The sequence below is a fragment of the Candidatus Rickettsia colombianensi genome, assembly GCF_003664375.1.
GTDB classification, from domain to species: Bacteria; Pseudomonadota; Alphaproteobacteria; order Rickettsiales; family Rickettsiaceae; genus Rickettsia; species Rickettsia tamurae.
The window spans coordinates 1-45184 of the sequence record NZ_RAQN01000005.1 but is presented as its reverse complement, the minus strand read 5'-3'; the positions used below and the strand labels follow the sequence as shown (position 1 = coordinate 45184).

Genomic DNA, 45184 nt, shown 5'->3' with positions numbered 1-45184 from the left:
TCTGAAATAAATTTACCCATATATTTTATGTAAGGGCCGAATTTACCGTATCCTATCATAATTTCCTCGCCACTATCTTTATGCACGCCGATTTTAAGCGGTAAGCTTAGAAGCTTTAATGCTATATCAAGTGTAATATCGTTTTGGTTCAGGCTAGCAGGCACGGGGCTACGTTTCGGCTTTACTTTGCCTTCTTGTTCGCCAAGTTGAATATAAGGTCCGTAAGGTCCTTTTTTCAGATATATTTCTACTCCGTCTTTATCCGTACCTAAAACTTTATTCTCATTAGGAATAGTGGAAGGCTCGCCTTCATTCTCGTTATTATCGTTACCGCTAACAATAGATTTTCTAAAAGTACATTCAGGGTAATTACTACATGCTAAAAATGCCCCGAACTTACCAAGCTTTAAGCTAAGCTCGCCTGTTTTACATGATGGACAAACTTTAGATTCTTTATTCTCACCGAACAAGTGATAATCAAGGGCTTTCTGTACATAGCTAATAATCTCGGTTATTTTCCGCTCGTTTACTGATTCAATATTATGGTTAAAACCGCTCCAAAAATTACTTAAGGCAGCTTTCCATTCAAGCTTGCCGGTTGCTATTTCATCTAATTCATTTTCAAGTCCTGCAGTAAAATCATATTCAACGTATTTTTTGAAAAAACCGACTAAAAATACTGTTACTAAACGTCCAAGCTCTTCAGGTATAAATCGTTTTTTCTCAAGAGAAACATATTTTCGATCTTGTAAAACCGATAAAATACTAGCATAGGTCGAAGGACGACCAATCCCAAGCTCTTCAAGTTTTTTCACTAAACTTGCTTCCGAATATCTTGGAGGCGGCTCGGTAAAATGCTGATTCGGAATAACTTCTTTAGTTTTAAGTGGTTCTTGTTCTTTTAAAGGCGGCAGCATTTTATTTTCTTCTTCAGCCTCATCGTCCACACTTTCACGATAAACCTTATAAAACCCGTCAAAAGCTATAGTCGATCCGTTTGCTTTTGCCAAATATTCTTTATTTTCCGAAGCTAAATTTGCAACTACAAAATCCATTATAACATTTTCCATTTGGCAGGCTATAGTTCTTTTCCAAATTAGTTCATAAAGCTTATAATAATCCTTTGCTAGCTTTTCTTTTAAGCTATCTGGAGTATAAGTAATATTCGTCGGTCTTATCGCCTCATGAGCTTCTTGAGCATTTTTTATTTTGGATTTATAAATTCTAGGGCTAGTCGGTAAATATTTATCGCCGTAACTTTTATCGATTAACTTGCGTATATCTGCTATTGCATCATTTGATAATGTAACGCCGTCGGTTCTCATATAGGTAATAAGCCCTATGGTTTCTTTACCTATGTCAACGCCCTCATAAAGTTTTTGTGCTATTTGCATAGTCTTTTTAGCACTAAAACCTAGTTTTCTTGCTGCTTCTTGTTGTAGTGATGAAGTAATAAAAGGAGGTTGAGGCTGACGTTTTTGTTGTTTCTTTTCTATCTTATCAACATGAAAATTTTGAGATTTTAATTTTTCGGTTAAATCTTTGGCATCTTTTTCGTTAATAATTGAGAATTTTTCTAGTTTCTGATCGTTTACGTGAGTCAATTTAGCAGTAAATAGTTCATTATTACTATTTTGCATTTTAAGGCTAATATCCCAATATTCTTCTGACTGAAAACGTTCTATTTCATCTTCTCGCTCACATATTAATCGCAGAGCCACGGACTGCACACGTCCCGCCGATTTACATCCCGGTAACTTACGCCATAAAAGAGGTGAAAGGGTAAAGCCGACTAAATAGTCTAAAGCTCTTCTTGCTTGCTGGGCATTTACTAAGTTAGTGTCAAGTTTTCTAGGGTTCTCAACGGCATGAATAATTGTTTTTTTAGTGATTTCATTAAAGGCTACCCTTTTGAAAAAATCATCGGATTTAACCTTATTTTTTTCTTTTATTACCTCTGTAATATGCCATGAGATAGATTCACCCTCACGATCAGGATCGGTTGCAAGATATACTGCATCAGCTTTTTTAGCATCTTTAACTATGGCATCTACATATTTACCGGCTTTATCGGAAATATCATATTTCATTGCAAAATTTTCATCAGGTAACACCGAGCCTTTTTTAGAAGGTAAATCTCTAATATGACCAAATGATGCAATGACCTTAAACTCATCACCTAAATATTTATTTATCGTTTTTGCCTTTGCCGGCGATTCTACTATTAATAATTTCATCTACTTATTATAAACTAATGATATTTTATTACCGGTGTGACGCATTACTTTTCCGGCGAGTTCTAATTCTAACTTTTATTACCGTATATTATGATAGGAAGCGGTAATTCTATTTCTTTTTGTAAATATTCAAAATCTATAGGTACTGCCGATAATAGTTCAATATAGCAGTACGCTCCTTTTGTGACGGTTCTTTGACATATCTCGTATTTACTGTTCCTAGCTCAATAAAATCCTTAAATAACCCATCATCTTTTTTGATAAATTTTTCATATTGCGGTAAATTAGCTACAATATCCTCCGCTGATTCCACTAAATATGCTCCCTCTCTAATCAATTTATTTGTACCTTGACATCTTGGATCTCAAGGAAAGCCGGGAACAGCAAATATTTCCCTATTTTGTTCAAGTACAAATTTTGCAGTTATTAATGAACCGGATTTTAAGCTTGCTTCTACTACCACTACTCCTAAGGCTAGTTATCCTATTACGCTGTGGAAAATATTTTCCAAGCGGCGTAGAGCCGATAGGTAACTCAGCTAATATTAAACCTTCTTCTGCTAAATTTTCAAATAGTTTTTTGTTTTCCGGTGGATATATATGATCAATACCTCCGGCAATGACTCCGATGGTTCGAGAAACTGCTGCTTGATGTACGCTGCTATCTATTCCTCGTGCTAACCCTGAAACGGTTATATAACTTTCTTTTACTATAATCATTTGCAATTTTATGAGCAAAGCTTCTTCCGTTTGCAGAAGCGTTTCTTGCACCTACTATTGCAACGCATTTATTATGATTTAATAACTCTATATTACCTTTATAGCTTAATATTGGCGGTGGATCATAAATTTCAAGTAACAATTTTGAATATTCCGGAGATTTATATGTGATGATCTTAGCATTATCTTTTTCGAGAAGTTCTAACTCTTTTTCAGCATCGCTTTTACTAAAAATTTTAATTGGTTTTGACTTTCCACCTCGCAATGAAAAATCCGGAGCGTTATCTATGGCAGTTGCTGCATCACCGAATAATTTAATTAAACTAAAGAAAGTTTTAGGACCGATATTTTCACTCCTAATAAGATGTAAAATATTAATTGTTTCAATATCATAAGATATTTTAGGAGCAGAAAATAATTCTTTCAACATTATTTAGAGTTATTTGATATGAGTTAGTATCATCCCGCAACTTGATCGCAGGATCTCAGGACACAGCCTGTGATACAAGATCCCGTGGTCAAGCCACGGGATGACATAAATAAGAGCAACTACAGCTTCTCAGCATGTGAGCTTAAATAATGTGCTATACCCTCATGTGATGGGGTAATTGCTTCCTCGCCTTTATGCCAGCCGGCAGGACAAACTTCGCCGTGTTTTTGATGATGATGAGTTAAAGCATCGATTACTTTTAATGTATAATTAATATCACGACCGATAGGTAAGTCGTTAACTAGCATGTGACGTACTATGAAATCCTTATCAATTAAAAAAGCTCCACGCAAAGCAACACCGTCTTCATTAAGTACGTTATATTTTGAAGAAATATCCTTTTTTATATCGGAAACCATTGGGAATTGTACTTGTCCAAGTCCGCCTTTATTATGCGGAGTATTTTTCCAAGCTAAATGGCTAAAATGAGAATCAACGCTAACAGCTACTACTTTAGTACGTCTTTCGGTAAATTCACCAAGCTTATTGTGAAATGCTATAATTTCCGATGGACAAACAAAAGTAAAATCTAGGGGATAAAAAAATAATACTATATTATCCCCCGCAGCATAATCGCTAAGTTTAAACTTATCGTCTATATTATTATTAGGCATAATAGCTTTAGCTGTAAAATCCGGAGCAGTTTTGCCGACAAATACTGACATATTCATAACCTTTTATTAATTAATAATGATATGATATATAAAACTAATTATTATTACAATAATAAATCTTTATAAATTGCTACTGATCTATTTTCTTTTCCGAAGAAGCTTTTAATTGGTTAAATATAGTTAACGCTCCGGTTACAAAACTACTCGGTTCTGAAAGGTTTGCGGGTAAAATTACAGTGTTGGTATCTTTAGCCAAATTACCGAATGCACTAATATACTGCTCAGCTACTTTAAGAGCTACCGCCTCACTTCCTCCCGTTTTTTGTACGGCAGCTGCGACAATCTCAATACTATTTGCTGTAGCGGTAGCGACTAAGCCTATTGCTTCAGCTTCACCTTTTGCTCTGTTAACTTGATCCATATAAGAAGCTTCTGAATTCAGTACAATTTGTGCTTTTTCACCTTCTGCATGGTTAATTTTTGCTTGTCTATTACCTTCCGACTCTAGAATTTGAGCTCTTTTTTGACGCTCTGCTGCTACCTGCAATTCCATAGCTTTAAGTATAGTTTGCGGAGGTTGAATATCTTTAATTTCATAACGCATACATTGTATACCCCAATTTATAGCAGCCTGATTAATAGCTGCTACAATTGCTACGTTTAAAGTTTCGCGCTCTTCAAAAGTTCTATCTAAAGGGAGTTTACCTATTTCCGAACGCATAGTAGTTTGAGCAAGCTGTGTTATGGCATAGTAAGGATTATTAACACCATAAGATGCTGCCATTGGATCAATGATTTTAACATATAAAACGCCATCAATAGATAATGTTACGTTATCATTTGAAATAGCTGTTTGAGCGGTAACGTCTATTGCTTCTTCTTTTAAAGTATGTTTGTATGCTACTCTTTGAATGACAGGGATTAGTAAATTTAAGCCAGGCTGCAGTACCTTATCGAATTTTCCCAATTTTTCTACTACCCATGCTTGTTGTTGCGGTACAACTTTAACCATTTGTATTATAACTAAAATCGCTATAATACTGAAAATTAATAATGCATATTCCATAATTCAATACCTTTTTTTATTTCCACTCTATATTATTTTTAATTATAAAAAAAGGATTTAAGTTAAACGGTACTTAATTATATTTTTTTTATCAATAAAATAGGTTTTAATTACTTTGAGTAAAGAAAGAATGCTTGAATATTCTTCAAGTTGTTCATTTACATTTTTTATCTCATTTAAAGCACTATTAAAATCTTTCTGTAATAAATAAGTTTCAGCAGCTTTATTTTGTTCTAGTGTTTTAAGTAAAATATTTTGTAAAAATCTATAATAATAGTCGTCTAGTTTAGGTATATCAGACATAATAATAAATCATATAATTATTGAGATCTTAATTTATATATTAATTTTTAATAATTTAATAATTTTTAACTAGATTTACATATACTTAAGTCTTTATCTACTATGTCGGAATCTATATTTAAACAGTCAAGGATTGAGTGAAATACATAATCATGGCTAATTTCGGTATTAGCATAATTTTTAATTGAAGATACTGAGTCAGGATATTTTGCTTTAAAATCGTCCGATACCCAAACTATAAGAGGTACGGTTATTTGTTCTGCAAGTAGTGGGCCACCGTGACCGTAATAACCATTTTCTCCTAGTGATTCGCCGTGATCGGATACATATAATAAAAATGCATTTTTATCTTTAAGCAAATCTATTAAATTAGATAAAAAAAAATCGGTGTATAAAATTGAATTATCATAACTGTTAACTAAAGCAAGCTTATCGCAATCACTTGCATCCCCCTTAACCTTAATAGGGCAGGTAGGGGTAAAATACTCAAACTCTTTTGGATATCTTGCGTTATAGTTCCAGTGACTTCCTGAGGTGTGAACTACTAAAAATTGTTTCTCTGAATTTGTTATTCTTTCTTTTATAAAAGGCAATATTTTTTCATCATAATCATTTAAAGAGAATAGGGCAGAGCCGCCCGGTACTATAGTAAAATTAACGTCGTTATATATATTACTGAGGTCAAAATTTGCAAAACTCCTCATTAAAGTTTGAGTACCGATCCAGGTAGTATTAAATCCAAGATTTGTTAAAATTGATAAGAAGCTGTTCTCTTGTCTAGTATTTTTAATTTGACTTGCAGGATAACGTGAAAGTAATGACGGTACGGAAAGATAGGTAAGGTTAGAAGAAGATTTAGCTTTGAAAGAAATTAGGTTTTGAGTAGTCTTTAAGTAAGGAGTCGTATCTCTTTCATAACCGTTAATACCGAAATGATCAAATCTTGCTGATTCTCCTATAACTAAAACACCGATAATATCTTTATCTGACTTATCTATAAAGTTATATTGTTTGCTAATATCTATACATGCATAATTTTTATCACCGAAATTTCCAGCAAAATTAAGGTAGCTATTATGTAAATACTGAATGGGAAAATAATTTTTTAGTATCTTAAATGAAGGAGTAATAATATTATATACAAAAATAAGTAAGCAAGCGGCAGATAATATTTTTGTTACAAATGATTTAGAATTTTCGGCGGCAAAAGATTTGAGAGTATAAAAACAAGTAAAAAGACAAAAAATTATCCATATTATTAACTTAATGCTGGTTAATTCATAAACTTCGTTTAAATCCGTTGAGAAAAAACTACCTATTACTTGTTTAGTAGGATTGATTTTGAAGAAATAAATGTAATAACTAGCAATAGCGGATGTTATAAATAAAAACCCCACGCCGATTTTTAACACTAATCTATGTACGCTAAGACCAAAAAATGCTATAAAAGAAAATATATAAATATAACAAAAATCTTTTGATAACTCTAATATCCCTCTAAAGATCGTTGCTTTATAATAATCAAATTTATAAATCAATATTGCGGTATTAAATAACAAACAATAAATAAAGGCTAAAATCGCCGATAATTTAATTAATTTGATATCTATGTGTTTTTGAATAGTTTTTAGCATATATAATAATTAATAAAGTAATTTTTATAACTATCATGATCATAAAAAATCTTCAAGAATTTTATCGGCTTTTAATACCAAATGCTCCGCTTATCGCTATTGATTACGGAAGCAAAAAATTAGGAATCGCATTATCTAATCAAGAACGTAGTATTGCTATGCCCTTAAATACTATAACCGAGATAAATAAAAAAATTGTTATTACTTCCTTGCTTAATATCATCGAAAAATATAAAGTTTATGGCGTGGTAATAGGTCTACCGATTGATATGAGCGGAGCAGTAACGGAGCAAACAAATATAGTGATGAAATTTGCTGAAGAGCTAGCAGAATCTATAAACTTGCCTATATATTTACAAGATGAAAGACTAACTACAAAAGCTGCAAATAATTTCCTTAAATCATTCGGCGTGAAAAGAAAAGACCGTAATAATAACGATGATGCAGTAGCTGCTAGTATGATTCTTGAAACCGTGCTTGATTCTATAAAAAAACTTTAGATTATCATTAATTGAATATCGTCATTGCGAGCGACTGTAAGGAGCGTGGCAATCCAGAAAATAATAAAAAAATTCTGTAAATCAGAATTTTTAATTGGATTGCTTCGTCAATTACTTTGTAATCTTCCTCGCAATGACGTAAACTTTTTAAATTATCCCCTTTTTTAAGTAATGCCTTTCTAACTTTTCAAAAACCTTTATTGTAAAGATATATTATTTATGATAAAACCGATCCGGTAAAAATAAATAAGATATACCATGAAAATATTAATTCTAGGTGTTACCGGTATGCTAGGTAATAGCATATTCAGGTTTTTAAGTAGTGATAAAAATTTTGACATTTTTGCGACAGCCCGAAATAATTCCGCTTGTTCTTATTTTTCTAAGGATTTATCCGATAAATTAATTACAAATGTAGATGTTGAGAACCATGATTCGTTAGTTGAGGTATTTAATAAAGTAAAACCCGATATAGTAATAAATTGTATAGGGCTTGTAAAACAACTAGCTGATGCAAACGATCCGTTAAAAACATTACCGATAAATAGTTTATTACCGCATAGGCTAGCTAATTTATGTAAATTAGCTAATTCAAGGTTAATCCATATTAGTACGGATTGTGTATTTTCAGGAAAAAAAGGTAATTATAAGGAAAGCGATTTTCCTGATTGTTATGACCTGTACGGTCGTTCTAAGTTTCTTGGTGAGGTAGGTTATCCTCATGCTATCACTGTGCGTACTTCAATTATAGGTCATGAGCTGGCAGGCAATAGAAGCTTAATCAATTGGTTTTTAAGTGCAGAAGGGCAAGTGAAAGGTTTTGAGAAAGCTATTTATTCAGGATTCCCGACTGTAGAGCTTGCAAGAATAATAAGGGATTTTGTGTTACCTAATAAAGAGCTGCATGGGCTTTATCATGTTGCATCAAAACCGATTAATAAGTTAGAATTATTAAAATTAGTAGCGGAAATATATAATAAAGAAATCGATATTATTCCGTCAGATGAGCTTGTAATAGATCGATCACTAGATGCTACTCGTTTTAACGAGGTAACGGGATATACGCCTCCTGAATGGCGTGAGCTTGTAAAGCGTATGTGTGAGTTTGGGTAGTAAGGCCGTCATTGCGAATATAGGTTTGTCCACTCTTGTCATCCCGTGGCTTGACCACAGGATGACTACCTTAGAGTGTTTCTCGATTTACGCAATGACAGAATGAATAATAACAAAATAGGTATTATATATATAATGTTTGTAGATAAAACTTTAATGATTACAGGAGGCACCGGTTCGTTTGGTAATGCGGTGCTTTCTCGTTTTCTGAAATCCGATATTATTAATGATATTAAAGAAATTAGAATTTTCAGTAGAGATGAAAAAAAGCAAGAGGATATGCGTATTGTTTTAAATAATCCGAAACTTAAATTCTATATCGGGGACGTACGCAATTATAAAAGTATTGATGAGGCAATGCACGGTGTAGATTATGTATTCCATGCTGCTGCTTTAAAGCAAGTTCCGACTTGCGAATTTTATCCTATGGAAGCAATAAATACTAATGTCTTAGGGGCTGAAAATGTTTTAAGTGCAGCCATTAATAATAAAGTTGCAAAAGTTATAGTACTGAGTACCGATAAGGCTGTATATCCAATTAATGCAATGGGGTTATCAAAAGCGTTAATGGAAAAGTTAGCAGTAGCAAAAGCTCGTATGCGTAGTCAGGGTGAGACCGTGCTTTGTGTCACTAGATACGGTAATGTTATGGCTTCCCGTGGTTCAGTAATTCCTCTTTTTATCAATCAAATTAAGCAGGATAAAGACCTTACCATCACTGAACCTTCAATGACACGTTTTTTAATGTCGCTTGTAGATTCCGTAGATTTAGTTTTATATGCGTTTGAGCATGGACGTCAAGGCGATATTTTTGTACAAAAAGCTCCGGCAAGTACAATCGAGGTACTTGCAAGAGCGTTACAAGAAATATTCGGTAGCAAAAATGAAATACGCTTTATTGGTACACGTCACGGAGAGAAGCATTATGAATCGTTAGTATCATCGGAAGAAATGGCAAAAGCTGATGATTTAGGTGGTTATTACCGTATTCCTATGGATGGACGCGATCTTAATTATGCCAAATATTTTGTTGAGGGTGAAAAGAAAATAGCTCTTTTAGAGGATTACAATTCTCATAATACAAAACGTTTAAATTTGGAAGAAGTAAAAGAGCTGCTACTAAATCTTGATTATGTGCAAGAGGAGCTAAAAAATGCTTAAAGTAATGACGATTGTCGGTACTCGTCCTGAACTTATTAAACTATGCTTTGTGATTTCTGAGTTTGATAAATATACTAATCACATCCTAGTTCACACCGGTCAAAATTATGCATATGAATTAAATCAGGTTTTTTTTGATGATATGGGAATTAGAAAACCGGATTATTTCTTAGAAGTAGCGGCAGATAATACGGCAAAATCTATCGGGCTTATTATTGAAAAAGTTGATGAAGTACTTAAGAAAGAAAAGCCCGACGCCGTTTTATTTTACGGTGATACTAACTCTTGTTTATCGGTAATTGCCGCTAAACGCCGTAAAATTCCGATCTTTCATATGGAAGCAGGAAATCGTTGTTTTGATCAGCGTGTACCTGAAGAAATAAACCGTAAAATCATTGATCATATTAGCGACGTTAATATTACGTTAACCGAGCATGCAAGATGTTATTTAATTGCTGAAGGACTACCTGCTGAGCTTATTTTTAAATCAGGTTCGCATATGCCTGAGGTCCTTGATCGCTTTATGCCTAAAATATTAAAGTCTGATATTTTAGATAAATTATCATTAACCGCTAAGCAATATTTTTTAATTAGTTCACATCGTGAAGAAAATGTCGATGTCAAAAATAATCTGAAAGAATTATTAAGTAGTTTACAAATGCTTATTAAAGAGTATAATTTCCCCGTAATCTTCTCAACACACCCAAGGACTAAAAAAAGGCTTGAGGATTTAGAGGGATTTAAGGAGCTTGGTGATAAAATAAGGTTTTTACCGGCTTTTGGTTTTACGGATTACATCAAACTTCAGATGAATGCTTTTTGTATTTTATCCGATAGCGGTACTATCACCGAAGAAGCATCAATACTTAATTTACCTGCTTTAAATATTAGAGAAGCACATGAACGTCCTGAAGGTATGGACGCCGGCACGCTTATTATGTCAGGTTTTAAGGCTGAGCGGGTGCTGCAATCGGTAAAAGCTATTACGGAAGAACACGAGAATAATAAAAATACGCAAGATATTGTACCGGATTATGCTGAAGCAGGTCTTGTATCAAAGAAAATATTGCGTATAGTTTTAAGTTATGTGGATTATGTTAATCGCACAGTGTGGTTTAAAAAGTAATCCTATTCATTATTACCATATCAAAAACATGAAATTCTTTAAATTAATAAAACTTAACACTTTATTTTTAAGTGTTTTTTTACTAATAACTCTTATATCTTCTTTTTGCTATTCCAACGAAAATTCTTATAAAAGAATAGTTTTCCTTGTTAGTACAGAGACATTCGGCGGCAAAGGCGTATACGCAATGTATAATGAGATGAAAAAAATAGGTCATGATGTCAAAATTGTAATAGTACCTCATCCTCATCCTAATATTCAAGGAGGAATAGATACTGGGTTTATTAGTAAATTTGATACACAAGATGTGATATATCCATGCGGTAAGTATGCTTCTTATTCAAATGTTAATACAAAATGTGAAATTTCTGAACTAAAAAATTATCAGCCGGATTTTATCTTTACGCAAAACCCTTACGAAAATTTCCAAGGCTATATATCAGAACCTTTTACGGCTGCTAATTTGTATAAGGGCTTTAGAGGAACTAAAACAAAAATTATGTATATAGTCTATGGTCCGCATATCTTTCATCAAAAAAATATTGATGATGATAAGTTATCAAGTTTCATAGAGACGGTATTTGTTGATTCAGAAAGTACAAAGGATATCTTTATTAGTAATTATAAATTTCCTAAGGATAGAGTTATTGTTTCAGGTTATCAACCATACTATGAAGTAAGAAATTATAATATTAAAGAAAAACCAAACTCGGAAACCATTTTATGGCTTCCTAGATGGGAATTATCATTTAAAAATAGAGATTTATATGAAGGAGGTTCTACTTTCTTAAATTATCACTATTTTTTCTATAATTATGCATTACAACATCCTAATATTCATTTTATTATAAGACCGCATATTACACTATTTACCTATGCGGTCGGTAAAAATTACTTAAGCCAAAGTGATATGGATAATATATTAAATAGATTTTATTCTTTAAAGAATGTTACTGTTTCTGCACATGCATTCAGGTCGTTACTAGATGATATAATGGTATCAGATATTATAATAAGTGACGGTACTTCATCTCTTGCTGAAGTAGTAGTTGCCGATAAGCCTATAATTTACTTAAGTAATGGTTGGAATAATGAATTTAATAGCAATGCTCTATCTAAAGAATTAAAAAAATATATGTATTTTGCTTATGAGCCGCAAGATATTATTAACTATATAGAATTTATTAAGCAAAATCATTATTTGCCTTATCATGAAAATAGTAGCGGCAGAAATCAATTTAAAAAGATGCTTGATCCTGTAGAAAACCCTGCTGCATTTATCACCGAATATTTATTAAAATTATAATAGTTTAAATAATTTATGTTAGAAGAAATTTATAATGACGGAGAAAGATTAATTCCTGGAGAAACTCATGATATTTTAGAGGTCATTCGTCATAAAAGTAGCTATAAGATTTTTAAAAAAATTATAGAAGTCGATATACTTAATAGCCCATTAATGCTAAATCAAAAAATAAAAATTTTAGATATAGGTTGTGGAACAGGACACGGAACTTTCATGCTTAGCGATATATTAGGAGTAGAAATTACAGCAATAGATATCAGTAAAGAATCTATAATTTATGCTGAACAAAATTATGGAGCATCTAATATAAAATATATTAAATCTGATTTAGTTAGTTTTATTAAAAAGGCAGAAGAATATGATTATATTGTATCAAGACATGCACTTGAGCATATTAAAGATGGGTTAAATCTGGTGCTTAATCTTAAATATAAAAAACGATTAATAGTAAATGTACCTTTTAATGAACCGGAAGGGAATATATATCATTTAGTTAATTGGATTACTGAAAAAGACTTTGAATCATATCAAAACCAAGAATTTTTATATGAAGGATTAGATGGCGTAACTAACGACACGCATTCTAAAAAAAATCCTCCTAATTCTATAATCTGTATATCCAGTAACTCAGATTTAAAGCCTATAAAACAATTATTTAACTATCCAATCTCAGCTTGGAACCCGGAATTTTTAGAAAAGTTAGGTTTGCAATTCCAAGATATATTAAAACAATTGCTGCAAACTAGGGATGCATTTAAAAATAGCGAAGAGAAAAACTTAAACTATGAAAGTAAATTAAATAATACTGTAACAGAGCTAAATAATGCTTTAGAAGAAATAAAAATTCTTAAAAATAAACTAATTATTAGTGAAGAAGAAAAATCTATTTTTTTTAAGCTCTATAGAAAAATTTAAACAATAAAACTAACATTTTATAAATTATTTTTAAAAGTTATGACAACTAGAAAAGATAAACCTCTAAATATTTATCATACTTTAGTTTCTATTATTATACCTGTCTATAATGGGGCTAATTATATGAAAGAAGCTATAAATAGTGCTTTAGCACAAACTTACAAAAATATTGAAATTATTGTTGTTAATGATGGTTCAAAAGATAATGGAGAGACAGAACGCGTAGCATTATCATACGGTGATAAAATACGCTATTTTCATAAAGAAAACGGTGGCTGCGGTTCGGCTTTAAATTATGGTATAAAAAACATGAAAGGGGAGTATTTTTCATGGCTTAGCCATGATGATATATATTATCCTAATAAAATCGAGCATCAAGTTAACATATTAAATAAGTTAGATAATAAAGATACTATCATTTATGGCGGTTATGAATTAATTGATGAAAAAGGAAACTCTCTACGTTATATTAAACCGGATAGTGTGCTACATATAAATAAACTTAATATTTCTTTATTACCTTTATTACGAGGATTAATACATGGTTGTTCGTTATTAATTCCTGCTAAATATTTTCATGAAGTCGGTATATTTAATGAAGCTTTAACGACAACGCAAGATTATGATTTATGGTTTAAAATTTTCCGTGTTGCTCCTATTCATTTTGATGAGTCTATCCTAATTAAATCTCGTTTTCATTCAGAGCAAGGTAGTAAAAAAATATCAAATCATAACGAAGAATGTAATGTATTATGGTCATCGTTTCTTCATGAGTTAACAGAAGAAGAAATGATTAAAATGGAAGGTTCTTCTTATTTATTTTTAACTCGTACAGCTAATTTTTTATCAAATAATACTCCATATAATAAAGCCTGTGATTTAGCAAATACTATGGCTAAGCAAGTACTACATGATACTAAAGTTAGTGTTATTATACCGGTATATAATAGAATAAATTGGGCAATTGAAGCTATAGAAAGTGTACTTATTCAAACACACAAAAATTTTGAGATACTTATAATAGATGATGGATCGACTGATGATATATCAGAATTAACTTCAATATGCAAAAAAGATAAAAGAATAAAATATTTTCATAAAAAAAATGAAGGACCTGCTGCTGCACGTAACTTAGGTATTAAAAATGCTATAGGAAAATATATTGCTTTCCTTGATTCGGACGATTTATTTTATAAAGATAAAATAGAAATCCAATTAAAGTTTATGGAAGAAAATAATTTTATATTTTCTCATACTTCATATAAAAAAATAAATGAAAAAGGAAAATATATAGAATCTGTTCATTCCGGGTTTTTTAGTGGAAATGTTTTTCCTCAAGTCATACAAACTTGTCCAATAGCAATGCCGACAGTTATGGGAACTTTGACATTATTCCAAGAAAATTTATTTCCTGAAAATATAAGAAGCGGTGAAGATTGTTGTTTATGGATATCTATTGCTAGTAAAAACTCAATAGGCGGTATAGACAAAGAATTGTCTAAAATACGAATTAGCGGTGGTACTAATACGTTTATGGACCCAAATAAATATTCAGTAGGTTTAATAAATATTACTTCTTATGTTCTTAATGATTCTTATTTAAGTAAATTTAGTCCGTTTACTATTAATTTGTTATTAGCAGCTGTTACACAATTAAGATTACTAGAAAATAAAAATGAAGACTATAAAAAAAGTAATATTTCTTTTTTCAAAAATAACTATGTAATTCAAAAAATACGAACCCATTGCTTTGTGACAAAAATTTTGATTTTATTAACTATTACTTCTATAAGGCAAGAAGGAATACGTGCAACAATCTCTAGAATACAGAGATGGCTTAGAAAGCATATATAAATAACTATTCCTCAAGTATCTTAACTTTTGAGCCGTCGCCGATTTTAGTCATACCTTCGGTAACGACTAAGTCACCTTCTTTAATATCGTCAGAGGTAATTTCAATTAAACCTTCTGTACGTGTACCGATTTTTACATATAATTGTTTTACTATATCACCGTCTATTTTATAGATAAAGTTACCTTGATTATTTCGTTGAATACAACTTTCGGGGACGGTTAGATTTTTATGGGGATTAAGTATAAGCATCACATCTACAAAGCTATTATGCAGGATTCTTGTACCCATAGGTAAAATAATTTTAGTTGTTAAAGTACCGTTCTGATAAGTAATGCGATACTGCTCCGATTGTGCTTTTAATTTTTCCTGCAATTAAAACTTCAGTATCGACTCCAACTTTTCTGCTTAAAGACTCCGGCAATTCAATAAAAATACTTTGTGAGTTTTCTGTTCCGGTAATGCTAAAAAGATAATTGCCTATTTTTACTTCATCGCCGACCATAGACTTAATTACGCCTATTTTACCGGAGTAGGGTGCAGTAATTATCATGTCGTTGTATGTTTTTAGAGCTTTGGAATAATTAAATTTTGTATCTTCAAGTTCGCTTTTTGACCTTTTATATTCCTCGTTACTTACAAATTTTTTAGCAAATAAAGCTTCTTTTCTATTATAATCTTCTTGTTTTGTATTTAATAAAGCTGCTGCTCTAGATTTAGTAGTTTCTGCTATGTTTTTATCTATAACCAGCAATATATCCCCTTTTTTTACTATTTCTCCTTGATGTGCTGAGACTTTTTCAACTACTCTGGTGGCATTAGCATAATAATCACGGCTATTATCATTCTGGCATTGCCCTACAATATTAAATATGTCGTAAAGCTCGGCAATTTGTACTTTAGTTGCTTTTACTCCTGTAATTTTTTCTTCTTCCTTTTTACTTGCCATAGTAGAAAGTGAGATAAGTAAGGTAAAAAGAACAATAAGTTTTGCAGGCATAATATTATACTCTAAGGTGAATAAGTGTTATTCTAGTAGTTTGTCCACGGCATCTAGGGAAGGTAACTAAAAGCGTATGTTGTTGTAACATTTTTAGCTGGATACCGTGGACAAGCCACGGTATGACAAAGTGTGCTTTTTAAGCTCCTCATCTGTTAACCATTTATATTCTTTTTCTAGAATTTCAAATCTGATTTTTTCTAATTGTTCATCAAGATCAGGTTCAGGAACGATAGCAGAACCCATAAATTTAAATCCTTGATAGTTAATTTTAAGTTTCTTACAAGTTTCTTGTAATGATAATAAATTTTCTTCTATATCATCAATAAATATTATTGATTGCGGATAATAATTTGTTTTGCGTAATACATATTCAAGTACGCTTCCTTTATCATATTCTGCGGTGTAAATTATGCCGTCTTTTAATGTAGGTTTACCGCAGCCGGCATTAAAATCTTCTATTATTATCTCATCTTCTAAAGGTGAAAATTCTTGAAAAATTACCTTTAATTCAGTGAGTTCACGAATTCTCCATTCGATCATATCTTCAATTATGCCGAATTTACCGGTAGGAAGTTTAGTAAGACCCATTGCGGGTATATTTTTTTCTTTAAATAGAGCAAATATTGTTAATATATCTTGATTAACAAATTTAGCTTTTCTATCTTTAAGAACGATGCTAAGTAATAATTCACATTCTTTTCTAGTAAGTCTTTTTTCAATGCTCTTCATTAATTCTTTTCTATAATCATGTGTTAACCTAGATTCATCACTATCCATTACAATTACTTCATCTACATCAAAAAGCACCAAGTTAGTATTATCGGCTTGTTTTACCGCTTCTATAACTTCTTTAAAATCGTGAACTTTATTTATTTTGCTATACATATTTAATATTACTTGAGAGGCTAATTACTTCTTCTAAGGAATTTGTCATTACCTTTAAATCTTCTTCTCTAGACAAATTATGGTGACCGTCTTTAATTAGCTTCATTACTATTTGTTTACTCGTTATTTTTTCTAATAATTTTACTGAAACATTATAAGGCACGTCTTCATCTAACATCCCATGGATTATATGTAGTGGTGTATTTATATCAATCTGTTTCGTTGTCAATAATAAATGTTTTTTTGCATCTTCTATCAGTTTATAGCTTATAGGATATTTATGCTCACAATTTTTACCGCTTACTTCTAGTATTCCCTCTTTTTGCATCTTATTTTGATCATTTAGAGATATATTTTGCCAAATATTTTCAGTAAAATCTGGAGCAGGGGCTACACACACAAGCCCTTTTATTTTATCAGAAAATCTTAAAGCCGCAAGAAGTGCTAGCCATCCTCCCATGCTCGAACCTACTAATATCGCCTCCTTATCAATTAATTTGTCTAAAATTAGTGATACTCCTTCTAACCAATCACTAATTGTTTGATCCTCAAATTGTCCCGATGCGTTTCCATGACCGAAATTATCAAAAACAATAAAATTATAATTGTTTTTTTTACAATAATCTATTAAATAGATAGCCTTAGTTGATTTCATACTAGACATCAAGCCGTGTAAAAAAATTACAGATGGAATATTTGTATTAATTATTTTATAATTATCATAGACAATAAATTTGTCTTGTGTTTTACTATAAAGCTTGTGCATTTTAAATAATTATTTTAATAGATTGAGATTTAATGCCTTCATTAAAGTCAAGTAAACGATACAATAAATATACTATTTTGCAAGTAGTTCCTGCTCTAGTTTCGGGAGGGGTTGAAAGAGGTACTATAGAAGTTGCAAAATATCTTAAAATTCTCGGTCATACTCCTATCATAATTTCAGCAGGCGGTACTTTAGTTAAAGAGTTAGATAAGGAAGATATATTACATATTGCAATGAATAGTAGCAGTAAAAATCCTTTTGTAATTCTGAATAATGCAAAATTGATAGCAGAAATAATCAAAAAATATAATGTTGATATAGTTCATACAAGATCAAGGGCACCGGCATGGAGTTCATATCTAGCAACAAAATGGACTAATGCTAAATTTCTGACTACTTTTCATGGGGTTTATAATATTCCGAATAGTTTTAAAAAATATTATAATAGCATAATGCTAAAAGGCGAGAAAGTTATTGCCGTATCTAATTTTGTAAAACAACATTTGCTTGAAAACTATAAAATTGATGAAGATAAAATAGTAGTAATTGAACGTGGAGTAAATTGTGATTATTTTAATCCAGCAAATTTAACACCCGAAAAACTTAAAAAATGTCGTGATAAATATGATGCACCGAGCAACGTGCCGATAATATTAATGCCTTCTAGAATGACAAGCTGGAAAGGGCATCTTGTTTTAGTAGAAGCATTAAGTAAGTTAAAACATAGAGATTTTTATTGTTTAATGGTCGGTGATATATCTAGACATCCCAATTTTACTAATAGAGTAAAAGAGCTTATAGCTACTCTAAAACTTCAAAATAAAATTCAAATTTTCGGTAATGATTCGGATATAATAAACCTATATGGGATTTCCAATATTATCGTTTCTGCCTCAATCGAGCCTGAAGCTTTCGGTCGTACTATTATAGAAGGGCAGGCGATGGAGAAGCTTGTTATTGCAACTAATATTGGCGGTGCAGTAGAAACGATAAATAATAATATAACCGGTTTCCACGTAGAACCAAATAATGCCGAAGCGTTAGCACAGAAAATCGATTATTGTTTCTCAATTTTAGGTGCTGATACTGCTAAGAAAATCCAAGAAGCGGCAAGACATACGGTAATTAATAATTTCTCTCTTGATCTGATGCTAGGAAAAAACCTTGAAGTCTATAAAGAAATCTTAAAAAATTCCCATAATTAAAATTTTATTATAATCGCTATTAGTTAGTAGTGTGGTTTATGTCATTCCCGTGTGGCATTGTTGCGTAGACGCCTAATCGTCATTGCAAGCGACTGCAAGGAGCGTGGCAATCCAAAAAAAATAACAAAAAAAATTCTATAAATCAGAATTTTTACTGGATTGTTTCGTCAATTACTTACGTAATTTCCTCGCAATGACGGAAAAAACGCTCTACGCAACAATATCTTCCAGCAACGGCGGGAAGGAAGAAAAAACATATATAAAAAACTAGATTACTCTTCATTTACTCGAAATATATAGGGTTGAATAGAATGACTATTCTCCTAATAAGTTTATTTCGGCATACAAATCTTCAAGATTTATATACTGATCATAAATATTATAGTCATGAGATTTACCGTCATGATGTACTACAAGCATTAAAGTTTCCGGTAAAAATTCTTTTAAAGCTTATTGTGCATTTTCTATAGATGTTTTATCAAGATTGGCAAACACCTCGTCTAAAATTAATATTTTAGGGTTTGAAATTATAGCTTTAATGATTCCAATTTTTTTCTTTTGACCGCCACTTGGTGCATTTATTACATCATAATTTTTATCACTTAAGTGCGTAATTAATGTAGCTAGATCTAATTTTATAAATAGTGTGTTAATTTTTTCTTCTAATGATTGATTGATCAAGGCCTGAGGTTATTACTTCAAATAAAGTAGATTGAGCCGGTATGTAACTATTCTGATCAATAAATATTATTTTTAGATTTTGATAATGGGTAGGTATGGAAATTTCACCAACGCTATGGCATGGCAGCAATACAATTTACTAAACTCTTTAAAAAAGTAGTTTTGCCTTTTCCTGAGGAAGCTGAAAGAAGATAATGTGCTCCTAATTTTAATACTAATTTTTCAAAACTCAAAATAGTTCTTTCTTCTATAATTAGGTTATAATCAGAAATTACAAGTTCATCATTTGTAGACCATGTCATTCCTTTTTTATCCTCAGAAGAAATTGCCTCTATTAATTTTGTAATTCTCGCTTGCGATATAACTGCTCCACTAAAGATTATTTTTAATGAGGCACTTGTTAAGAATGGTTTTAAGGTTTCAAGCCAAGGATTAAGTAGTAGAGCTTGCTCAAGTGTAATCTCTCCATTTTTTACTTTATAAATATAGTAAAGTGATTTTATAAATTTATCTGAGATATCTAATATAGTGGTTATAGTATTTTTTGTGCTATCTAAAAACAGCATTTTCTTTGATATTTCTTTTTTAGCTTTAAGTTGTTTGGCATATTGATTTTGTATAAATTGAGCAGAATCAGTTAACAAGATATTTGAAGTATTAGAGGATATATTTCTGATTACTATAGAAGCTTTATTTTCGTTAATTTTCTCCGCTTCTTTCCTGTAAGAAATATCTAGTTGATATAATATATTTAAAAATCCTTGCTTAATATTTTCAAACTCATTAAATATAATAGCTCCTGGAACTAAATTATCTTGCAATGCAATAAGCTGTATAATTTTTTGAGTGGTAAAATTCCAATAGTAAAAGTATTATGAAGATCAATAAATAAATTATTAGTAATAGCTTCTATATCCTTTAATCCTAAGATTTTACTTTTATATTCCTCATTTAGTAACAGTTCTAAAGCTTTTTGTTCAATTAAATCTTGAGTATTTTGTGTTAAAGAAGTTTTATATGATTGGAATAGTGTGCTTATTATATTTTTTCCACACCATAAAATACTGATTTTTGCTCCTTGAGAAAAACAAGAGGTCCTATAGCAGCAGTAGGGTCCTGTATGAGAGTAAGGTTAATGCAATTAATGTATTGTCATCATTTCCGGTGTAGTTAATAAAACTACTATTTATGCATGCTTCAATTAAATCCAAAACATTTGTTATAACCATATTTCTAATAATTGGATTATTAGAAATATGATAAAATCCTTGGGTTACATCTTTAACTTCATTTTTTGAATCATTTTTAAAATTGTTAGAAAGTATATTAGGATCAATTACCCTAATATTAGGGGTTAAGTTTGTCTGAATTTCTTTTAAATTTTCCTGATAATTTAAGAAATCAGTCCCATAATATGTTAAGCTCAATATGGCAGCTGTAGAAGTTAAATAAATTGGTACTGAATAATTAGGAAAAGTTGTGATGAGATTTGTAGTAATAGGGTAGATTAAACTTCCTTTAAATGTGGCAGAAGTAAGATAATGTTTCTGAAAATACCCTTCGGTTATTAAAATTTCATCAGTAAGAGTTGTTGAAACGAAAATACTACTTCCTTTTGTCCCATTTACAATAAAACAAGTTATACCGTTAATTATTAAATACGTTCCATATGCTAACTTCTGGTAGAAGCAGCATTATTTTTATTAAAATTTACTTTATTAGATGAAATTGTAGATATTATATCGTCTATATCATAGCCTAAGTTAGAAAAAGATTTTATTACCGGATTTTTACGAAATAAAAAAGAGAATACCATAATTTTTATTAAAAATAATGGCATTATATGTTCTTAAAAATAATACACAAGTAGAAACAATTATTATATATAGGGGCATTGTTTATTAAAAATAGATATAGTCATTGCGAGTGGGCGTTGTTGCGTGTATCGAAAAAAGCACTCAGTGTCATATCGTGGCTTGACCACGGTATCCATAAAAACAACTAAAAATACTAATAATGTTAGTATTTTTAATTGGATTCCCGCTTTCGCGGTAGTGGGCTTAACTTGTAAAGACAGTATTATGTATTAACGAGAATATAACTCGATTACTAAATGAACTTCTGCTTCAAAAGGATATGGAACATCAGAAAGAGCAGGAACTCTTAAATATTTACCGGTTAATGAAGGTACATCAAATGATAAATAGCCCGGTGTTGTTTGACCTTGTTTTGAAACGGATTCTTGGATAAGCGGTATTTGTTTTACGGATTCTTTAACTTCTATAACATCACCTTCCTTTAGTCGTATGCTTGCTATATCGGCTTTCTTACCGTTTAATTTAATATGTCCGTGTGAAACTAACTGTCTTGCAGCAAAAATAGTTGGAGCTATGTTCATTCTATAAACGACAGTATCAAGTCTGCTTTCAAGTAACCCAATGAAGTTTTCACCGGTATTACCTTTCATTTTTTGAGCAAGTGCAAAAATATTCCTAAATTGTTTTTCAGTGACACGACCGTAGTGGCATTTTAATCTTTGCTTAGCTTTTAAATGTAAACCATAATCTGAAGTTTTAATCATGGTATTCTGCCCATGCTGCCCGGGACGATAATTTCGTGTATTGAAAGCATCCTTGCTATCACCCCATAGACTTACCCCAAGTCTTCTACTAGCTTTATATTTAGAACGAACAATTTTTGTCACTGATAATATCCTTAACTTTTATTTGAATTACAGCGTTATTCAAAAAGCTTGATACAAGCGAATTTTCTGACATTCGCCTTTGCTCACGTACTTTTTGTACGCTCCGCAGGCTCAGTCGTCAATTCATCTTGTCTAAAGCTTGCCGAATCTAGCTTTGTAAGAAAATATATACATTTCTTACATCAAAGTCAATCATTGATTTTTAACCTAAAACTTTTTATACTTAAATAAAAAAAATCGTATGAGTTCTTTGGTAAAATCAATAAATTTAGGTAAAATAAATTACTCTCAGAGTACAGTGAAAGACTATATATTATTAATGAAACCACGTGTGATGTCGCTTGTGATTTTTACGGGTTTTGTAGGTATGTGGCTTGCTCCTTATTCGGTGCATCCTTTTATTGCCGGTATTGTAGTTGTTTGCATAGCTCTTGGTGCAGGTAGTGCAGGGGCAATTAATATGTGGTACGATAGAGATATCGATAGCTTAATGAAACGTACTCAAAAAAGACCTATAGTCAGAGGTGCTATAGAACCTGATGAAGCTTTATCTTTTGGTTTGATAACGGGATTTTTTGCAGTATTTTTTATGGCTTTATGTGTTAATCTACTTGCATCCTTTTTACTGCTATTCACTATTTTTTATTATATCTGTATTTATACTATTTGGTTAAAGCGTCGTTCTATACAAAATATTGTTATTGGCGGAGTATCGGGAGCATTACCTCCTGTGATAGGTTATGCAGCGGTAAGCAATACTATATCTCTAGAGTCGATTATATTATTTTTGATTATTTTTATTTGGACACCGCCGCATTCATGGGCTCTTGCTTTATTCTGTAACGAAGATTATAAAAACTGTAAAGTACCGATGATGCCTGCAGTAAAAGGGAATTTATATACTAAAAAACAAATTCTAATTTACAGTATTCTTTTATTTATTGTTTCGCTAATGCCTTTTTTTATCGGAATGAATAATTTTATATATTTAATAATTTCTGGTATTCTTGGGTTAGTATTTCTATATTATTCCGGTTCTTTATTCTATGACACCCTTGATAACAAACAAGCTAAACGATTTTTTGCCTATTCGATATTTTACTTGTTTTTTATATTTTTACTTTTGTACTCAACTAACACTATATCCCCTATCAGTTGAGAGATAATAGTGTTGGGTTACTTGTTATGGAAGATAGAATTGAAACCCAACGTGAAGAAACATATCATAAGTTTATTTTCATGCAAGTGATTTTTTATTTATAACTGAAATTTGATGCTTTTGTTTCGTAATTTTGATAAGTAGGAAGAGTTAGAAGATATATCGGATTTGATTCCATGGGATCAATCTGTCATGCAATACACACTCCATCGTTGGATAAAATTACTCTTAATACCGGCTTTATAACGTACAGCCTTGCTTCCGTATTCACTTACTTTATTTTCCTGTATGTTTGGTTGCCAAATTAAAGCTTCACTCTCTAATCTATTTGAGGCAATATTTCTTTCATGCTGCTTGTCGTTATGTGTTAAAAATATGCATTCCGCTTTTATAAACGGTTTATATTGGTTATTTATGTATTGATCTAAATCTTCAAATAACTTTGCATATTCGGTGAGCCAGCTTTCATAAGCAATAATAGGAGAAAAGTTTAGATGAACTTCGTAACCTGCTGCAATAAAAATATTCACTGCTTTTATTCTCTCAATAATCGGACTCGTTTTTGGCTCTAATATCTCGCTTATCCTTGCCGGCATCAAACTAAATCTAATCCTTATTTTGCCTTCAGGATTAAAATTAAGCAGTTTAGGATTAACATATTTAGTAGCAAAAGTTGCTTTAGCACGTGGATGTTCTTTAAAGAAATTAAATATCTTTAACCAATTAGTGTGTTTCCAATGCAAACTTACATCGGTAGAACAACCTATATCATATGTCCAATATTTAGAATTTGTTTGATTGGAAATTTTAGTCGGTAAACTTGCTATATGTTTATCCAATACGTCAAGTATTTGATCTATATTTTCATTTATATATAATGTCTCATAGTTATGACGCATAACATAACAATAACTATTTCTGCAACCTCCGGCACAGCCATATATGAAGTTAGGTGTTATGTAATCAGCTGATCTTCCATTAGGACGTACATGCAAAGTTTTCGTATTTTGTACTATTTTCTTAATCATACGATTTTAAATTAAAGTTTATTTAAAATACTTACTTAGCTTCACAAACTTCAGATTTATTTACTTACATCGAAGTTGTAGTTATAAATTATTAATTACAAATATATCATAAGTTATGGAAAAACCAAGCTATCTAAATTTTGATAATAAAAATTATAAATGGAAAAATGATATTGATTATCGTAAATGCCTGGAAAGTTATAGAGTAGGTAAAGGTGAGCAAGGAGTATTAATTTGTCAACCATATAAAAATGAAATTTTGCCTTATTGGAAGTTTAAAACTCCTAAAATTGCTAAAGAAAGTAGTGAAAAAATATATGAAATATTTTTAAAATCCTTAGAGGATAATGATTTTGTTGGAGCTGATATGGCTCGTAAATATTTGCAGATGGGTTTTACTAGAAGTAGACGTTATGCTAATTATAAAGATGGGAAAAAATATGACAAAGAAAATGATTATAAGAAATTAGAAAGAGGAGGAGGGATCCAAAAAAAGTGAAAAGTGCCGATATATTTTTCAAAAAATGGCAAAAGGCAGAAGATAATAAGAAATATAAAAAGATGAAAATAGAATGGAAAAAACGATATGGGTAAATATTAGCTTTACCAAGTTAGTTTTTTTAGATTATAGTAGATTAATAGAGGATAGATTATGACTAAAGATGAAATTGCGGAGCTGTTTAAAAAATGTCTTGCTCTTCATAACAGATATCAATATCAAGAGGAAAAAGACAATTTACGAAAATTCGTTGAAACTGATCCTGAAGAACTTTCAAATTTTATTGAAACTTATAATAAAACTGAAAAATATAACAATAGGGAAGCTGAAGTTTTTCATAGCTTAAGTTCTATTTTAATGGAAAAACAATAAGATAATGCGATTAAATCATTAAAGAAAGCTATGGAACTAGATCCAAGTAAAGCATACTACCACGAAGAGCTTTTTAATAAGTTACATAGAATAAATCCAGAGGAAGCACTCGCTTCTATCAAAAGAGCGATAGGGTTAAATCCAAATAAAAAATCATTATATGAAGACCTTATTATTTTGTTAAAAAAGCAAATTATGATGAAGAAGCAGCAAAAATTACTGAAGCAATTCAAGATTTCCCTAAAAACATACCTAATTTGGTATTAGATACTGAGGAAACAAAGGATGTGTATCCATTAGGTTTGGCACAGGAATAACTGTATCAAAACGTGGGTATTTACGAGTTTTTCACTGTCATCTAGTTTGCTTGCTAACTAAGTCTAGAAAAAATAACTTCAACATTGTTACTACACTATATGTTTTGCTGGATCCCGTGAATAAATCACGGGATGACACAGAGAGGAATAATAGTCGCACAACACCCGTGACGGTCACATCAAAACAGTTTCTTTAATCCTTTTTGTAGCAGTTTGTTTACAGGATCTGCTTGTTGGTTTTCCTGCGGAGGGCTGCTTTGTTCCTCTGCATTTGTATCTTTTTTCTTTCTAAGACCTAAAGCATCTTTAATAATATTTTCAGGTTTCTTCTCCCCGCTTTTTAAGTCTTTAATAACGCTATTAAATACGTTTTTAACTAAATATGTTTGAAGGGCTTGAACGTCTAATTTATGCTGCAGATTATTTATGAATCCGTATAATTTAACGGCTATAGGCGGTAAATCCCCAATAGTAACGCTTGCACTAATATCCATCATATATTGCGGTAAGTTAATTTGACCGCTTGCATTTGCTTTGGCAGGTGAAGCATCTAAACTACATTCATTTAAATTAAGCTTGCCATTCGCTATATTTCCGCTGGCAATTAAATTTTTGAAAGATGTGGATCCGCCGCTAAAGGAGCTGTTAATAAGTCGCAATACTCCTTCGGTATTTTTAGCATTATTTACCGCATCTGCAATTCGGTTTAAATCAAATCCGCTTATTTTCCCGTTATCGCTATTTATGTTAAATTGTCCATTTAGATTATTAACATATGTATAAACGCTATTACCGTGAGAAGTAAGATCCGCTTTAAAGCTTAGTCGTCCATCGGTTATTTTTATTTTGCCGGATTGTGGAGTTAAATTTTTGAGATAGGCATTTTTAAAATCGATTTTGATTGAAGCGTTTTGATCTTTTCCTGAACTCACATAACCGGTGCTACTTAGTTCGCCACCGTAAATGCTTGCATTAACTGAAGTAATGTTCAGCGTGCCGCCGCTGATATTTAATTTTGCTTTTAAATTATGTATGATTAATGAGTCGTTAGTTAATTTATCAATATTTGCGGATAATTGCCCTTCAATTTCATTTAAAAATCCTAAGTTAATAGGATTGTTTGACCAAGGAGAATTATTTTTAGCTGTAGGTGTATTTTGAGTAGTAGGGCTACTAGTTTTACTTGGATTAGCAGTAGAGTTGTTGCTTGAAGTAATTTTCTCTAAATTAACTAACGGGCTATATAAGTTAAGGTTAACATTTGGCTTCTGAGCGGCTAAATTAATATCTCCTTTAATAGATATATTAGTATTAAAAGCGGATATTTTATTATTAATATGGAAAGTATCTTTAATTTTTTGTACTTCCCCGTTTAACTGCAGCACCCCAATCTTACTTAAATTACTTACTCCCATAAGAGACATAAACGACTCAAAATTATTAATTTTTAGATTGTGAGAAATAGTTATATCTTGTGCTAAATTTTTAAGCTCAATATCTCCTGTTAGATTACTATTTGCCGCCGATAAATTAATATTTTGCAGCTTTATTGCTGGGGAGTTATAAATTACATTAGAAGTAGCGTTCAGTTTTTGGTTAATAATAGGAGGTAATTTATCAGTCTTTAGTTTTAGAGCATCAAGTATAGGTTTTAAACTATCAGCTTGTAGCATAATATTTGTCTTATCTAAATTAGAGTTAATCTCGGTTATAATGTTACCAGGATTGATAATAATATTTGATTTTAGGTTATTACGCTCTATATCATAATTTACATTTGCTAGTAATTCTATATTTGGATAATTAAGTCTAGCATCTTTGATAGCTATATTTTTACTATCGGCAGTAATTGCCGTAGTTAGCTCATAGTCATTTTGTAAGTCAGCAGGCATACCTAAAGTTTTAGTATTGCCTTTAATATTTGCGTTACCTATAAAAGAATTATTTTCGCTATCAAACTTTCCTTCGATTTTAATTTTTTCACCGGCAACATTAATATTGGCACTTAACGGAATTATTTTTCCAATTTCTTCAATATTTCCCTCTATATTAATCTGCTGTTCTAAAGCCTTTAAAGCTAAAGTAAAGTCTATAGGACCTTTAAGGCTTTTAATTTTAGTATCTAAATTAATATCGTTAAATATTTTCTCACTATTTTTTTCTATATATATTACTTTGCCGTCTATAATTTTAAAATGACTAATCAAAATAGGAAGTTCTAATTCACTATTAGCATTAGTAGATTCTGTAGAACTAACGTTATTTTCTTTAGGGTTATTATTAGATGTAACGAATTGCCAATTTTTTTGTCCGTTATTCAAGATTTCTAGATTTATAGTTGGTTTTTGCAGTTCTATAGAATCTACTTCAATTGCTCCTCTAAAAAGAGGGAAAAGCCTTAATGATGCTTTAGCACTTTCAACGGAAACTAGATGAGGTGCTTTTGTGCCGTCTATGGATGATAATTTAATTTCTGATAGTGATACTGCCGGATTTGGTAATAAAGATAATTTTATATCGCCGTTAATAGTTAAATCTCTATTTGTAGCCTCTTTGACTTTGTCTATTATTACTCCTTTATAATTATTTAAAGGAATAACAATTAATAACAATATTATACTTATAAATATAATAAGTGAGTATTTTAAAGTTTTAGGCATAGAGCTTAACCTTCTATTTATATATATATTGATTATAGTATTTAAGGATTAATTGTCAAATTCATATAATTTACTCAATTAAAGATTAAAATAATTATATTACTATTGGGACCATATGGTAAAGTAGGAGGACATCATCCATATGCTAAAAAAGCTTTTGAAGGTAATATTAATTATGATCCTAAAAAAGGCTTTGCTATTAGTGAAGAGTTTATACTAAGAAATGAGATAGATCATTATAAAATAACTGCTGCACAAAGAAAATTATTTGGAGAGCTATATAAAAGCGGTAGACAAATACTTTACAAGAGCATACACGTATAGCAGTTGAAGCTTTAAAAGCGGGTGGAGCAACAGAGCAACAAGCGCGAGTATTGTAGCTAAAGCTTTACAACAGTCAAGGAAAGATAAGGTATTGGCACCTACTAATATTCCTTGGTATAATAAAAACAAAAACTATTAGATAAATTTGGAAGTGTATATGTAGATTTTGTACGTGATGGTGTGCTAACACAAATGCTTAGCATTTTAAATAACACAACTAAAGCAAATAAAATTTTAGCTCAAAAAGTTAATGAGATATCAAATGAAAGTAAAGAAATCATAGAAATAATTGTACAAGAAACCTTGGATAGATGCCTCCACTATACTTTATGTATGCTACAAGAGTATGAAGATGAAATGGCATTAATTATGTATGACGAAGATCATAATCAATACTCCTTAGCTGACATTAGCGATGGTTTATGCGGAGAATTATATAGTGAAGATGGTTGGATAGCAAAATATTCTAAATACCCCAATTGGAAGACGATAGAAAATATTATAGAAAAATAATCATTTAAAGCTGATTAAGGAAAAGTAAACCAGTAAAAGCATCAAGTATATCAGAAGAAGTGGTAATTAATTCTCAAGGTTCTATTAATGTCGAGATTGAAGCTGGTAAGAAGCCTGCATGGCTGAGTATGCTTGAGGCAAGACAGGGTGGCAGAATGTAAATATAAATGAGATACAAGGCGAGAATAACTGGGAGAAGAAAGTGCGTCAGTTAACGACGCAAGGGCAGGTGCTGATAACAACAGCAGTTACGGCAGCAACAACTGGTGCAGGTAGCACTATTGGAGCCGGAGCAGTAAGCAGTGCGATAGCAACGGGGATCAGTGGTTTTGCATCTAACTTAGCGGTAAATACGATCAATAGCGGCAGTAATGTAGGCAAGGGACTTAAGTCTGCAACGACTAAGGAAAGTTTAAGATCGCTCGGTAAGAATATGCTAGCAGCCGGTGTTACAACCGGAATAATGAACGGAACCGGTTTTGGAAATGTAAATTCAGCGTTAATGTACGCAATATGGCAATTGCCGAGCAAACAGGTAACCCTTACATAGCGGCACTTGCGGGCGGAATGGGTGAGGCGTTGAGCGGTCTTACTTCTTCCCTGGGTCATGAGTTCTCCGGCATAGGTCCAAGCAGCACTGGCTTATCTAACTGGAACGATACTATAGTTGCTGCTGCTACCATGCTTGTTGGCACCTCCGCCGCCGATATGCACATGGCAACCGCAGTCTCATCATCTGTTGTGGAGTATAATGATATATTACACCAAGAGCATCTAGTGTATTTATAGTATCATACATCAATAATATTTATGTCTAAAAAGCTTAAGCATTCTATGTCATTCCCGCTTTCGCGGGAATGACATAGAATTAGTTAATATTGGTATTAATTATATAGAATTAATTTTATGCTATACTTTGACCAAAATTAGTCAAAATGATATAATAGAAATAGAAAAAATACTTAAATCACATTTGAACCCTGAAGAAGGAGAACAAATTATGGGCAATATAGTGGAACGTTGGCTGCAAGAAGGTATATATATAGGTGAAATGAAATTAGCAGAGATGGCAAAAAAAATGTTAAGGAAAAATAAGCCTTTAGACGAAATTATTGAATTTACCGGTTTTACAAAAAAAGAAATTGAAGAATTACAAAAACAACTCCAAAAATAGGAGATTTAAAAACTACGGTAAATTATTCAAGCTTCTCTTTGATAATTTAAAATCACATAATCTTTAGTTATAACAGGAAAAAATTCTTTATTGAAAGGTAATAATTCGGTTGTTTGATCTGAAAATTCTATTTCAATTATGTCACCGGCACCAAAGTTAAGAATATTTTTAATTTTGCCTATTTCTTTATGATCTTGGTCTAATATCGGTAAATGATTTAAATCCGCTATATAAAATTCATCTTCTTCTAGTTCCGGTAAACTTGCTCTTAAGCAAAATATTTTATAGCCTTTTAAATTTTCAGCTTCATTTCGAGTAGCTATATCATTAAATGTACAAATTAATTCTCCTTTGGCATTTTGGCTAATTAGCTTAATATGTATATTTTCTCCTGACTCATTTACTAAATTTCTTTCAAGTATTTTTGTAGCAGGGTCGGTAAAAGATTTTAAAATTACATGACCTTTAATTCCGTGACATGATTTTATTACACCGACTAAAATTAAATTTTCTAAAGAATTCATTAATTTGCCTTTAAATTTTGATAATTATATATAATAATATATTTAAAAACTTTTTTATAGACATGATAAAAAAAATAGCTGCTGGCATCATAATTTGTTTCTCATTATTATTATTTATAATTTTTGGTGCATTATCGTTTGTTAACTATAATTCGGTTACTAATAATTTTACCAGTCATTTAGGAATTGCAAAAGAAAATATCGGAAAAATAAAGATGAATAAATTTCCTTTACCCTATTTAGTTATTGAGACGATAAGAGAAGAAGGAAAGTTAGATTTAGAGCAGATTAAAATTCATTTTTCATTATGGTCGCTTATAAAATTTAATCCTAAAATTAATAAAATAGATATATTAGATGCTAAATTTTATTCAAATTCTAATGTATTAAATATTTATAATCATGAAGAGTTAATAAAGAATTTCTTTAAATATAAATTACAAAATATAAATCTAAATGTTACTAATCTAAGTATTATTAATAAACAAGATTATTCTATTTTAAATTTTAATAATTGTATATTTAAAAAAGAAAATGCTGTATCGTCTAATTATATATTTAAAACTACAAGTAACTATATAGGTAAAATTTCAGGTTCAATTAATAAACATGACGATACAGTAGATTTTAGTCTTAATATTGATAATAATGATTATGGTTTTAAGTTATCACAAATTTACAAAGATTCTAAGCTTACTAGCGGTAGCGGTGAATATCAGATTAAAAATTTAGCATCGGTAATGTATAATATATTACCGGATTTAAACCATCTTTTTAATAAATTTAATCAAAATGAGGCAGTAAACGTTAAATTTAATATTTCAAATAATGAAGATGAAATAGAGCTAAAAGACATAGTAATAGCATCGTCTTTTATTACCGGTAATGGATTTGTTAACATTGCTAAAAATGATAATATTACTACTAATGTGAAACTAAATTTTCCTAAAATAGATTTAAGTTCGTTAATTTCTCCAAATGTAGGGGTAACATTTAATACTTCTTCTTCAAATATTAGATTTATTTTTGCCGATAAATTACTTAAAGCAGACTTGGCAATTAACGAAATAATTTTAAGTAATAATGAAGCACTAGAAAAAATAGTTTTTTCTTCTAACTTATCAAAGGGTACTTTAAAGATAAATGAATTTTCAGGTAATATTAAGTCAGGTGGGGAATTTAAGCTTACAGGTAATGTAACACAGAATGCCGTTAGAAGTATGTTCGATGGACAGCTATATTTAAAGCACAACGATATAAATTCGTTACTGAATATTTTAGGATTTAACGACGTTACTATTAAAGAAGCTATTCCTTTTAGCTTGTCATCGGATTTAAAACTCACTTTAATAGATTTATTTTTTAAAAATTTATTACTCAAAACAGATAATTTAAATTTATCAGGAAATTTTTCTAGTAAATTTATTGCTCAAACACCTCGTTTAGATGCTACGCTTAATATATCTTTGCTTGACTTAAGCAGTAGAACGTATCCAATAATTTCGCCGCTTATCGAATTTACAAAAAATTTAACTAAAGATATGAAAACTTTAGATTATCCCAGCAAATTTATTCCTATTAGAACAATAGGATATTTAGCTAATTTAGATATTTTAATAGATAGCGTTAAGTATAACGATCATATATTTGACAAAATGAATTTGCTTGCTAAAATCGTACCGGCTAATATAAAAATTAGTAATTTAGATTTTAAAACTGCTAACAGCTATTTATCAACTAGCTGGAACTTGGATGCATCGAGTGTATTACCGTCTTTGATCGTAGAAATTAAGGACGGTAATCTTACTACTGATTTATTATCACCGGCAGGAATGCTTAATTTAAGAAATAAATTAATAAATGATTATAGTCTAGATAAAGCTACATTGCAATTTTACGGGACATTATCAACATTATCACAAAATGATTTAATATTGAAAAATGTTAAATTTTATGTAGCAAATAATAATAATCTATTACAATTTAATAATATTGAAGCAGAATTATTAGGCGGTAAGCTTCAAGGTAGCGGCAATATTTTATTAGAACCTTATTCTATAAATTTCGTATATGCTTTAAATACAATAGATTTAAACAAAGTCTCGGCTCTTATGCCTAAAATATTTACTGCAAGTAGCGGAAAAGTAAGTATAAGCGGTAGTTTAGGGACTAACGGTAACACTCTTCAAAGCCAGCTATATAACCTTACTACAAAATCACAATTTGCTATAAACAATATAGATGTTAATAATTTTGCAATTGATTCTTTTATAGAAAAAATTAATACAGCTGATTATAAGGTACAAAATTTAGATCAAGAGATAAATAGTGCTATAACCACAGGACAAGAAAATATTAGAGGCATAAGCGGTGATATTGAACTACAAAAAGGTATTGCCCTTTTAAAGAAAGTAAAATTTGCAACACAATATAGTAGCGGTGCGGCCTCTTTTGCAGTTAATATATATAATTTTGATATGTATGCATCGAGTATTTTATCATTTTATGTACCGGCAAGGCGTGTTAAGTTAAATACCTCAAATACGAGTTCCGATAAAGATAGTTTGGCACATCTTAATATAAAAATGCAAGGGAGTATTTTTGCTCCTAAGAAAACTTTTGATAGTAGTGAGCTAAAAAAATTACTTATACTACAAACAACTGAAGACAAAACTACTACAGATAACCATTAAAAAATAAAAATAAATGACTAATACTAAAACTTTAGAAGAAAATATTAGCTTTGAAGAAGCTTTAAAAGAACTTGAGGAAATTGTTAAAAAAATAGATAACGGACAAGAGAGTCTAGAGACGGCAGTTAATAGCTTTGAAAGAGGTATTTTACTTAAGAATCATTGTGAGAAAAAACTAAAAGAAGCTCGGTTAAAAATTGAAAAAATTACTAAACTTGCTGATTCTACGGTGGTCTTAGAAGAGACGGAAGTGTAGTGTTGACATAAAGCATACATTGTACTAATATCGTAAGATGACAAAGAAATGTAATGATAGCTTTTCTGCTGAAAAAATTATAAGTTAATAAGTGAGCGAAAGGTAAGTTTTGAAGAAATAATATCAGTTATAGAAAGTAATTGTTTATTGGATATAATAAAACATCCAAATCCTAATAAATATTCAGCAGGACATGGTTAATAATACCTATGGTTAATCATATAATTGACTTTATCTACACCGTTCCTAATATTGTTTTGATGAGTTTTTGTGCGGGATGTTTATATTTAACAAAATACATTATTCCTAATAATTTTCAAAAAAAAGAGCTTGGAAGTTTTGGCGGGTTTTATCGGGTGTAGTCGGTAGTATGTATGCGGTATCAACCGGTTTTGTATTAATTTATTTACTCGGTAATTTTAATAAAGCACAAGAAGGGGTGGTAGCAGAATCTATAGTGTTGATGAGGCTTGCAAATAGTGTAGGTTGGCTTCCCCATGAAATGAGACCTGCAATTTATCTAGATATTAAAAATTATACCAAAGATGTAATGCAGTGTGAATGGCAATTAATGAAAGACGGCAAGAAAATCGGTCATGAAGCTCTTAGTTTCCTCCAAGATATTAATAAGCGACTACAAGCTTATAAAGCAAGCGAGCAAATGCAGCTATTTACTAAGCAGGAAATCATTGAGGAGATAAAAGAGCTTTATACCGTAAGGTATAACAGGATTAAAATGTCCTATTTTTCCTTAAATATTCAATATTGGATAGTTGTATGTATAATGACCGCTATTAATTTAATTTTTGTCTGTATGCTTGGTACTAAACTTTATCTACATAAGATTTCGGTTGGTTTAGTTTGTATCACTTCATCATCAATGCTTTTTTTATTATTTACATTAGACAAACCTTTTCGAGGTTCTTTCGCCGTAAATCAATATGACCTTATTGAGGCTGTACATTATATTGAGAGATTAAATTAGTGATATCTGTAACAACATAACGCCACAATTTATCCGTGCCTTTGGTAATACCGATGCGGGTAGTAGTAGAGTAGGGGAGTTTTAAACCAATATCGCTGACAAAAAATTCGTTGTTATTTATAAGATTACATTTATTATGAGAAGTATTAATTCCTAAATATTTGCATAATTTACCCGGACCGTTGAGGTATAGATTTTCAGGCGAAATAACATGTACGCCTCTTATTAAGGTCGCAGCAGGGAAGCCTTCACTTTCAGTTACGAAATTTAAACAATAATACATTCCGTAAATTAAATAGACATAGCTAAAGCCTGCAGGACCAAACATTATATCCGTTCTTTTAGTCCGCCCTCTTGCTGCATGGCAAGCAGGATCATCCTGTCCTATATAGCTTTCAGTTTCAGTAATGATAGCTGTCTTACCTTGGAAATAAAGAGCTTTACCGATTAACTCAGTGCTTACTAGGTTAGTATCTCTTGCAAAAAATTCACGAGGTAAAGGATTTAAATTCATTTCACTATAGTATTTATATTTATGATCCTAGCAAAGCATATAGATGTCATTCCTGCGAAAGCAGGAATCCAGAAAAAAGCGAAATTATTTGAGCTTTTAATTCTAAAGTTTAGTGTGTTTATACCTTTTAGTGGCTGGATTCCCGCTTTCGCGGGAATGACATCGAACTTCTGTATCATGCAATAAAACCCCATTATAAAACGGTTGGCATTTGATGATTCTTTTAAAGGTAAGCCACAAGCCTTTAAGTGTGCCGTGTGTTGTTATAGCTTCTTTGGCATATTCTGAACAAGTGGGGCGAAATCGGCAATTATTGCCAAGTAGCGGGGAAATGAAATATTGATAAAACTTTATTATTAATAAGAGTATTTTACTCATTTTGCAGCTTATCTATAATAGTTTCCATTGTTTCTTGAGTTAGATCTTCATAATAATCATCATTGATTTGTATGACCGGAGCGTTAACGCATGCTCCTAAACATTCTATCTCGCTTAAAGTAAATTTTTGATCTTCAGTAGTTTCTTTGAGTGTTACACCTAATTTCTTTTCACAAATTTTCATTATATCATCACTACCACGCAGCCAGCAAGGAGTAGTAGTACATACTTGAATATGATATTTACCGACGGGCTTTAAGTTAAACATAGTATAAAATGTTGCAACTTCATAAGCCCGCATATAAGGCATTTCTAACATATTTGCAACATATTCGATAGCAGGCACGGGCAGCCAACCGCCATTTTGACGTTGTGCTAGATCAAGCAGTGGAAGTATGGCACTTCTTTTACCTTTCGGCGGATATTTCTTTATAATCTCTTCTGCTAGATTTAAATTTTTCTTATCAAATATAAAATTTGTGTTCATATATCTCTTATATTATTCCTGTGTGGATCGATTTTCCCGCTGTCATCCCACGACTTGATCGCGGGATCCAGTTAAAAAATACTAGTATTTTTATTGTTTTTCTGGATACCGTGGTCAAGCCACGGTATGACAAATTTGGCATTTTCTGATCCATGCAACAATGCCTGCTCGCAATGACGACCTATCTATCTATCTCACCAAATACTATATCAAGTGTGGCTATAATAGTAATAACATCTGCCATTAAATGACCTTTAGACATAAAATCTAGTCCTTGCAAATGAGCAAAGCCTGGGGCTTTAATTCGGCATCTATAAGGTCTGTTATTGCCGGTTGAATATAAATATACTCCGAACTCGCCTTTAGGAGCTTCTACTGCTTTGTAGGTCTCGCCGGCTGGTACGTCATATCCTTCCGTATAGAGCTTAAAATGATGAATCATTGCTTCCATAGATTCTTTCATTTTAGCTCTTGTCGGTGGTGTTAATTTAGGATCATCGGTTTTAACTGCACCTTTCGGCATTTTTTCTATACATTGCTTGATTATCTTAACAGATTCATACATTTCAAGCATACGAACGAAATATCTGTCGTAACAATCACCGTTTTTGCCGATTGGTACTTTAAAGTCCATTTCATCGTAAACGTCATAAGGGTTTGACGTGCGTAAATCCCAAGCTATACCCGAACCTCTAAGCATCGGTCCTGAAAACCCCCAGTTCATTGCCTCTTTTTGAGACACAACGCCGATATCTACTAAACGTTGTTTCCATAATCTATTTTCATTTAGTAGACTTTCAGTATCGTGAAGTTTAGGAGGAAACTGCTCTATGAACTTATCTATATCCTCAAGTAAACCATCGGGTAAATCTTCTGCAACTCCGCCGGGTCTGAAGTAGTTTGAATGCATACGAGAGCCGGAAACACGCTCGTAAAATTCCATGATCTTTTCTCGCTCTTCAAAAAGCCATAATAGAGGAGTAGTAGCACCGATATCTAAAGCTTGGCTGCTGATATTTAAAGTATGGTTAAGAATTCTTGTTAGCTCTGAGAATAGCACCCTGATAAACTGAGCTCTTCGTGGGACTTCGCATTCTAATAACGACTCGACAGCTAAAGCAAATGCATGTTCCTGGCACATTGGCGAAACATAATCAAGGCGATCAAAATAAGGTATAGCCTGCAAATATGTTTTATGCTCAATAAGTTTTTCCGTACCACGATGAAGTAATCCAATATGAGGATCGGCGTTATTTACTACTTCTCCGTCCATCTCAAGTATTAACCTTAAAACTCCGTGAGTTGCCGGATGCTGCGGACCAAGATTTAGAGTTATAGTTTTAGTGTTGTTAGTCATAGTATCCGTCATTGCGAGGAGCCGTAGGCGACGTGGCAATCCAGTTAAATAATTTCATCATATAAATCTTTCCAATTTACATTCATTTGCTCAATTAAATTAAGCTTTTTTGCTCTTGAGCCTGATTTAATTTGTTTTTCTCTAGTTATTGCAGAATCCATAGTCTCATGAATTTCATAAAATACTAGCATTTTACAACTATATTTTTTACTAAACCCATTAGTTGTATTATTTTTGTGTTCATATATACGTTTGATAAGATTAGAAGTTACTCCTAAGTAAATAGTACCGTTTCGTTTATTAGCAATAATATATACAGTTATACAGTCGGTTGTTTCATAATTTTTACTGGATTGCCACGCTCCTTGCAGTCGCTCGCAATGACGACTTGGGTATCCTCCTCGCAATGACGTTGTTACTTCCCAGCTTTCTCATCCCCAGGCAATATGTAAGTCGGGCTGTGCCAGTGAGAGCTAAAATCAAACTCGCGATATTCTATGTCTAAATCGACCGGTTCATAAGCTACTTTCTTTAGCGCCTCATCATATTTAACTTGCGTATAACCGGTTAACGGGAAATCTTTACGTAATGGATGCCCCTCAAATTCATAATCGGTTAGTATTCGTCTTTTATCATCATTGCCATCAAAATTTATCCCGTACATATCGTAAACTTCACGCTCATACCAACAAGCGGCACTAAATATATTCATTGCCGAAGGTATAGTTTCTTTTTCAGATATATCTACTTTTATTATTAAACGCTTATTTAATTTTAAGCTTAGTAAATTATATACTACTTCAAATCTTTTATCTCTTTCAGGAAAATCAGAGCCGAATAAATCCGTAAGTACAGTAAAACGTAATTCTTCCGATTCTTTTAAAGCTTTTAAAAACGTTAATAAAAAATTCGGCGCAATTTTATAAGCTAAATAATCCTTAACTGTGACCGGAGTTATTAAAATACTAGATTTAGCTGCAAGTTTTTCAATGAGTTTGTCTAGCGTCATACTTAAAACCTGTAGTGCGTTTAATTTTTTTCTGTAGCTGCATAAGCCCGTAAATTAATGCTTCGGCAGTAGGAGGGCAGCCAGGGACATATATATCAACCGGTACGATTCTATCACAGCCACGCACTACCGAATAGGAAAAGTGGTAATAGCCGCCGCCGTTAGCACAGCTACCCATTGAAAGCACCCATTTAGGCTCAGCCATCTGATCATATACTTTACGTAGAGCCGGTGCCATTTTATTAGTAAGCGTTCCTGCGACTATCATAAGGTCGGACTGCCTTGGACTTGGTCTAAATAACATACCGAAGCGATCCATATCATATCTGCTTGCTGCTGCCTGCATCATCTCAACAGCACAACAAGCAAGTCCAAAAGTCATAGGCCATAAGGAATTAGTTCTCGCCCAGCCTATAACGTCATCAACTTTAGTGAGTAAGAATCTTCTATTAGAAAGCTCATGGTTTAATAATTCGTCTTCTTGATAAAAGTTATTATGCATGTTTATTCTTAATAAATTAAATACAGTAAATTAGTCATTCCGTACACGTCATCCCGTGGCTTGTCCAGCTTTGTTGCATGGATACCGAATCGTCATTGCGAGCAACTGTAAGGAGCGTGGCAATCTCATGAAATAATGAGAAACTCCTGAGATTACTTCGTCAAAACTTACAGTTTTTCCTTGCAATGACGGAAAAACCGATCCAGGCAACAAAGCTGGACAAGCCACGGGATGACCCCAAGTATTTTTATTACCAGTCTAAAGCTCCTTTCTTCCATTCATATATGAACCCGATAGTAAGTACGAATAAGAAAAATATCATTGAGAAAAAGCCTATTTTACCTATTGTATTAAGGCTAATAGCCCAAGGCACTAAAAATGCGATTTCAAGGTCAAAGATAATAAATAAAATAGCAACTAAGTAAAAACGTATGTCAAATTTTGACCTTGCATCACTAAAAGGTTCAAAACCACACTCATAAGGCTCTAGCTTATCTTTATTATATTTCTTTGTCGATAATAGGTTAGGTAGAATCATTATTAAACCGGAAACCAATACCGCAATACCGAAAAATATAGCAATCGGTAGGTATTCTTGTAAAAGCTCTGAGTTTTGTAGCATATGTTTTTTATTATTTAATTTCTGTGTCATACCATACAAAATGTCATCCCGCGACTTGATCGCGGGATCCAGACTTTTTAAATTTTGTTCTGGACCCCGTGGTCAAGCCACGGGATGACACAGTGGGTTTTACCGGTCCACGCAACAAAGCCTACTCGCAATGACGTAGGTTTAATGACACTTATTTCTATATTTACCTCAAATAGCATCAATTATCAACGACAATATCAGGTTTAACTAGTAACTTCATTAAAACTAGTACCCAAATACTGCTTGATATCCACCATATTTGCCAAATATTATATGAAATCATGCCGATAATGTAGTAATTTATAAAACATGCATAAGAAGCTGACCTAAAATTATTATTCTTTATTTTATCAATTTGTTTTAAGTATTTATAGGTTAAGCTTAAAAATAATATTAAACCTATTATACCGAGTTCAAGAGTAATTTGTAATATATTATTATGAGGATGAAGCGGCAAAGGATGCCATTTTTCACCTTTATAATCGATCATTTCACTATCATTGACTTCGATATATTTAGAAGAAGCAAAGCCATAGCCTAAAATCGGCTTTTCGATGATTTTGTTTGCGACGAAATGCCAAATAAATAAACGATGAGCAGCTGAAGGCTGAGTAGTTAAATATTTTTCAGATAAATATTGCGGTTCTATTTGTTTAGCTATAACGGGGAATAGTAATGAGCCGGTAATTAAACTTATTGCAATTAATTTGAAAAATATCGGCTTTATAAGTCTTGCTAAAATAAATATTACTCCTCCTATACCGAAACCTAAAAAACTTGCTAAACTATCGGAAATACTTAATAAATAAAGCACTAATATATATAGCATTAATGCATGTCTTCTTTTACTAGACCTCTTCGGACACTCTATTTCTAGAGGTAATTTGTACGTCGATCCGGTACTTGAATCCTCACGTACATTTGAGTACGCTGCGGTTCTGCGTTCTGTGTCTCCTCCAAATTCCTCTCTATAAGCGAGTTTCCGAAGAGGTCTACCGTTAGAGAGTAAAATTATAATCGCTACCCAAGCAGTAATTGAAAGTAAAGCACAGCCCCGATCTAACATATATAAGCCAAAACTAGCTTTGAATATTCTTGTTAAAAAACCATGAGAAGAATATTCGATGAAGAATAATAATATTGCTGTGAGAATTCCGAATATTAAGGCTTTTTTAAGCTGTAAGCGATTTTGAAAAGGAGCAGAATTACTAACGATAAATCCAAGGAATAAGAGTATGAAAACTTGAGTAAAAGTAGCTAAGCTATTAATAGGATGAATTGCGAATAAACAAGATATAAAGCACCAAGCGGTGAATAATAGTTCGGTTTTTATGTCATCCCCACGAAAGCGGGAATCCATTTTATTGTTTCTAGATTCCTGCTTTCGCAGTAATGACATAGACATTTGTGGTAGGGTATTCCGTACAACAATACTTAGCAAAAAAATTGTAACAGTAGCTGCAGCTGATAAGCCCGCAAGCATCCCAAAGCTTGGAATTAAAAATATTAAACTTGAAATTAAATATTGCATCTAAAAACAATCTTTAGCAAAAATTTCATAGATTGGGTGTTCAAACGTTGAAAGTGAAATGCTTGAAGAAATCATCCATCCTTGAAATAGTAAATTAGGATCTTCGTCTATTTTATATTCTGTTATGGTCATCAACAAATAATTATCTTCATTATACGGATCAAGATTTTTTATACATTTATGTAATTTGATTTTTATATTACCGAAATATTTTTCTTCCCCGACTTTAAAATCTATCTCTTCAGAAGTAGCGGTAATTTTATTTAATGCAATAATTTTACCGTTTGTGTAATTCTTAAATTCAGAACTATTATTAATATTATCGTTTGGATTTAAAATAGGATGATTTTTATCAAGAGGGATTACATCATTTTCAATATCCTCGGTTGTAGTAACCGACTCTAAATTTTCTGCGAATATAGGAAAATTAATGCATATAGTAATGATAAAAATAATTTTTAGTAATTTCATAAATAAACATATTATTTTTCAAAATTATATACTATAGGGGATTAATGGCAATGATAATTTATGATATATGTCATACCGTGGCTTGACCACGGGATGACAGTAAGTCACAGTATGATATAATAACATGCTCCACTCTAAAGAACTCTTAAATTCTATTTTACGGCAGGATTTGTACAGTTTTATAATTAAGGTATTTAATACTATCCGGAGCAGAGTATTACCCAAGTAAACATATAAGAATAATTACCGATTATTTAAATGCCGTGCAAAGCGGTGATATTAATCGTTTAATCATTAATATACCGCCAAGGAGTTTAAAGTCTATTTGTGTTAGCGTTGCTTGGCCTGCTTATTTACTTGGGGCAAGTTCCACAAAAAGAATTATGGCTACCAGCTATTCTCAAATATTTAGCATTAAACACTCACTAGATTGTCGGTTTATTTTAAATTCCGATTGGTATAAGGAACTTTTTCCAAGTATTATCCTTAGTAAAACTCATAATCAAAAAAGTAAATTTTTAATGACAGCTAACGGCTTTAGATTTGCAACATCGGTCGGAGGATCGGCAACAGGCGAAGGCGGTGATATCTTAATTATCGATGATCCTCATAATCCTACGCAAATTCATTCTTATAAAATACGTAAGAAAGTTATAGATTGGTTTGAGCAAACTTTTGTTAGCAGACTAAATAATCGTAATAAGGGAGCGATAGTTTTAGTTATGCAGCGTCTTCATACGGATGATTTATCCGGTTATCTACTTAATAATAGCAATTCATGGCATCATTTAAAAATTCCGGCGATTAGTATTCAAGATTATTCTTTTAAATTAATGAATAAAGAATATCAATATCTTAGTGGTGAAGTATTAGACAGCTATAAAAAACCTCCTGATTGCTTAGCAAAGTTAGAGCAGGAAATAGGTAGCTATAATTATAATGCTCAATATTTGCAAGAACCTATAGCTATAGGGTCATCGCTACTTAATATGGAGGAAGATATTAGCTTTTATGAAAATTTACCTTCAAGATTTGATTATTTTGTACAAAGTTGGGATACGGCAATTAAGATTTCCGAAGATTCCGATTATAGTGTTTGCACTATATGAGGGGATTCTTGAGCAGCAATATTATCTAGTATCATTAGTACGGAAAAAAAATTAATTATCCTGAGCTTAAGAATTTGACGGAAAAATTAGCTAGAGAATATCAGCCAAAATTTATATTAATCGAAGATAAAGCAAGCGGTCAACAATTGATTCAAGATATAGGATTTTTAGGCGACAATATTAGAATGATCAGGATTAAGCTAAGATTTGATAAAGTTACAAGATTCGCCTCGGTAGTTCCTTTATTTCAATCAGCTAGTGTTCTAATATCCAAACAATCAAGCATAATTTTAAAGGAATTATTGAATTTTCCCCATTAAGAATGACGATATAGTAGATTCAGTTAGCCAGTTCTTGAATTTTATGAAGGATAAATTGTTTAAATATCCTACAGGGATTAGGAGTTTAATATAAAAGTAGTTGCTTTTTGTATGGATGCTGGTAATATTACAGCGGTTTAGTAGTGGCTTTAAAAACGTCATTGTGAGGAAATTGCATAGCAATTGACGAAGCAATCTCAGGAATTTTGTGCTACTTCATGAGATTGCCACGTTCCTTACAGTTGCTCGCAATGACGATGGACATCATAAAAACAACCAAGGCTGGGTAGCAAAGTGGTAATGCCGTGGACTGCAAATCCTCTATTCGTCGGTTCGATTCCGACCCTGGCCTCCAATATAGAAATTAAAACATTTTATGGAATTTATTTCGCAATTCCTAGAAATGCTTTTAGCCGAGAGAGCATTGTCAAAAAATTCCATACTTAGCTATAAGCATGACTTATTCAATTTTCAAAATTATCTTGCTAAACAAAAATTATCAGAATTAAATATTACCACAGAGAATGTTAGAGATTGGATTGAGTATCTAGCAACTAATGATTTGCAAGCACGCTCAATCAACAGAAAAATCTCAACTATAAAAAGTTATTATGAATTTTTAATTAGCGAAAACCATACCGCTTTTAATCCGGTTCTTAACGTAGATTTGCCCAAATATCAAAATAAACTTCCCGAAATATTATCTATAGATCAAATTAAATCGTTACTTGAACATTGCTCTCAAGATAATTCTCCTGAAGGTATCCGGCTTAATGCTATGATTCATTTGCTTTATGCTAGCGGTCTTAGAGTCTCGGAGCTTGTTAATCTTAAGCTTGCTGATATTCTGACTAATAAAACGTCTAAAGGAGAAGTAAGAAAAGTATTTTCGGTACTTGGTAAAGGTAATAAAGAAAGAGTCATAGTAATAAATGAACAGGCAGTTATCAGTATTGCTAAATATCTTGCAATTAGAGATGTTTTTGTGAATAAAGCTAAACCAAAAAATCTAATTTATTTATTTCCCTCATCAGCTTTAGCAGGTTATATGACTAGGCAAAATTTTGCTATTCTGTTAAAATCTGCTGCCCTTTATGCAGGACTTAACCCTGAGCATATTTCTCCGCATATATTACGTCACAGTTTTGCAAGTCATTTGCTTGAGGGCGGAGCAGACTTAAGAGTAATTCAAGAGCTACTCGGTCACGCTGATATATCCACTACCCAAATATATACTCATCTTCAAACTAATCATCTAAAAAAAGCATTATTGCATCACCCCCTTAATAAAAATTAATTTATCTTAATCTTTTATAAAGTGCTTGTTAATATTTTTTAAACTAAATATAATACGCCTTTTTAATTTAAGGCATAAATTATATGAAGCTAAAAAAAATTATGATCTCTTGTATTAGTAAACCTAGAGAAATTAAAAAAAAACATCCTAGATTAGATCAAAAGAAAGAAGCAGGATTCAATGTTTGTTCCGGGTTAGAATACGAAAATCAAGAAGTAGAATCTAGCAACTATTATGAGTTAGTTAAAAAAATTCAACAAGGAGAAATAACTTTAGAAGTTCTAAAAAATTTAAGGACATTAAAAGTAGATGATAAAAAATCTTTTCTAGCAGATGTGAAAGGTATTATATCTAACAATAGGTTACATGAACTTAATGGAAAAATAATAGAACATGCTTTAGATTTAGTTGATTCTAAAGATTCAACTTTTTTACTCCGTAGGACAAAAGAGGATAGTATATTTCGAGATCTAATATATTTAGAAGCAAAAGGAAACAAGTTTACTGTAGAAATTGATAAAAAAGGAACTTTGAAAATTAACTTTCCTAGCGGGGTACTTGAGCTTTACAAGCTATTAATTGATAATTTTTATTTGAAAAAATTTGAAGAAGAGGAATTACAGAAAAAATTATATCAAGAATTATTACCTGATTTCAAAATTTCTTTTGAAAAACTAATTGAAGAAGAGGAATTACAGAAAAAATTATATCAAGAATTATTACCTGATTTCAAAATTTCTTTTGAAAAACTAAATTTTTTTGAGAATTTATTG

General features: G+C 31.6%; 50 protein-coding genes, 1 tRNA gene and 6 pseudogenes. 25 read left to right on the top strand and 32 right to left on the bottom strand.

The features are described 5' to 3' along the window. The 8 genes and pseudogenes from topA to D6968_RS01210 all read right to left on the bottom strand — a co-directional run. A partial coding sequence (topA, locus tag D6968_RS01245; RefSeq protein ID WP_121542834.1) for a type I DNA topoisomerase occupies positions 1 to 2237 on the bottom strand: 2237 nt, incomplete at its 3' end. Positions 2238 to 2373: 136 nt separating this feature from the next. Continuing rightward, entirely contained in the window at positions 2374 to 2550 is a 177-nt protein-coding gene (locus D6968_RS05670) for a hypothetical protein (RefSeq protein ID WP_245969028.1), read from the bottom strand. Between the two features lie 51 nt (positions 2551 to 2601). Next, a pseudogene (locus D6968_RS06180) lies at positions 2602 to 2956 on the bottom strand (DNA-processing protein DprA). Beyond that, positions 2898 to 3386: a DNA-processing protein DprA gene (locus D6968_RS06175; protein WP_121542830.1), complete on the bottom strand. Its 489-nt coding sequence runs from the start codon at positions 3384 to 3386 to the stop codon at positions 2898 to 2900. Before D6968_RS06175 ends, D6968_RS06180 begins: the two are co-directional and overlap by 59 nt. 119 nt (positions 3387 to 3505) lie before the next feature. Continuing rightward, entirely contained in the window at positions 3506 to 4111 is a 606-nt protein-coding gene (locus D6968_RS01225; protein ID WP_121542828.1) for a peroxiredoxin, read from the bottom strand. Between the two features lie 79 nt (positions 4112 to 4190). Beyond that, a complete protein-coding gene (locus D6968_RS01220) occupies positions 4191 to 5126 on the bottom strand; it encodes an SPFH domain-containing protein (protein WP_121542826.1) in 936 nt (311 codons plus the stop codon). A 57-nt stretch (positions 5127 to 5183) separates the two neighbouring features. Beyond that, positions 5184 to 5429: a hypothetical protein gene (locus D6968_RS01215; protein ID WP_121542824.1), complete on the bottom strand. Its 246-nt coding sequence runs from the start codon at positions 5427 to 5429 to the stop codon at positions 5184 to 5186. A gap of 65 nt (positions 5430 to 5494) precedes the next feature. Next, positions 5495 to 7063, bottom strand: coding sequence for a phosphoethanolamine transferase (locus D6968_RS01210; protein ID WP_121542822.1), 1569 nt, complete (start codon positions 7061 to 7063; stop codon positions 5495 to 5497). A gap of 35 nt (positions 7064 to 7098) precedes the next feature. Here D6968_RS01210 and ruvX point away from each other — a divergent pair, with 35 nt between their 5' ends. From ruvX to D6968_RS01170, 8 genes and pseudogenes are all read left to right on the top strand, one after another. Next, positions 7099 to 7563, top strand: coding sequence for a Holliday junction resolvase RuvX (ruvX, locus tag D6968_RS01205; protein ID WP_121542820.1), 465 nt, complete (start codon positions 7099 to 7101; stop codon positions 7561 to 7563). 10 nt (positions 7564 to 7573) lie between these two features. Continuing rightward, positions 7574 to 7704 (top strand): annotated as a pseudogene (locus D6968_RS01200) (lytic transglycosylase domain-containing protein); the annotation flags it as partial. Positions 7705 to 7821: 117 nt separating this feature from the next. Continuing rightward, positions 7822 to 8676 carry a dTDP-4-dehydrorhamnose reductase family protein gene (locus tag D6968_RS01195; RefSeq protein WP_121542818.1) on the top strand — a complete coding sequence of 285 codons (855 nt, stop codon included), beginning with the start codon at positions 7822 to 7824 and terminating at the stop codon, positions 8674 to 8676. A gap of 135 nt (positions 8677 to 8811) precedes the next feature. Further along, positions 8812 to 9837, top strand: coding sequence for a polysaccharide biosynthesis protein (locus tag D6968_RS01190; protein WP_121542850.1), 1026 nt, complete (start codon positions 8812 to 8814; stop codon positions 9835 to 9837). Further along, complete coding sequence (gene wecB / locus D6968_RS01185) at positions 9830 to 10963, top strand: non-hydrolyzing UDP-N-acetylglucosamine 2-epimerase (RefSeq protein ID WP_121542816.1); 1134 nt, start codon at positions 9830 to 9832, stop codon at positions 10961 to 10963. Before D6968_RS01190 ends, wecB begins: the two co-directional genes overlap by 8 nt. Beyond that, a complete protein-coding gene (locus tag D6968_RS01180) occupies positions 10923 to 12269 on the top strand; it encodes a hypothetical protein (protein ID WP_177717142.1) in 1347 nt (448 codons plus the stop codon). The genes wecB and D6968_RS01180 overlap by 41 nt, the downstream gene beginning before the upstream one ends. 15 nt (positions 12270 to 12284) lie before the next feature. Continuing rightward, positions 12285 to 12767 (top strand): annotated as a pseudogene (locus tag D6968_RS05660) (class I SAM-dependent methyltransferase); the annotation flags it as partial. Positions 12768 to 13223: 456 nt separating this feature from the next. Then, positions 13224 to 15038 (top strand): glycosyltransferase family 2 protein, encoded by a 1815-nt coding sequence (locus tag D6968_RS01170; RefSeq protein ID WP_121542810.1) that lies wholly within the window; start codon positions 13224 to 13226, stop codon positions 15036 to 15038. A 4-nt stretch (positions 15039 to 15042) separates the two neighbouring features. On the opposite strand, the pseudogene D6968_RS01165 reads toward D6968_RS01170, so the two are convergent. The 3 genes and pseudogenes from D6968_RS01165 to D6968_RS01155 all read right to left on the bottom strand — a co-directional run bounded on the left by D6968_RS01165 (position 15043) and on the right by D6968_RS01155 (position 17690). Continuing rightward, positions 15043 to 16039 (bottom strand): annotated as a pseudogene (locus D6968_RS01165) (efflux RND transporter periplasmic adaptor subunit). Between the two features lie 90 nt (positions 16040 to 16129). Continuing rightward, on the bottom strand, positions 16130 to 16924 hold the full coding sequence (locus D6968_RS01160) for a DUF2608 domain-containing protein (RefSeq protein WP_121542808.1): 795 nt from the start codon (positions 16922 to 16924) through the stop codon (positions 16130 to 16132). Beyond that, on the bottom strand, positions 16917 to 17690 hold the full coding sequence (locus tag D6968_RS01155; protein WP_121542806.1) for an alpha/beta hydrolase: 774 nt from the start codon (positions 17688 to 17690) through the stop codon (positions 16917 to 16919). Before D6968_RS01155 ends, D6968_RS01160 begins: the two co-directional genes overlap by 8 nt. Positions 17691 to 17722: 32 nt before the next feature. Here D6968_RS01155 and D6968_RS01150 point away from each other — a divergent pair, with 32 nt between their 5' ends. Next, positions 17723 to 18895, top strand: coding sequence for a glycosyltransferase family 4 protein (locus tag D6968_RS01150; protein ID WP_121542804.1), 1173 nt, complete (start codon positions 17723 to 17725; stop codon positions 18893 to 18895). Between the two features lie 315 nt (positions 18896 to 19210). Here D6968_RS01150 and D6968_RS05655 read toward each other — a convergent pair whose 3' ends face one another. The 6 genes from D6968_RS05655 to rpsD all read right to left on the bottom strand — a co-directional run bounded on the left by D6968_RS05655 (position 19211) and on the right by rpsD (position 22280). After that, a complete protein-coding gene (locus D6968_RS05655; protein ID WP_245969026.1) occupies positions 19211 to 19315 on the bottom strand; it encodes an ABC transporter ATP-binding protein in 105 nt (34 codons plus the stop codon). Positions 19316 to 19345: 30 nt separating this feature from the next. Beyond that, positions 19346 to 19576 (bottom strand): ATP-binding cassette domain-containing protein, encoded by a 231-nt coding sequence (locus D6968_RS05650; protein WP_032139588.1) that lies wholly within the window; start codon positions 19574 to 19576, stop codon positions 19346 to 19348. Between the two features lie 113 nt (positions 19577 to 19689). After that, positions 19690 to 20397, bottom strand: coding sequence for an ABC transporter ATPase (locus tag D6968_RS05645; RefSeq protein WP_245969024.1), 708 nt, complete (start codon positions 20395 to 20397; stop codon positions 19690 to 19692). A gap of 276 nt (positions 20398 to 20673) precedes the next feature. Continuing rightward, the gene (locus D6968_RS05640; RefSeq protein WP_245969018.1) at positions 20674 to 21003 is read right to left on the bottom strand and encodes a hypothetical protein; all 330 of its coding nucleotides are present in this window, start codon (positions 21001 to 21003) and stop codon (positions 20674 to 20676) included. 245 nt (positions 21004 to 21248) lie between these two features. After that, positions 21249 to 21416 carry a hypothetical protein gene (locus D6968_RS05635; RefSeq protein ID WP_177717139.1) on the bottom strand — a complete coding sequence of 56 codons (168 nt, stop codon included), beginning with the start codon at positions 21414 to 21416 and terminating at the stop codon, positions 21249 to 21251. 246 nt (positions 21417 to 21662) lie between these two features. Continuing rightward, positions 21663 to 22280, bottom strand: coding sequence for a 30S ribosomal protein S4 (gene rpsD / locus D6968_RS01115; protein ID WP_023508073.1), 618 nt, complete (start codon positions 22278 to 22280; stop codon positions 21663 to 21665). 241 nt (positions 22281 to 22521) lie between these two features. On the opposite strand from rpsD, the gene cyoE reads away from it, so the two are divergent. Next, positions 22522 to 23439: a heme o synthase gene (gene cyoE, locus D6968_RS01105; RefSeq protein WP_121542800.1), complete on the top strand. Its 918-nt coding sequence runs from the start codon at positions 22522 to 22524 to the stop codon at positions 23437 to 23439. Between the two features lie 182 nt (positions 23440 to 23621). Here the strand turns inward: cyoE and D6968_RS01100 are convergent, their stop codons facing one another. Beyond that, positions 23622 to 24467, bottom strand: coding sequence for an SPL family radical SAM protein (locus tag D6968_RS01100; protein WP_342767334.1), 846 nt, complete (start codon positions 24465 to 24467; stop codon positions 23622 to 23624). Between the two features lie 115 nt (positions 24468 to 24582). On the opposite strand from D6968_RS01100, the pseudogene D6968_RS01095 reads away from it, so the two are divergent. From D6968_RS01095 to D6968_RS01085, 3 genes and pseudogenes are all read left to right on the top strand, one after another. After that, positions 24583 to 25061 (top strand): annotated as a pseudogene (locus D6968_RS01095) (DUF4385 family protein). Between the two features lie 58 nt (positions 25062 to 25119). Next, on the top strand, positions 25120 to 25338 hold the full coding sequence (locus D6968_RS01090) for a hypothetical protein (protein WP_121542798.1): 219 nt from the start codon (positions 25120 to 25122) through the stop codon (positions 25336 to 25338). A 30-nt stretch (positions 25339 to 25368) separates the two neighbouring features. After that, positions 25369 to 25605 (top strand): hypothetical protein, encoded by a 237-nt coding sequence (locus D6968_RS01085; protein ID WP_121542796.1) that lies wholly within the window; start codon positions 25369 to 25371, stop codon positions 25603 to 25605. 229 nt (positions 25606 to 25834) lie between these two features. On the opposite strand, the gene D6968_RS01080 is transcribed toward D6968_RS01085, so the two are convergent. After that, on the bottom strand, positions 25835 to 28315 hold the full coding sequence (locus D6968_RS01080) for an AsmA family protein (protein WP_121542794.1): 2481 nt from the start codon (positions 28313 to 28315) through the stop codon (positions 25835 to 25837). Between the two features lie 105 nt (positions 28316 to 28420). On the opposite strand from D6968_RS01080, the gene D6968_RS05405 reads away from it, so the two are divergent. The 4 genes from D6968_RS05405 to D6968_RS01060 all read left to right on the top strand — a co-directional run bounded on the left by D6968_RS05405 (position 28421) and on the right by D6968_RS01060 (position 30326). Further along, on the top strand, positions 28421 to 28639 hold the full coding sequence (locus D6968_RS05405; protein ID WP_218564467.1) for a hypothetical protein: 219 nt from the start codon (positions 28421 to 28423) through the stop codon (positions 28637 to 28639). Positions 28640 to 28831: 192 nt separating this feature from the next. Next, on the top strand, positions 28832 to 29152 hold the full coding sequence (locus D6968_RS01070; RefSeq protein ID WP_141110517.1) for a hypothetical protein: 321 nt from the start codon (positions 28832 to 28834) through the stop codon (positions 29150 to 29152). 229 nt (positions 29153 to 29381) lie between these two features. Beyond that, a complete protein-coding gene (locus D6968_RS05625; RefSeq protein WP_245969015.1) occupies positions 29382 to 29702 on the top strand; it encodes a DUF637 domain-containing protein in 321 nt (106 codons plus the stop codon). 366 nt (positions 29703 to 30068) lie between these two features. Then, positions 30069 to 30326 carry a transposase gene (locus D6968_RS01060; RefSeq protein ID WP_245969014.1) on the top strand — a complete coding sequence of 86 codons (258 nt, stop codon included), beginning with the start codon at positions 30069 to 30071 and terminating at the stop codon, positions 30324 to 30326. A gap of 26 nt (positions 30327 to 30352) precedes the next feature. On the opposite strand, the gene rimM is transcribed toward D6968_RS01060, so the two are convergent. Next, complete coding sequence (gene rimM / locus D6968_RS01055; RefSeq protein WP_121542790.1) at positions 30353 to 30850, bottom strand: ribosome maturation factor RimM; 498 nt, start codon at positions 30848 to 30850, stop codon at positions 30353 to 30355. Positions 30851 to 30912: 62 nt separating this feature from the next. Here rimM and D6968_RS01050 point away from each other — a divergent pair, with 62 nt between their 5' ends. From D6968_RS01050 to D6968_RS01035, 3 genes and pseudogenes are all read left to right on the top strand, one after another. Further along, entirely contained in the window at positions 30913 to 33543 is a 2631-nt protein-coding gene (locus tag D6968_RS01050; RefSeq protein WP_121542788.1) for an AsmA-like C-terminal region-containing protein, read from the top strand. Between the two features lie 13 nt (positions 33544 to 33556). Next, positions 33557 to 33799, top strand: coding sequence for an exodeoxyribonuclease VII small subunit (locus tag D6968_RS01045; protein ID WP_008580037.1), 243 nt, complete (start codon positions 33557 to 33559; stop codon positions 33797 to 33799). A 260-nt stretch (positions 33800 to 34059) separates the two neighbouring features. Next, positions 34060 to 34784, top strand: a pseudogene (locus D6968_RS01035) (bestrophin-like domain). Here the strand turns inward: D6968_RS01035 and D6968_RS01030 are convergent. The 12 genes from D6968_RS01030 to D6968_RS00965 all read right to left on the bottom strand — a co-directional run bounded on the left by D6968_RS01030 (position 34747) and on the right by D6968_RS00965 (position 41685). Further along, positions 34747 to 35298, bottom strand: coding sequence for a DNA-3-methyladenine glycosylase (locus D6968_RS01030; RefSeq protein WP_121542786.1), 552 nt, complete (start codon positions 35296 to 35298; stop codon positions 34747 to 34749). The pseudogene D6968_RS01035 and the gene D6968_RS01030 overlap by 38 nt on opposite strands. Before the next feature lie 102 nt (positions 35299 to 35400). Beyond that, on the bottom strand, positions 35401 to 35676 hold the full coding sequence (gene yidD, locus D6968_RS01020) for a membrane protein insertion efficiency factor YidD (protein ID WP_121542782.1): 276 nt from the start codon (positions 35674 to 35676) through the stop codon (positions 35401 to 35403). Continuing rightward, positions 35669 to 36163, bottom strand: a complete 495-nt coding sequence (gene nuoE / locus D6968_RS01015; RefSeq protein ID WP_121542780.1) for an NADH-quinone oxidoreductase subunit NuoE — start codon at positions 36161 to 36163, stop codon at positions 35669 to 35671. The genes yidD and nuoE overlap by 8 nt, the downstream gene beginning before the upstream one ends. A gap of 7 nt (positions 36164 to 36170) precedes the next feature. Next, the gene (locus tag D6968_RS05620; protein ID WP_245969030.1) at positions 36171 to 36317 is read right to left on the bottom strand and encodes a hypothetical protein; all 147 of its coding nucleotides are present in this window, start codon (positions 36315 to 36317) and stop codon (positions 36171 to 36173) included. A gap of 27 nt (positions 36318 to 36344) precedes the next feature. Next, entirely contained in the window at positions 36345 to 37520 is a 1176-nt protein-coding gene (gene nuoD / locus D6968_RS01005; RefSeq protein ID WP_121542840.1) for an NADH dehydrogenase (quinone) subunit D, read from the bottom strand. A 44-nt stretch (positions 37521 to 37564) separates the two neighbouring features. After that, positions 37565 to 37927, bottom strand: coding sequence for a GIY-YIG nuclease family protein (locus tag D6968_RS01000; protein ID WP_245969005.1), 363 nt, complete (start codon positions 37925 to 37927; stop codon positions 37565 to 37567). An 8-nt stretch (positions 37928 to 37935) separates the two neighbouring features. After that, positions 37936 to 38529, bottom strand: a complete 594-nt coding sequence (locus tag D6968_RS00995) for an NADH-quinone oxidoreductase subunit C (protein ID WP_121542778.1) — start codon at positions 38527 to 38529, stop codon at positions 37936 to 37938. Further along, positions 38507 to 39031 carry a NuoB/complex I 20 kDa subunit family protein gene (locus D6968_RS00990; RefSeq protein WP_121542776.1) on the bottom strand — a complete coding sequence of 175 codons (525 nt, stop codon included), beginning with the start codon at positions 39029 to 39031 and terminating at the stop codon, positions 38507 to 38509. The genes D6968_RS00995 and D6968_RS00990 overlap by 23 nt, the downstream gene beginning before the upstream one ends. A gap of 250 nt (positions 39032 to 39281) precedes the next feature. After that, positions 39282 to 39653, bottom strand: coding sequence for an NADH-quinone oxidoreductase subunit A (locus D6968_RS00980; RefSeq protein WP_032139652.1), 372 nt, complete (start codon positions 39651 to 39653; stop codon positions 39282 to 39284). A gap of 77 nt (positions 39654 to 39730) precedes the next feature. Beyond that, complete coding sequence (locus D6968_RS06170) at positions 39731 to 39865, bottom strand: hypothetical protein (RefSeq protein ID WP_281269428.1); 135 nt, start codon at positions 39863 to 39865, stop codon at positions 39731 to 39733. Continuing rightward, a complete protein-coding gene (locus D6968_RS00970) occupies positions 39862 to 41214 on the bottom strand; it encodes a palindromic element RPE1 domain-containing protein (RefSeq protein ID WP_121542774.1) in 1353 nt (450 codons plus the stop codon). Before D6968_RS00970 ends, D6968_RS06170 begins: the two co-directional genes overlap by 4 nt. Beyond that, entirely contained in the window at positions 41215 to 41685 is a 471-nt protein-coding gene (locus D6968_RS00965; RefSeq protein WP_121542772.1) for a DUF2155 domain-containing protein, read from the bottom strand. A gap of 263 nt (positions 41686 to 41948) precedes the next feature. On the opposite strand from D6968_RS00965, the gene D6968_RS05400 reads away from it, so the two are divergent. The 5 genes from D6968_RS05400 to D6968_RS00940 all read left to right on the top strand — a co-directional run. Beyond that, the gene (locus D6968_RS05400; protein WP_245969004.1) at positions 41949 to 42794 is read left to right on the top strand and encodes a hypothetical protein; all 846 of its coding nucleotides are present in this window, start codon (positions 41949 to 41951) and stop codon (positions 42792 to 42794) included. Positions 42795 to 42868: 74 nt separating this feature from the next. Continuing rightward, positions 42869 to 43114, top strand: coding sequence for a hypothetical protein (locus tag D6968_RS05615; RefSeq protein ID WP_177717136.1), 246 nt, complete (start codon positions 42869 to 42871; stop codon positions 43112 to 43114). Positions 43115 to 43394: 280 nt separating this feature from the next. Continuing rightward, a tRNA-Cys gene (locus D6968_RS00950) sits at positions 43395 to 43469 on the top strand. A 21-nt stretch (positions 43470 to 43490) separates the two neighbouring features. Then, complete coding sequence (locus D6968_RS00945; protein ID WP_121542768.1) at positions 43491 to 44411, top strand: site-specific tyrosine recombinase XerD; 921 nt, start codon at positions 43491 to 43493, stop codon at positions 44409 to 44411. Between the two features lie 83 nt (positions 44412 to 44494). Continuing rightward, positions 44495 to 45184 (top strand): DUF5410 family protein (locus D6968_RS00940; protein WP_121542766.1); only part of this gene is annotated, 690 nt, incomplete at its 3' end.

Excerpts from the sequence above, each read along its gene's own strand:
- D6968_RS06175 (WP_121542830.1), bottom strand. The coding sequence starts at position 3,386 with ATGTTGAAAGAATTATTTTCTGCTCCTAAAATATCTTATGATATTGAA.
- D6968_RS01225 (WP_121542828.1), bottom strand. The coding sequence starts at position 4,111 with ATGTCAGTATTTGTCGGCAAAACTGCTCCGGATTTTACAGCTAAAGCT.
- D6968_RS01220 (WP_121542826.1), bottom strand. The coding sequence starts at position 5,126 with ATGGAATATGCATTATTAATTTTCAGTATTATAGCGATTTTAGTTATA.
- D6968_RS01215 (WP_121542824.1), bottom strand. The coding sequence starts at position 5,429 with ATGTCTGATATACCTAAACTAGACGACTATTATTATAGATTTTTACAA.
- D6968_RS01210 (WP_121542822.1), bottom strand. The coding sequence starts at position 7,063 with ATGCTAAAAACTATTCAAAAACACATAGATATCAAATTAATTAAATTA.
- ruvX (WP_121542820.1), top strand. The coding sequence starts at position 7,099 with ATGATCATAAAAAATCTTCAAGAATTTTATCGGCTTTTAATACCAAAT.
- D6968_RS01195 (WP_121542818.1), top strand. The coding sequence starts at position 7,822 with ATGAAAATATTAATTCTAGGTGTTACCGGTATGCTAGGTAATAGCATA.
- D6968_RS01190 (WP_121542850.1), top strand. The coding sequence starts at position 8,812 with ATGTTTGTAGATAAAACTTTAATGATTACAGGAGGCACCGGTTCGTTT.
- wecB (WP_121542816.1), top strand. The coding sequence starts at position 9,830 with ATGCTTAAAGTAATGACGATTGTCGGTACTCGTCCTGAACTTATTAAA.
- D6968_RS01180 (WP_177717142.1), top strand. The coding sequence starts at position 10,923 with ATGTGGATTATGTTAATCGCACAGTGTGGTTTAAAAAGTAATCCTATT.
- D6968_RS01170 (WP_121542810.1), top strand. The coding sequence starts at position 13,224 with ATGACAACTAGAAAAGATAAACCTCTAAATATTTATCATACTTTAGTT.
- D6968_RS01160 (WP_121542808.1), bottom strand. The coding sequence starts at position 16,924 with ATGTATAGCAAAATAAATAAAGTTCACGATTTTAAAGAAGTTATAGAA.
- D6968_RS01155 (WP_121542806.1), bottom strand. The coding sequence starts at position 17,690 with ATGCACAAGCTTTATAGTAAAACACAAGACAAATTTATTGTCTATGAT.
- D6968_RS01150 (WP_121542804.1), top strand. The coding sequence starts at position 17,723 with ATGCCTTCATTAAAGTCAAGTAAACGATACAATAAATATACTATTTTG.
- D6968_RS05655 (WP_245969026.1), bottom strand. The coding sequence starts at position 19,315 with ATGCTTGTAGTACATCATGACGGTAAATCTCATGACTATAATATTTAT.
- D6968_RS05635 (WP_177717139.1), bottom strand. The coding sequence starts at position 21,416 with ATGCCATTATTTTTAATAAAAATTATGGTATTCTCTTTTTTATTTCGT.
- cyoE (WP_121542800.1), top strand. The coding sequence starts at position 22,522 with ATGAGTTCTTTGGTAAAATCAATAAATTTAGGTAAAATAAATTACTCT.
- D6968_RS01100 (WP_342767334.1), bottom strand. The coding sequence starts at position 24,467 with ATGATTAAGAAAATAGTACAAAATACGAAAACTTTGCATGTACGTCCT.
- D6968_RS01090 (WP_121542798.1), top strand. The coding sequence starts at position 25,120 with ATGACTAAAGATGAAATTGCGGAGCTGTTTAAAAAATGTCTTGCTCTT.
- D6968_RS01085 (WP_121542796.1), top strand. The coding sequence starts at position 25,369 with ATGGAACTAGATCCAAGTAAAGCATACTACCACGAAGAGCTTTTTAAT.
- D6968_RS01080 (WP_121542794.1), bottom strand. The coding sequence starts at position 28,315 with ATGCCTAAAACTTTAAAATACTCACTTATTATATTTATAAGTATAATA.
- D6968_RS01070 (WP_141110517.1), top strand. The coding sequence starts at position 28,832 with ATGCTTAGCATTTTAAATAACACAACTAAAGCAAATAAAATTTTAGCT.
- rimM (WP_121542790.1), bottom strand. The coding sequence starts at position 30,850 with ATGAATTCTTTAGAAAATTTAATTTTAGTCGGTGTAATAAAATCATGT.
- D6968_RS01050 (WP_121542788.1), top strand. The coding sequence starts at position 30,913 with ATGATAAAAAAAATAGCTGCTGGCATCATAATTTGTTTCTCATTATTA.
- D6968_RS01045 (WP_008580037.1), top strand. The coding sequence starts at position 33,557 with ATGACTAATACTAAAACTTTAGAAGAAAATATTAGCTTTGAAGAAGCT.
- D6968_RS01030 (WP_121542786.1), bottom strand. The coding sequence starts at position 35,298 with ATGAATTTAAATCCTTTACCTCGTGAATTTTTTGCAAGAGATACTAAC.
- yidD (WP_121542782.1), bottom strand. The coding sequence starts at position 35,676 with ATGAGTAAAATACTCTTATTAATAATAAAGTTTTATCAATATTTCATT.
- nuoE (WP_121542780.1), bottom strand. The coding sequence starts at position 36,163 with ATGAACACAAATTTTATATTTGATAAGAAAAATTTAAATCTAGCAGAA.
- D6968_RS05620 (WP_245969030.1), bottom strand. The coding sequence starts at position 36,317 with ATGGATCAGAAAATGCCAAATTTGTCATACCGTGGCTTGACCACGGTA.
- nuoD (WP_121542840.1), bottom strand. The coding sequence starts at position 37,520 with ATGACTAACAACACTAAAACTATAACTCTAAATCTTGGTCCGCAGCAT.
- D6968_RS00995 (WP_121542778.1), bottom strand. The coding sequence starts at position 38,529 with ATGACGCTAGACAAACTCATTGAAAAACTTGCAGCTAAATCTAGTATT.
- D6968_RS00990 (WP_121542776.1), bottom strand. The coding sequence starts at position 39,031 with ATGCATAATAACTTTTATCAAGAAGACGAATTATTAAACCATGAGCTT.
- D6968_RS00980 (WP_032139652.1), bottom strand. The coding sequence starts at position 39,653 with ATGCTACAAAACTCAGAGCTTTTACAAGAATACCTACCGATTGCTATA.
- D6968_RS00970 (WP_121542774.1), bottom strand. The coding sequence starts at position 41,214 with ATGCAATATTTAATTTCAAGTTTAATATTTTTAATTCCAAGCTTTGGG.
- D6968_RS00965 (WP_121542772.1), bottom strand. The coding sequence starts at position 41,685 with ATGAAATTACTAAAAATTATTTTTATCATTACTATATGCATTAATTTT.
- D6968_RS00945 (WP_121542768.1), top strand. The coding sequence starts at position 43,491 with ATGGAATTTATTTCGCAATTCCTAGAAATGCTTTTAGCCGAGAGAGCA.